The following is a 56,132-nucleotide window of genomic DNA, read 5'->3' on the forward strand; positions in this document are numbered from 1 at the left end:
TGGGTGCGCTGCAACCCGCCCGGCGGCTGGCGCTACTGTTGTTAGCGCTCGCCGCGCTGCTGGGGTTTTATCACGACGTCCTGACGTGGCCGGTGCTGCCACTGCTGGCCGGGATTGCGGCACTGGTCGCGCTGCGCCGCTTTGACCCAATCCGTTCCCGGCAGCATATTCTGAGTGAAGCGTTGCTGGTGCTGATGTCGCTGGGATTGTTCCTCCATCTTTTTCCGGGCTTTCACAATCCCCTTGTCGTCGATGAGGTAAAGGCAGGCGCACAGAGCCTGCCATTCAGTTTCTCCTTCAACTTCGATAAAGCGCTGATCCCCTTTGTACTGCTGGCCTGCCTGCCCACGCTGTTCCGCGCCCGCGCCTGCCCGCCACGTTATCCGTGGATCGCTGCGCTGGCATTAATCGCCGCCGTGCCGCTGCTGCTGGGTAGCGCCGTGCTGCTGGGCGGCCTGGCCGTGGAGCCTCATTTTCCGCCCTGGCTGCCCGTGTTTATGCTGGCGAACCTGTTCTTTGTCTCACTGACCGAAGAGGCGCTGTTCCGCGGCTATCTGCAACAGCGGCTGAGGGATGCGCTGGGCGGGATGCCCGCGCTGGTAATCAGCGCGCTGGTGTTCGGGCTGGCGCATGCAACCGGCGGCGTGCTGCTGGTGGTTTTCGCGACGCTGGCCGGGCTGCTTTATGGTCTGGCGTGGCACTGGAGCGGCCGCTTATGGCTGGCGACCGCCCTGCACTTCGCTCTGAATATTACCCATCTGCTGCTGTTTACCTATCCGGCTCTGCATCACTAAACCGTAAATACCGCCAGGTCCGAGGCCAGCTCGGTGCAGGGGAAAATGGTCTGGCACTCCGCCAGCAGGCGGCTCATGTCCTTTGCCAGATAGCGGGAGCTGAAATGGGTGGCGATCATCCGCTTTGCCCCGGCACGCTTTGCCACCTCCGCCGCCTGCAGGGTTGTGGAGTGCCCGCGCCCGTTGGCTTTCTCCATCATCGCCGCCTCCAGCGTGGTTTCATGCACCATCAGGTCAACATCTGCCGCCAGTTGCAGCGCGACCTCCGTGGGTGCCGTATCGCCAAAGATGGCCAGCTTTTTGCCGGGTGTCGCCGGGCCAAGGTAGTCAGCCCCGTTGACCACCCGCCCATCCTCCAGCGTCACACATTCTCCCTGCTTCAGCTGCTGGAACCACGGTCCGCGGGGCACCCCTTCGGCTTTCAGCCGCCCGGCATCCAGCAGGCCGGGTTTGTCGTGCTGTTCAATGCGATAGCCATAGCACTCCACCGGATGGCTCAGCGGCCAGGCACTGATACGAAACTCACCGTCATCCAGCGTCCAGCCCGCCTCAATTTCAACGATGTTCAGCAGATAGTCGGTATAGGAGCCGCTGATCGACAGCGCCGTCTCAACAAAGGTCTTTAATCCTCTGGGCCCATAAACCGTCATCGGTGAGGTCAGTCCGGCCATAGACCGGCTGGTGAGTAAGCCCGGCAGCCCAAAAATATGATCGCCATGCAGATGGGTAATAAAAATCTTTTCCAGCTTGCCCGGTTTCAGGCTGGAGCGCATAAACTGTAACTGTGTGCCCTCGCCGCAGTCGAACAGCCAGGTTTCACCACTCAGCGCACGGGTAAAAGCAATGGAGGTCACGTTGCGTTGCAGACTGGGAGCACCGCCGCCGGTGCCAAGAAAAGTAAGGTGCATGGTATGCTTCCCTGTAAGCGAGTGAAAAAACAGAACCCTATTACAATCATAGGCGCAAACTTTGCGTCATTTCGACCCGCAGCGTTACACTCAACCCCAATTTTTTATGCAACCGGATGGATACTTCAATGACCCGACATTTCGACTATCTCGCCATTGGCGGCGGCAGCGGCGGCATCGCCTCGATTAACCGTGCGGCTATGTATGGCCAGAAATGCGCCCTGATTGAAGCAAAAGAGCTGGGTGGCACCTGCGTGAACGTAGGTTGCGTGCCGAAAAAAATCATGTGGCACGCCGCGCAAATCGCCGAAGCTATCCATCTCTACGGGCCGGATTATGGCTTCGACACCACCGTCAATCGCTTCGACTGGGCCACGCTGGTCAAAAACCGCAGCGCCTATATCGATCGCATCCACAGCTCTTATGACAACGTGCTGGGTAAAAACAAAGTAGAAGTGATCAAAGGCTTTGCCCGCTTTGTCGATGCGCACAGCGTTGAGGTCAACGGCGAGATTATTACAGCTAACCACATTCTGATCGCCACTGGCGGTCGCCCGGTTCACCCTTCTATTCCGGGTGCGGAGTACGGCATCGATTCTGACGGCTTTTTCGAGCTGGACGCGCTGCCTAAACGCACCGCGGTTGTCGGCGCGGGCTACATCGCGGTCGAACTGGCGGGCGTGGTGAATGCGCTGGGATCGGAAACCCACCTGTTCGTGCGTAAACACGCGCCGCTGCGCAGCTTCGACCCGCTGCTCACCGAGACGCTGGTCGAAGTGATGAACACTGAAGGCCCGGCGCTGCACACCGAAGCCATTCCTAAGGCTGTGATCAAAAACAGCGATGGCAGCCTGACGCTGCAGCTGGAAAATGGCAGCGACTATACTGTGGATTGCCTTGTCTGGGCGATTGGCCGTGAGCCTGAAACGGACAACCTCAATATTCAGGCTGCGGGCGTGGCGCTGAACGATAAAGGCTATATCAGCGTCGATAAATTCCAGAACACCAATGTGTCAGGCGTCTACGCTGTGGGCGACAACACCGGTGCGGTTGAGCTGACGCCGGTTGCGGTGGCCGCGGGCCGTCGTCTCTCTGAGCGTCTGTTTAACAACAAGCCCGACGAGCATCTGGATTACAGCAACGTGCCGACCGTGGTGTTCAGCCATCCGCCGATTGGCACCGTAGGATTGACCGAGCCGCAGGCGCGCGAACAGTATGGTGATGACCAGGTGAAGGTCTATAAATCGTCGTTTACCGCGATGTACACCGCGGTCACCCAGCATCGTCAGCCGTGCCGCATGAAGCTGGTCTGTGTGGGTGCCGATGAGAAGATCGTCGGCATTCACGGCATCGGATTCGGTATGGATGAGATGCTGCAGGGCTTCGCCGTGGCGCTGAAAATGGGCGCGACCAAGAAAGACTTTGATAACACCGTGGCGATCCACCCGACCGCAGCGGAAGAGTTTGTGACGATGCGTTAACCCGCACCGGGCTTCGGAAACAAAACAGGCGACTTAAGGTCGCCTGTTTTTTTATACCGCATTCACATCCGCTTTCTGACTGTGCAGTGCAGAACCGCGTCAGTGCAGTTCAGCTTACGCGATCCAGCCAGCGTACATACGCCTGATCCCACAACGCCGCAGGCGTTCCCGCTTTACCAAGACCGAATCCATGTCCGCCTTTGCTGATCTGAATCAGCTCAACCGGCACGCGGTTACGGCGACAGGTGTCGCGCATCAGTTCGGTGTTAAACGGATTGGAGGTGTGATCGTCCTCGGCCTGCGCCAGAAACGTCGGCGGATATTGCCGGGTCACGAAGTTCTGCACTGACCAGTTCGCCTCATCCTGCGGCGTGGCATTTTTGCCGACCATCATCAGATGCGTGTTGGTGTGCTGATAAGGCGCTTCCAGGGTGATGACCGGATAGATCAGGCCGACGCTATCGACTTTCGGCACCACTTCATCCAGCGGATCGATGGCCGGATAAGATTCAAAGTCTGGCCGCGCCGCCGCCAGCCCCAGCAGATGTCCGCCTGCCGAGAAGCCCAGCACATGCACCTTACGCTCAAAAGAGCGCACCAGCCGGATGGCGCGCTGCGCATCCTGCAAGGGGGCCAGCCGTCCCGCCTGCCACTTCTCATGCGGTAATCGGTAGCTGAGCACATAAGCGGTATAGCCACTGGCGTTCAGCCAGCGCGCCACCGGCCAGGCTTCACGTCCCATGCCGATCCAGCGATAACCGCCGCCAGCGGCGATTAATACCGCTTCGCCATTGGGATTTTCCGGTTTAAAGCGCTGAATCGCCGGGCTGACGATATTTGACCAGGAACCGCTGCTGTTAATATGCAACTGGCCGGATGGGCCGCCGCCGCCGGGCGGATCGTCCGGCCAGAGGGGAATAATGTCATCACGGGCAAATAATTTGCCGGTGGTCATGGAGAGCCCGAGCGCTCCCGTGCCGAGAATAAAGCGTCGACGCGTAATCATAATGCCTGTTGTGTGATGCCAGAGTAATGAGCAAGCCATTGCGGCAGGCTACCGAAGAATGAACAGATGCAAGTCTGGTGCCATGGATGGCGATTATGTACGCAATGGCCCCTGAAAAGCCATAAAAAAACGCGCCCGTCAGGCGCGTTATTATCTTATCCGGCGGGCTTAATCTTCCTGCTGGAATTGTGCCATCACGGCCTGTTCACACTGCTGTTCGTTGACGCGCAGTTTGGCCCGCTCATCGTCGCCAAGTTGCAGCCAGGCACTGGCCACTTCACGCGCAGACTCTTCATCAAATTCCGGCTGATTCATCGCCGATGGTGACTGGCCGCCCGCCACGGTCGATTTCATTTTCTCGACATAGTGATCCGCCGTGGCGACTTTTTTCTCACCGCTGACAATGTGGCACAACTGGCTGGCATAGACATTCTGTTCAGTATCAGCGTCATCCGCTGCCAGCGCGCTGCCGGAGGCAAGGAGGCTTAGCAGCACTATCTGAGTCACTTTCATTTTTAACTCCTGTTCGTTCGGGTTAAACCTTGCGCTGAAGGGCTTCGAGGCGCTTCTGACGCCAGTTCAGCAGCGGCGTCACCGTGGTGCCGTGAACCACCACGCTGCAGACCACCAGCGTTAACGCTATATTCGTCATAATTTCCATCTGCGGGCCTTGCATACCGTGCGTCCAGGCATAGGCGATGTAGTTCAGGCTACCAATCCCCCGGATGCCCAGCCAGCCGATCAGCAGGCGCTGCCCCAGCGGCAGTCCGGCGCGCAGCGTCACCAGCCAGACGGCCAGCGGTCGTACTACGGCAAACAGCACCAGGCCAATCAGCACGCCGTAGATGTTCCAGTGCTGCGCCAGTGTGACGCCCAGCACCACCATCATGCCAGCCGCCAGTAAACGTTCAATAGTATCGCCAAAAGAGAGCGCGTCGCCTACTACAAACCCAATCGACTTCACCATATTGTTGTTGCCCTGATGCGCCAGGCGTATGTTGGGATTCACCAGCGCCTCAGAGGGCAACACGCGCTCATCGTCAGAGAGATCGTCCGGCTGATGGCGACGGAACACGCCCAGCTCGGCGCGGCGTAATCCCAGTCCTGCGGCAAAGGCGGCCAGGAAACCGGAGGCGCCCAGCCCTTCTACCAGTGAATAACTGAGGGCTATCAGCGCCAGCGCCAGAAAATCATTGGGTGCGACGTCGCCATTGGCATTGCGCAGTCGGGTCGCCAGCAGGCCGATCAACTGCCCTAGCACATAACCAATAGTCAAACCGCCGCCAATCGCCCAGAGCACCTCGACCGCCCCCCAGTGGGCCAGCATCGCACCATTCAGGCTCTCGCCATTGAACAGCAGCAGCGCCAGTATCAGCAGCGGCAGCGCGGAGCCATCGTTCATGCCCGCTTCGCTGGAGATCGCCACGCGCAGCGAATCATCATCCTGCGCATCGTTGACCGAGATTAAGCTCGCCAGCACCGGATCGGTCGGCGCCACTATCGCACCAAATGCCAGCGCAATCGGCCAGTCTAATTCCACCAGGAAATGCGCCAGCAGGGTCATCGCGGCGACGGTGAACAGCATGGCAGGAAACGCCAGTTTCAGCCCGGTTTGCCAGCAGTTATTCTGCAGTGGCAGACGCAGCTTAAGTCCGGTGATAAACAGCGAGGCCGCCATGGTGATTTCGGTGATATGGGCCACCGCTTCGGAATGGGTCACGATATCGACGTGGATGAGGTCAAATCCCCAGGGGCCGCAGAGAATGCCCGCAATCAGAAACAGACCAAATGAGGTAACTGGCCCCCGGTGAATCCAACCGGCAGCCAGCGACATCAGCAGCAAGAGGCCGCCCGTCGCTGCTGTCCAGGCTAAAAAGTTCATAACACTCCAGAATATTTCGGGTTTATGAATAAGCCTGGCACATTTTTTGACGGGCGCGATGTCAGTTTTTCAGGTGACGACTGGCGAAGCGAACCGCCAGCGCGGCGGCACCGGCCAGGGTGGCGAGCGCAACCACGCCATTCCAGCCCCAGTGCGCCAGCGCCAGACTCCCCACTGCCGCACCGGTAGCCATACCGATAAACACCACGGTAAACAGCAGCGCATTCAGGCGGCTGCGCGCTTCGGGTGCCAGGCCATAGACCAGTGTCTGATGCGCCACCAGCGTGGCCTGCACCCCTAAATCAAAGCCGATGGTGCAGAGGACAATCAGCGCCAGCTGCGCGGGCATGGGCAGCAGCGGCAGCAGAAACATCAGTGCAAAAGAGATCGTCACCAGCGCGGCACCGGCCTGCGTAACCCTTGCCGGACCAATGCGGTCAGCGAAACTGCCCGCCAGCGGGGCTGCCATGGCACCTGCTGCACCGGCTAAACCAAAGGCACCGGCCACCGCACTGTCCAGATGAAAGCGGTCGCTGAGCATTAACGCCAGCGTTGACCAGAAGGCGCTGAAGGCGACAGAAAGCAGACCCTGAGCCAGCGCAGCCCGGCGCAGCGTCTGATGGTGACGCCACAGATGCACCAGCGACAGCAACAGGCGCGGATAGCTCACCGAAGAGCCCGGCGCGAAGCGCGGCAACACCCGCCACAGCGTCAGCGTAATCAGCAGCACCGCCAGGGCGGCGATCATATACATGGTGCGCCAGCCGAAATACTCTGCCACCACCCCGCTGACCACCCGCGACAGTAGGATGCCCACCAGCAGCCCGGTCATCACCGTGCCGACTGTTTTACCCCGGCTGCGTTCCGGCGCCAGCGCCGCCGACGCGGGCACAATGTCCTGCGCCACGGTGGCGGTCAGCCCGGTGATAAAACTGGCAACCAGCAGCGCGCTGAGTCCGCCGGAAAAACCACACAGCAACAGCGCCGCGACCAGCAGTAAACCTTTGATAAAGATAATGGTGCGACGATCATGACGATCGCCCAGCGGGGCCAGCAGCAGAATACCCAGCGCATAGCCCGCCTGGGTCAGCATCGGCACCATGCCGACTGCGCCGATACCCGCATTAAACTGCTTACTGATGATATCCAGCATCGGCTGGCTATAGTAAATCGATGCGACGCTGAGCCCGGCTCCGGCGGCCAGGGTAAACACCAGCGGTGTGGAGAGCGATTCATTTTGCGTCTGAGTCTGTATGGCTGACATGCTGTAATCCTCATCATTTCGTCACATCATTAAAGCGCATCACGGTTATACGCGGTAGACTGACATCAGGCAAAACCGTTATGCGTGGTACGTATGAACAACCCTAACAGCAGCGATCGCATCGACCTGATGCAGACGTTTATCCGTATTGTCGAGAGCGGCAGCTTGTCCGCCGCCGCGGCCCAGCTCGGCACGACACAGCCTACCGTCAGCCGTCGCTTGCAGACCCTGGAGCAGCGGCTGGGCCTCAAGCTGATCCTGCGCACCACCCATGCGCTGAAGCTCACCGATGATGGCGAACGCTGCTACGCCCAGGCACGGCAGCTGCTGGCGACCTGGCATGCGCTGGAAGATGAGCTGACCGGTGCCAGCGATGACCCGGTCGGTACGCTGCGGGTTCGTGCGCCGCACGCCTTTGGTCAGGATCAGCTGATCGCGCCGCTGGTGGACTATCTGCACCGCTATCCCCGTCTCAATATCGAGTGGATGCTGAATGACCGCACGCCCGACTTTATGGCGGAGAACGTGGACTGCGCCATTCAGGTCGGTGCGCCCACCGATCCCTCGGTCGTGGCGATTCTGTTAGCCGAAGTGCCACGCATTGTGGTGGCGGCCCCGCACCTGCTGGCGCAGCATCCGTCGATTGAGCAGGTGGAACAGCTGCGCGGACTGCCTTGGCTGGCGCTGACCAGCTTTTACCGTAATGAAGTGGCGTTGCAGAAGATTGACGACGGCCAGCCGGTGAACCTGGCGATTACGCCCCGGCTGAGCAGCGACAGTTTATATGCGGTGCGCAAAGCGGCGCTGGCCGGGATGGGCGCGGCGATTGTCTCCTCGTGGGCGGTACAGGACGATTTAGCGGATGGCAGTCTGGTTCAGCTGATGCCCGCCTGGCAGGCCCCGCCGCTGCCGGTATGGCTGACCTATCCCTGGGCGAGTTACTACCCGGCCAGGCTGCAACACTTTTTTGCCATGATCAAAGAGGTGATGCCGCAGCTGGCGGGCACACGTCCGGCCTCACAGGCGGGTCGTTCAGGGGGAGCAGAGCGGAAAGGGTAAAGCAGGCGCCCGCCTCAGCGGGCCGCCAGAGAGGTTACTTCGGTTTTTTATCGCTGCGCGACATCTGATCCAGCCAGCCCATCACAAAGGCGGAGAGCACAAAGGTCAGGTGGATAATCACGTACCACATCAGCTTGTCGTTTTCGACGTTGCGCGCTTCCATAAACACCCGCAGCAGGTGGATCGAGGAGATGGCGACAATGGAGGCGGCGACTTTGTTTTTCAGCGAGCCGGAGTCCATCTTGCCCAGCCAGCTCAGCTTCTCTTTATCTTCGTCGATATCGAGCTTGGAGATGAAGTTCTCATAACCCGACAGCATCACCATCACCAGCAGGCCGCCAACCAGCGTCATATCCACCAGCGACAGCAGCAGCAGGATCAGATCGTTTTCCGCAATGCTGAAAATGTTGGGCAGCAGGTGGAAAATTTCCTGGAAAAATTTAATGGTCAGCGCCAGTAATCCCAGCGAAAGTCCAATGTAAACCGGGGCCAGCAACCAGCGCGATGCATACATCAGGTTTTCGGTAAAACGTTCCATACAATCCCACGAATAATCAAACAGGTCCGGGAGTATAACCGATCAACTGTGAAGTTATTTCAGCCCTTCGTCAGAAATTTCAGGGACCGGCGGCAGTGGCAGCGAGAGACGAAATGCCGCGCCCCCTTCGGGTCGGTTTTCGGCCCAGATCTGACCGCCGTGGCTCTCGATAATGGTTTTACAGATTGCCAGACCCAGCCCGACGCCCGGCACCGCCGACTCTTTGTCGCCCCGCCAGAATTTATCGAATATCCGGCTTAAGTCGTCTTCGGCAATGCCCGGTCCGCTATCCCAGACCGCAATCTCCAGTCGTGATGCGGCACGCCAGGCGCGAATGCCGCGTGGTGCGCTGTTACCGGCATACTTCAGGCTGTTCTCAATCAGGTTAGTGAAAACGCGTTCCAGCAGCGTACTATCGCCTTTGATCAGCACGATATCGTCCGGCAGATCGAGCTGAACCTCATGCCCTTTCAGCGACGGTGCCATGCTGCTCAGCGCCCCGCCGATCACCTCTTCCAGCGCCAGCCACTCCTCACGCAGGTTGAGGCCACCCGACTGAATGCGCGCCATATCCAGCATATTGCTCACCAGCCGGATAGTGCTCAGCGTCTGCTCGCGGATCTGGCTGGCCTGCGGCACATATTTTGAGTTGTCGCTGGCCAGATCGAGCATCAGCATTTCCGCCTGACCAAACAGCACGGTCAGCGGGGTGCGCAGGTCGTGCGACAGCGCCGACAGCAGCGCATTGCGCAGCTGTTCCCGCTCTGCCGAGAGACGGGAGGCTGCCTCGCTGTGCGACAGCGCCATCCGCTCCAGCGCATTGGCAATCAGTACCGTAAAGGTTTCCACCAGCCGCTGCTGTTCGGGGATCATCAACTGACGCAGATTCTGCGGCTCCACCACCAGCAAACCACGGCAGTGCGCGCCACTTTTCAGCGGCAGGATCTGATAGGGCACCGCCGGTAAGGTATCGGTGCCCGCACCCGCAGGCTGGCCTTTGCTGTAACTCCATTTCGCAATCGCACGATCCGGCTCACTGGCCGGTAACGCCTCGCCCACCGGTTGCAGCTCGCCCTGCTCATCCGGCAGCAGCAGCAGGCAGCGCGCCTGTAACGTGGCATCCAGCACACGCTGGCTGGTGGCGGCAATATCCTGCGGCGTCAGCGCGCTGCCCAGCGATTTCGCCATCTCATAGAGCTGGCGCGCCCGCTGTTCGCGGTAGCGCGCCACCCGCGCCTGATAGCGCACCCCGGCCGTGAGATTGCCGACAATGACGCCCACCGCCAGCATCACGCCAAAGGTCACCAGATATTGCAGATCGGAGACCGCCACCGTGCCGGTGGGGGCCACAAAGAAGAGGTCAAAGGCGATGATGTTCATCACCGTAGCGATCACCGACGGCCAGCGGCCATAGCGCAGCGCCACGATCACGACCGCCAGCAGGTAGATCATCACACAGTTGGCGGGATCGAAATTGATCAGCACAGACTGTCCGGCTGCGGTGACGACGATGCAGAGCACCAGCGCCATCATCACGCCACGCAGCTGAATGCGCCATTTTTCACTGGTGACGCGGCCATCCGGCAGCGGATGCGGCGCATCCTTCAGCGGCTCATCCAGTGCGACGACCAGCAGGTCGAGATCGGGGCCAAGCTGACCCAGACGTTCGGCAAAACTGTCACGCCGCCAGCGCCGCTGCGGGCGACGGCCAGTGACGATTTTACCCAGGTTGTGTTCGCGGGCGTAGCCCAGCACCGCTTCCGCTTCATCCGGTTCCGAGAGCGTGGCGGTTTCTGCGCCCAGCTCCTGCGCCAGCTGTAAGGTACGCAGAATCGCCCGTCGCCGCGCTTCCGGCAGCCGGTTAAGCCGCGGCGTTTCGACATAGACCGCGTGCCATTCACTGCCGAGCCGTGCTGCCAGCCGGGCGGCGGTGCGCACCAGCTTTTCACTGCCGCTGTCGTCACCAATACAGAGCAGAATGGCATCGCGGGTGTGCCAGACGCGCTCCCGTCCCTGCTGATCGCGCCAGGCGCGCATCTGGTCATCCACCCGATCGGCGGTGCGACGCAGGGCCAGCTCACGCAGGGCGAACAGGTTACCTTTGCGGAAAAAGTTTTCGATGGCGCGTTCTGCGCGGTCACCAATGTAGACTTTGCCCTCTTTCAGCCGCTGCCGCAGATCGTCGGGCGGCAGATCGACCAGCACCACTTCATTGGCGCTGTCGAAAAAGGGATCAGGCACGGTTTCGCGCACCTGAATGCCGGTGACGCCGCCGACCACATCATTGAGGCTCTCAAGATGCTGCACGTTGACGGTGGTGAGCACGTCGATGCCCGCTTCCAGCAGCTCCTCGATATCCTGCCAGCGCTTGGGATGGCGTGAGCCCTGCACGTTGGTGTGCGCCAGCTCATCCATCAGGATCACCGCCGGATGGCGGGCCAGCGCAGCATCAAGATCAAACTCCGCATGACGCGAGCGGCCGGTTGCGCGCCGCGGCAGCAGGGTTAAGCCTGTCAGCAGCTGCGCGGTTTCCGGCCGGTCGTGGGTCTCTACCACGCCGATCAGCACATCCAGACCCTGCGCACGCAGCCGCTGTGCCTCCTGCAGCATGGCGTAGGTTTTGCCCACGCCCGCACAGGCACCAAAGTAAATCTTCAGCTGTCCGCGATGACTCTCGCGGTTAGCCTGCAGCAGCGCGTCGGGATCGGGACGCTGGGGTTCGTGGTTCATCGCTTCCTTTACACCATTACAGTTCGTTGAGCGCTATATTCAGCTGCAACACATTGAGGGTCGGTGTGCCGAGGAAGGGCAGCAGCGGACGATGCGTCATCTTTTCAATCAGCGCCTCGACCTGTGCCACCGGCACCTTGCGGCTGGCAGCGACACGCGGAGCCTGCCACAGTGCAGCCTGAGGCGAAATATCCGGGTCCAGCCCGCTGGCGGAAGCAGTCACCAGCTCAACCGGCACGGCGGCCGCTGCCTGGGGATTGGCGGCCCGCAGTACAGCGATGCGGTCGGCCACCGCTTTGTCCAGCGCCGGGTTGCTGGCGGCCAGATTACTGCCGCCCGAGGCCAGCGGGTTATAGGCTTTATCACTGGTGGCTGAAGGACGCCCCCAGAAATAGCCGGGCTGGGTAAAGTTCTGCCCAATCAGCGCAGATCCGTGCGCCACGCCCTCCTCCTCCAGCAGCGAGCCATTGGCCTGGGCCGGAAAAAGCCACTGCGCCAGCCCGGTGGTGAGGAAAGGATAAACCACGCCGGTCACAAGCGTAAGCAACAACAACAGTAAAATTGCCGGACGTAACTGACTCATTTTTTTCTCCTCAGGCCATGCCTGAAAGCACTAACAGCAGATCGATCGCTTTGATGCCGACAAACGGCACCAGCAGGCCACCCAGACCGTAAATCAGCAGGTTGCGGCGCAGCAGCGCAGCAGCACTCAGCGGGCGGTAGCTGACGCCTTTCAGGGCCAGCGGGATCAGGAAGATAATCACCAGGGCGTTAAAGATCACCGCCGACAGAATCGCGCTGGCGGGCGAGTGCAGCTGCATCACGTTCAGCATGTTGAGCTGCGGATAGGTGGCCGCAAACGCCGCCGGAATGATGGCGAAATATTTCGCCACGTCGTTGGCGATACTGAAGGTGGTCAGGGAACCGCGCGTCATCAGCATCTGTTTACCGATGTGCACCACTTCCAGCAGCTTGGTCGGGTTCGAGTCGAGATCGACCATGTTGCCCGCCTCTTTCGCCGCCTGCGTACCGGAGTTCATCGCCACCGCCACATCCGCCTGCGCCAGGGCAGGCGCATCGTTGGTGCCGTCGCCGGTCATCGCCACTAACCGTCCTTCTGCCTGATACTGGCGGATCAGCGCCAGTTTGGCTTCCGGCGTCGCCTCTGACAGGAAGTCATCCACGCCCGCTTCCGCCGCAATGGCCGCGGCGGTCAGCGGGTTATCGCCGGTGATCATCACCGTTTTAATGCCCATTTTGCGCAGTTCGGCAAAGCGTTCTTTGATGCCGCCCTTCACGATATCTTTCAGCGCCACCACGCCCAGCACGTTCGCGCCCTCTGACACCACCAGTGGCGTGCCGCCACTGCGTGCCACCTCTTCCACCTGCGCATTGACCTCGGCAGGGAAACGGCCATGGTTCGCTTCAATATGACGACGTACCGCATCGACCGCACCCTTGCGGATCAACCGGTCCTGCACGTTTACGCCACTCATGCGGGTCTGGGCTGAGAACGGAATAAAGCTGGCGCCCATGCTGCTGAGATCGCGTTCACGCAGATTAAAGCGCTGCTTCGCAAGCACCACGATGCTGCGCCCTTCAGGTGTCTCATCGGCCAGCGAGGCGAGCTGCGCGGCGTCGGCCAGTTGCTCTTCGCTGACGCCCGGCGCGGGCAGGAACTGGGTCGCCTGACGGTTACCCAGCGTGATGGTGCCGGTTTTGTCCAGCATCAGCACATCCACATCGCCTGCGGCTTCCACCGCACGTCCGCTGGTCGCAATGACGTTCGCACCCAGCATACGGCTCATCCCCGCCACCCCAATCGCCGACAACAGCCCGCCGATAGTGGTGGGGATCAGACAGACCAGCAGCGCCACCAGTACGGTGATGCTGACCGGCTTGCCGCCCCAGGCCGAGAACGGCCAGAGCGTGACGGTCGCCAGCAGGAACACGATAGTCAGCGACACCAGCAGGATGGTCAGGGCAATCTCATTCGGGGTTTTGCGACGTTTCGCACCTTCCACCATGGCGATCATCCGGTCAAGGAAGGTTTCACCCGGGTTGGCGCTACAGGTAATGACCAGCCAGTCAGAGAGAATACGCGTACCGCCCGTGACGGAGGCGAAGTCACCGCCTGACTCACGGATCACCGGTGCAGATTCACCGGTAATGGCGCTCTCATCCACGGAGGCACCACCCTCTATCACTTCACCGTCGCAGGGAATAATGTCGCCCGCTTCGACCAGCACCGCGTCGCCTTTGCGCAGCGCATCGGCACTGACCTGCTGCCACTCCGCGCCATAACGCGCCGCTGACAGTTTTTTGGCAAAGCTGGTCTTTTTCACTCCTTTCAGGCTGCTCGCCTGGGCTTTACTGCGCCCTTCAGCCAGCGCCTCCGCCAGGTTGGCGAACAGCACGGTGAACCAGAGCCAGAGCGCAATCGCGCCGGTAAAACTGGCGCTGCCGCTGATGCGGCCAGACAGCATGGCCAGCGCCAGTAGCGTAGTCAGCACGCTGCCGAGCCAGACCACAAACATCACCGGGTTACGGAACTGTACCCGGGGATCGAGCTTTTTCACCGCATCCCAGGCCGAGGTACGCAGCAGCGCTGCGTCAAATAATGCCTGTTGTTGACGACTCATGAGGATTGTCCCTGAACAAGTTGCAGATGCTCAGCCACCGGGCCCAGCGCCAGAGCAGGAATAAAGGTCAGTGCACCCACCAGCAGCACCGTGCCAATCAGCAGTCCGATAAACAGCGGACCGTGGGTTGGCAGCGTGCCGTTACCCACCGGCTGCACTTTTTTCACCGCCATCGCACCGGCAATCGCCATCACCGGAATGATGATGCCGAAGCGGCCCAGCAGCATGCAGACCGCCAGTAACAGGTTCCAGAACGGCGTGTTAGCACTCAGCCCGGCGAAGGCGCTGCCGTTGTTGTTGGCCGCCGAGGAGACGGCGTAGAGCACTTCGCTGAAGCCATGAATGCCGGGGTTCGCCATTGCACTGCGGCCAGCGTCGGTCATCATCGCCAGCGCGGTGCCGATCAGCACCAGCGCCGGGGTGACCAGAATCGCCAGCGCGGTCATCTTCATCTCCCAGACGTCGATTTTTTTGCCCAGGAATTCCGGGGTACGACCGATCATCAGCCCGGCGATAAACACCGCCAGCAGCACAAACAGCAGCATGCCGTAGAGACCGGCACCGACGCCGCCAAACACCACTTCGCCCAGCTGCATCAGCCACATCGGCACCATGCCACCCAGCGCAGTAAAGGAGTCGTGCATGGCATTCACCGCACCGCAGGAGGCCGCGGTGGTAATGACCGCGAACAGGCTGCTGTTAAGAATGCCAAAGCGCGTCTCTTTGCCTTCCATGTTGACGGCGCTGTCGGCCCCCAGCTGGAGGAAATGCGGGTTACCCTGCAGTTCGGCCCACATGACGACCGATACCGCCGCGACAAACATCAGCGTCATCGCCCACAGCAGCATGTGGCCCTGACGACGATCGCGTACGCTTTCGCCAAACGCGAAGCAGAGCGCCGCCGGGATCAGAAAGATGCTCAGCATCTGCACCAGGTTGGTCAGCACCGTCGGGTTTTCAAATGGATGGGAGGAGTTGGCGTTAAAGAAGCCGCCACCGTTGGTGCCCAGCATTTTGATCGCTTCCTGCGACGCCACCGGTCCCATCGACAGCGTCTGCTGCACGCCTTCCAGCGTGGTGAAGCTGTGATAAGGTGCGAAGTTCTGGATGCTGCCCTGACTGACAAAGAACAGCGCCACCAGCAGGCTGATCGGCAGTAAGACATAGAGCGTGATGCGCGTCAGGTCGCGCCAGGCGTTACCCAGGGTCGCAGCGCTGCGATTAGCGAAGCCACGGATCAGCGCAAATGCCACGGCGATCCCGGTTGCGGCAGAGAGAAAATTCTGCACCGTCAGGCCCACCATCTGACTGAAATAGCTCAGGGTGCTTTCGCCGCTGTAGGACTGCCAGTTGGTGTTGGTGACGAAGCTCACGGCGGTGTTCAGCGCCAGATGCCAGCTCAGGCCAGGCAGCTGCTGCGGATTCAGCGGCAGCGCGCCCTGCATCAGCAATATTGCCAGCAGCACCACGAAACCCAGCGCATTAAACAGCAGAATCGCCAGCAGGTAGTGCGGCCAGCGCATCTCCGATTGCTGCGCGCCCAGCAGTCGCCACAGCGGCGCTTCCAGCCGGGCAAACACCGGCTTGTCGGCCACTAACGCGGCCAGGCCCCGGCCAAGCGGCTGCGCCAGCACCATCAGCAGCACCAGATAAAATGCGATGAGTAAAAAAGCATTGGCCGCCATCAGAAAGCCTCCGCATTTAACAGGGCATAGATCAGATAGCCCAGTAACAACACCACCAGCACAATGCCGGTTATTACGCCCACGCTCACAGGAACCTCCAGAGGATTGGATTTATGGCGTAGCTTGCGCGGAGGCGTATAAAGAAGGGGTTAAAATGCAGCGGGCGGGCGTAAAAATAGTGTAAAAATGGCGAAAAATCAGGCGACTTCCAGCGCCCAGATACGATTGAGATCGACGTTACCCCATAGTGCACTGTCCTCTGCGCCCACAATACTGTCGGTGCAGAAACTGTCGCCGAGGTCGAGCTCCTCCGGTTTCACTTCGCGCTGGGCGTGCAGCGACCAGAAGACATGCACACAGGGGCGCATCAGCGATTTTTCGCCTGCCTTTACCACCAGCGCCACCCGGCCGGAAGCCAGACGCACCAGCGAACCTACCGGATAGATGCCGATGGTTCGCACGAAGGTGTGCAGCAGGCCCGGATCGAAATGGCCGCGCCAGCTCAGCATCTGGTGCATCGCCTCTGCCGGTGTCCAGCCGTTGCGATAGGAGCGGGTTGAGGTGACAGCATCGTAGACATCACACACCGCTGCCATCCGGGCGTAGAACGAAATCGCTTCCCCTTTCAGACGGTGCGGGTAGCCACTGCCATCATATTTTTCATGATGATGCAGGGCGATATCGAGCAAATCGTCATCGGCGTCGGCTTCAATCAGCATCTGCGTGCCCACCACCGGATGCTCGCGCATCACCCTGAACTCCTCTTCCGTCAGCTTGCCCGCTTTGTTCAGGATCGCCAGCGGCACAGCGGCTTTGCCGACATCATGCAGTAAACCGCCCATGCCCACCCGACGCAGCTGCTGCTCATCCAGCCCGAGTTTTTTACCCAGTGCAATCATCAGCCCGCAGACCGCCATGGAGTGCAGATAGGTGTAGTCATCATGATTTTTCAGCCGCGCCACGCTGAGCATCGCTGAGGGTTCACGCGTGATCGAGCCGGCGATGTCATCCACCAGATCCATCATATAATCAAGCTTCAGGCCGTTACCCAGCCGCGCTTCGTTGAACATCGCCAGTACTTTCGGTTTGCCCTGCTGAAAGATCAGCTGTGCCTGGTCCAGTTCCTGAAAAAATGGGGTACGCCCAATGGTTCTTTTCGCGATCGAGGTGGCGATCGGCGCCTGCACAGATCGATCGAGGTCGATCCAGAGCTGGCGGATCCCTTCACTGCGTAACGTGGCGATTTGTCGTGGATCGGTGATCAGCATCTGATTATGAATGCGCTCGTCCTTTATCCACCAGACCTCCAGCTTGTGGATAAACATCCCAGGGCGCAGTTCATCAATGGTAATCAGCTTTATCACGCTATCACTCCTTACGATCAGCGGGTGGTAAGGTGATATCGGCAGCTGGACAAATATTCTTCAGGCTGTTTTGTGCGGAGGCGGCGCGCGGGCGAGTGGTCAGAGGAGAAGCGTCCTGTCTCACGCTCTGCCCATCATGGTTAAGTCATTGTTGTCGTTAGACTACGCGGGTCAGCACCGGCTCGCCACGGGCAAACGCCAGCATGTTCTCAAACACCAGGCCGGCCATCGCCGCCATGGTTTCGCGGGTGCTGCTGGCGATATGTGGCGTAATCACCACATTGTCGCGCTGGCGCAGGGCGTCAGGGACATGCGGCTCCTGTTCAAACACATCCAGTCCGGCACCGGCGATCTGCCCGGTTTCCAGCGCCGCCACCAGCGCCTGCTGATCCACCACGCTGCCGCGCGCGATGTTAATCAGATAACCCTGCGGGCCCAGCGCCTGCAGCACGTCTGCGTTAATGATATGGCGCGTTGCGGCACCGCCTGGCAGCGTGAGCACCAGAAAATCGGCCTGCTGCGCCAGCGCCACCAGGCTCTCATGCCGGGTATAGGGCACGTCAGGACGTGAACGCGGGTTGTAGTAGTGAATCTGCATACCAAACGCCTGCGCGCGCCTGGCTACCGCCTGGCCGATATTGCCCAGCCCGACGATACCGCACACCTTGCCGCCGATTTTGCTGCTCAGCGGAAAGCGGCCCTGCGTCCAGTGCCCGGCGCGTGTGAAGCGATCGGCCTCACTGATGCGGCGCGCCACATCCAGCAGCAGCGCCATGCCCAGATCCGCGACGCAATCATTGAGCACCTCCGGCGTGTTGGTCACCACAATGCCGCGCGATCGGGCGGCTTCCGTATCAATGCTGTCATACCCGACGCCGTTACTGCAGATCGCTTTGAGGTTGGGCAATGCCGCGATCAGCGCGGCCGGAGCACCCATTACCGCGTTGCCGCTGGTGACCAGTATGTCGATGGCAGCACCCTGTTCAGCCAGAAAAGCGCTCTCATCGTCCGCCTCCCACAGCCGGAACGCGGTGAACGTCTTTTCAATGTTCTCTATCAGCTGCGGCGGCAGGAATTTCCCTCTGATCAGCACCTTACATTGCTTTAATGCCATCTTCTTTCTCCTGATTGTTATAGGATGCCGGGCGTTCGGTCTCTTCGCCCACGCGTTCAATCGGTCCCATCACCAGCAGGAACAGCAGCGCCGCAACCACGCAGTGTGCCGCCACAAACGCCAGCCCGATGCTGTAGCTGCCGGTCAGCCCGACGATGATGCCGAACAGCAGCGGCGTGGTGAAACCGGCAATGTTGCCAATGCCGTTAAAAATGGCACCCGCCAGACCTACTGCCTCTTTCGGTGCGGTGTCGCTGATCACTGTCCAGGTGCCTGCGCCCGCCGCGATGCCTTTGCCGAAAAAGGCGAAGGACATAATGGCGATGATGCCGCCGTTACCGGGAATAATCGCCGCCAGCACCAGGCTCGACGCCATCAGCATGCCGACGATATAGGGGGTTTTACGCGCCCAGGAGACGCTCCAGCCCCGGGCGATTAATTTATCTGACAGGTAACCGCCGCTGATCCCGCCGAGAAAACCAAACAGCGCCGGAGCAACAGTGGCGAAGCCCGCCTCCATAATGTTCATGCCGCGCGCCTGCACCAGATAGATCGGGAACCAGGTAATGAAGAAGTAGCTGAGCGCGATGATGCAGTACTGGCCAAGATAGGCGCACCAGAGCATGCGATTAGTGAGCAGCTTTCTGAACATCGCTTTGCTGACCGGTGGTCGGGCCTTCAGGGTCTGCGCCGCGTCGATATCCACCATCGCGCCGCCATTAATGATGTGGCGCAGTTCACTTTCCGACACGCCGGGATGGTTGCGCGGCTCGCGCATCCAGGCTGCCCAGACAAACACCGCCAGCAGGCCGATGCCGCCCAGCACAAAGAACGGCCACTCCCAGCCGAAGCGCGACACCAGCCAGCCTGACAGCGGTGAGAAGATGGCGACGGCAAAATATTGCGCCGAACTGAACAGCGATGATGCCCGGCCCCGCTCAGCGCCAGGGAACCACATAATCACCACGCGCGCATTGGCGGGAAAGCTGGGTGCCTCAATGAGTCCCAGCATAAAGCGCAGACCAAACATCAGCATCAGCGCGCCGGTCATCCCGCTGGAGAACTCACCCACAAATCCCATCGCCAGCGTCGAGACCGACCAGAGCGCCAGCGTGACGCCATACACTTTTTTGGCTCCGAAGCGGTCAAGGAACAGTCCGCCGGGGATCTGACCGATGACATAGGCCCAGCTGAAGGCAGAGAGGATCAGTCCCAGCTGGATCGCTGACAGGCCGAACTCCTCTTTGATCGCCGATCCGGAGATCGAGAGGATCGAACGGTCGGCATAAGCCACGACCGACAGAAACAGGATCAGGCAGAGGATCCCGATGCGGACATGGGTGGTCCGTTGAGGCGTTACATCTTTAGGCATGAGCTGAATTCCTTAAAAAGCGGCAGGTTGTGCCACAAGGTTTTTTTCAGGAATAACGCTGAGATTTCCCGCTTCTGGAAATATAGATAGGAGGCTAACTAAGGGTCATTGTGCGGATGTTGAGATCGACGGGTCCGATTCAGCGATTTTCTGGCAACCGCCACAACCGCCCGTGCGGCGCTGCACAAAAGCGCAAAAAGCTGCGGCGCTTTGCCGCAGAGTGTGCACCCGATCGGGGTTTTAACCGGCGCTGACAGCTATGACGCGACGAATTTTCAGCAAAGTGTGGCGACGCCAGCAAGAGTGAAAAAGGCGGCTTGTCAAACCTGACGGCAATTTCTAAGCTGCAGATGATCCTCTTTATCCATTTTTATAATAAATGAAATATCCATTCCAAACAGCAACCTCTGGAGTCCGCAATGAAAACACGCGCATGGGCATTACTCTGTCTGCTCTCTCTTTCTACGTCGGCGCTGGCAGAGAAGATTGGCGTCTCGATGGCTTATTTCGACCAGAACTTCCTGACCATTATTCGCCAGTCGATTGAAAAAGAGGCGAAAGCGCGTCAGCTGGATGCGCAGTTCGAAGATGCGCGCGGCGACGTCGGTCGTCAGACCGATCAGGTGCAGAGCTTTATCAGCGCCGGGGTGGACGCGATTATCGTCGATCCTGTCGACTCCGCCAGCACCCCTGCCCTGACCAGGCTGGCGCAGCAGGCTCACATTCCGCTGGTCTACGTTAACCGCACACCGGGCGATAAAACCCTGCCGCCAGGCGTGGTATTTGTCGGCTCTGACGAACGCGAGTCGGGTACGTTGCAGATGGAAGCGCTGGCGAAGCAGGCGGGTTATCGTGGCAAGGTCGCCATTATCATCGGTAACCTCAGCGATGCGGGTGCGCTGCAGCGTACCAAAGATGTGGAGCAGGTGGTGGCAAAGTATCCCGACATGAAAGTGGTGCTGAAGCAGACCGCCAACTATTCGCGTAATGAGGGCATGGATTTAATGCTCAACTGGCTGTCGAACGGCGAAGAGATCGATATTGTCGCCGCCAACAATGACGAAATGGCGATTGGCGCGACAATGGCGATTGCGCAGGCGAAGCCGAAGAAGACCATTCTGGTGGGCGGCATTGATGCCACGCCGGATGGCCTGAAAGCCCTGGCAAGCGGCAAACTGGCCGTCACCGTGTTCCAGGATGCCGTGGGTCAGGGCAAAAAATCGGTCGAGGTGGCGCAGCAGATGATCAAAGGGGAAAAAGTCGATTCCCACCAGTGGATTCCGTTTGAACTGGTAACGCAGCAGAACATGCAGCACTACAGCAATAAAAATCCGTAATGAAAAGCGGAGCGGCAGCGCTGCCGCTCCGGTTATCACTTCTCGTGCAGCAGCTTCGCCATCATCACCACATCGCGCAGCTGACCGTCGCGCAGGGCGGCCTGGCGCATCACCCCTTCACGCTCAAAGCCCAGCCGCTCATAGAGCCGCAACGCCCGTTCATTGTCGTGAAACACCTCCAGCGCCATACGCGTAATCCCCAGCCAGTTGCGGGAATAGTCGAGCGCGGTGCGGATCAGGCGCTCACCGACGCCGCGACCGGCGTAATCGGGATGCACGCCCAGCCCAAAGCTGATGCAGTGGCGGGTGCGCGGCTTGTTATCCACAAACAGCGTCAGCTCACCGGCCAGCACGCCCTCGATCTCCGCGACAAAGGCGATAAACCCCTCGGCATCCATTCTGGCGATTTTTTTCTCCCAGGTGGCGACGCTGGGAAACGGTAGCTGCAGCGTCCAGGGATAGACATCGGGATGACTGTAGAGTCGCTGATAGGCGGCGGCATCCTGCGGTTCCCGTGCCCGAATAATGATTTCCATATTTTCTCCTTTTAGCCGAACGGGGTTCATGCACTAAGCTGTAGCTCTTTACCGGACGGAAAGAGTATCGCTATGTTGTATCGCCGTTTTGAGCGTTTTATCAATATATTTCATGACGCGCCCACCGACTCGCCCCCCTCAACGGTCTGGTCGTTTTACCTCTATTATCTGCGGCAGGTCTGGCCGAGTTTCGCGGCACTGCTGGTAGTGGGACTGGCGTCAGCCCTGATTGAAGTGTCGCTGTTCAGCTATCTGAGCCGCATTATCGACATGGTCAATCACTCCACGCCCGCAAGCCTGTTTCGGGATAACTGGCCGATACTGCTGTGGATGGTGGCGGTGGCGCTGATCCTGCGGCCGATTTTTATCGCCCTGCACGACATGCTGGTGCATCAGAGCATCAGCCCGAGCATGACCAGCATGATCCGCTGGCAGAATCACAACTACGTGCTGCGCCAGAGCCTCAATTTCTTCCAGAACGATTTCGCGGGTCGCATCGCCCAGCGCATTATGCTGACCGGCAGTTCTCTGCGCGATTCCGCGGTGCAGTTGGTGGATGCCATCTGGCACGTACTGATCTACGCGGTAACCTCGCTGGTGCTGTTTGCCGGTGCCGACTGGCGGCTGATGATCCCGCTGATTATCTGGATGGTGGCCTACAGCGCCTCGCTGCGTTTCTTTGTGCCGCGCGTCAAAGCACGTTCGGTGGTCTCCTCGGAAGCACGCTCAAAGCTGATGGGCACCATTGTTGACGGCTACACCAACATCGCCACCATCAAGCTGTTCGCCCACAGCGATCTGGAACGGCAGTATGCGCGTGAGGCGATTCAGGAGCAGACCGAAAAAACCCAGAACGCCGGCCGCATGGTCACCAGCATGGATCTGACCCTGTCGGCGCTGAATGGCCTGCTGATTGTCTCGACCTCCGGGCTGGCGCTGTGGTTATGGAGCCAGTCGCTGATTAGCGTCGGGGCGATTGCGCTGGCGACAGGTCTGGTCATCCGCCTGGTGAATATGTCCGGCTGGATCATGTGGGTGGTCAACGGCATCTTCGAAAATATTGGTACGGTACAGGATGGCCTGAAAACCATCGCGCAGCCGCTGAGCGTGCAGGATGCGCCGCAGGCGAAGCAGCTTAAGGTGACGCGCGGCAACATCCGTTTTGAGGATGTGCGCTTCGATTATGGCGGTGGCCGTCAGGTGATTAACGGCTTTAACCTCGACATCAAACCTGGCGAGAAGATTGGGCTGATTGGTCCCTCGGGCGCCGGTAAATCGACGCTGGTGAACCTGCTGCTGCGCCTCTATGACCTGAACGCGGGGCGGATTGTGATCGACGATCAGGATATCGCCGCCGTGACGCAGGAGAGCCTGCGCAGCCAGATTGGCATGATCACCCAGGACACCTCGCTGCTGCACCGCTCAATCCGTGAAAACCTGCTCTATGGTCGTCCCGACGCCAGCGAAGAGGAGCTGCAGCTTGCGATTCACCGCGCCCGCGCCGATGAGTTTATCCCGCTGCTCTCTGACTCACTGGGCCGCACCGGGCTGGACGCGCATGTGGGCGAGCGCGGCGTGAAACTGTCGGGCGGTCAGCGTCAGCGTGTGGCGATAGCCCGCGTGCTGCTGAAGGATGCGCCGATTCTGATCATGGATGAGGCCACCTCGGCGCTCGACTCTGAAGTGGAAGCGGCGATTCAGGAGAGCCTGGAGTCACTGATGCAGGGTAAAACCGTTATCGCCATCGCGCACCGCCTGTCGACCATCGCGAAGATGGATCGGCTGGTGGTGCTGGATAAAGGCGGCATTGCCGAGATGGGCAGCCATCACGAGCTGCTGGCGCAAAACGGTCTCTATGCCCGGCTCTGGCAGCATCAGACCGGGGGTTTTGTCGGCGTCGATTAATCGCCGCGTCGATAGGGTAAGGCGTCGCGTGCTTCTTCCGCCCAGCCGCGCACGCCTTCCCGCTCCTGCACCAGAAAATCTGCCACGGCATCGCGCAGGCCCGGATGCAGCAGATAGTGCCAGGAGTGGGTAATCTGCGGCTCAAAGCCGCGCACCAGTTTGTGCTCGCCCTGCGCGCCTGCATCAAACCGCGTCAGCCCTTCATCAATCGCTAAATCCATCCCCTGATAGAAACAGGTTTCGAAGTGCAGCCGGTCAAACTCCGCCAGACAACCCCAGTAGCGGCCATAGAGCGTGTTGCTGTCACGCAGATAAAAGGCCATCGCCGCCGGTTGCTGCTGTAAGCGGGCGATCACCACCACAATATTCTGCGGCATCCGCTCCGCCAGCAGGCTGAAGAAGTTGCGCGTCAGGTAGGGCCGCTGGCCGCGCACCGCGTAGGTGTTGGCGTAACAGGTATAGACAAAATCCCACTGATCTTCGCGCAGCTGGTAGCCCAGGTAGCGGTCAAACTCAAAGCCGCTTTGCGCCACCTGCTCACGCTCTTTACGCAGCTGCTTGCGCTTGCGCGACATCAGCGTATCCAGGAAATCCTGAAAATCGCGGTAGCCACGGTTATGCCAGTGATACTGACAGCCGAGCCGGGAGAGCCAGTCGGGCTGATCGGCCAGCAGCTGGTTAGCCTGCGCATCGGTAAAGTTGATGTGTGCACCGCTTAAGCCGTGCTGCAACAGGCTCTCCGGCAGAGCCGACAGCAGCTGCGTCGCAGCGGATGTGTCACCCAGCAGGCGCGCGCCGCTGACCGGGCTGAAGGGAATCGCCCCCAGCCATTTCGGGTAATAGCGGATCCCGGCGCGCTGGCTGGCATCCGCCCAGGCGTGATCAAAGACATACTCGCCCTGTGAATGATATTTCTGGTAGCCCGGCAGCGCGGCGCGGGTCACGCCCTTTTCCCGCCACAGCATGTGATCAGGCTGCCAGCCCGCCTCAAACCGCACGCTGCCACTCTCTTCTAAAGTGAGCAGAAAAGCGTGGCGCAAAAACGGCTGGTCATCAGGCAACAGCGCATCCCACTCGGCGGCCGGGATCGCCGCCAGTGACGTCAGGTGAATCAGCGACATGAATTACTCCAGAGAACGTCGGGCAGAGCGTCAGTCAAGCAGGTTTTCCCCGCCAGCGAAAGGGTTAAGGCACGCAATGTGAAGGCTGCAACGCCTGGCCGCAGCTTCTATACTGCGACTTTACCCTTTCAGGACTTCGCCATGGATCGACTCGATTGTGACCGGATGTTTGTCACGGTGCTGGAAACCGGCAGCTTTTCGGCAGCGGCGTTGCGCCTCGGTACCAGCAGCAGTCAGGCTTCTAAACTGGTTTCAAAGCTGGAGCATCAGCTCGGCGTCCAGCTGTTTAAGCGCAGTACGCGCGCCCTCTCGCCCACCGACGTTGGCCGCAGCTATTACGAGCGGGTTAAAAACCTGCTCGATGCATTTGAGACGCTGGATGCCAGCGTGCGGGAAAGCGCCACCACCCCTACCGGCCGGCTGAAAATCAGCGCGCCGGGCTCCTTTGGCACGGCGGTGCTCTCTCAGGTACTGGTGGCGTTTGCCCGGCGCTATCCGCTGATTGAACTGGATGTCAGTTTTTCAGACCGGGCCGTTAACATCGTCGATGAGGGATTTGATATGGCGATCCGCATCGGTAACCTCAGCGACAGCAGTCTGGTCGCGCGTAAGCTGGGCGAAGTGCATGTTCGCATTGCTGCGTCACCGATCTATCTTGAGCAGTTCGGTACGCCACAGCACTGGCGGGAAATGGCGCAGCACCAGTGCATTATCGACACCAATTTCCGCGATCCCTGGCACTGGCCGTTTGCCGGCGATGATGGTGAGATCGTCACCGTGCCGGTCCGTGGCCGTCTGCGCTTTGCCAACACCGAAGCCTGTCTGCAGGCGGCCGTCGCCGGATTAGGTATTGCGCGTCTGCCCGGTTTCATCGCCGCTCCCGCGCTGCAACAGGGCGATGTTGTCCGGCTGCTGGATAACTTCGACACGCCGCCGCTGGGCCTGTTTGCGGTTTATCCGCCCGCCCGTCATCTGGCGCATCGCGCGCGCCTGCTTATCGACTTCCTGGTCACTCACTTTACCCGCTTCCCGCCCGCCTGATTCCGTCCATAATGGAAGAAATGATTGTCTTTACAACCGGATTATCACCTGTTTAGTCATCAGTTAAGCTGCTTCTCAAAACAGAGAGGAGTCGCGCAATGTTAGTAGAAGGTAAATGGAGTAGTGACTGGCATCCGGTGCAGGCTACCGATAAACAGGGCGGGTTTGTCCGTCAGACGTCGGGTTTCCGGGGCTTTATCAGCAGCGATGGCTCCACGGCATTCGCCGCCGAACCCGATCGCTACCACCTCTATGTGGCGCTGATCTGTCCGTGGGCGTCGCGCGCGTTAATTGCCCGCAAGCTCAAAGGGCTGGAGTCGCTGATTAGCGTGACGGTGGTTGAACCGCAGCTCGGTGCTCAGGGCTGGCGCTTTGGCAATTTACCCGGCGCACAGCAGGACCCGCTGAATAACGCGCAGTATCTGCATGAAATCTATACCCGCGTCGCGCCCGACTACACGGGCCGGGCCACCGTGCCGGTGTTGTGGGACAAAAAAACCGCTACCATCGTCAGCAACGAGTCTGCGGACATTGTGCGTATGTTTAACAGCGGCTTCGGCGATCTGGCCGATAACCGCATCGACCTTTATCCCGCTGCGCTGCGTGCGGAGATTGATGCGCTGAATGAGAGCCTCTATCCGCGTCTGAATAACGGTGTTTATCGCGCGGGTTTCGCCACCACCTCCGTCAGCTATCAGCAGGCGTTTAATGACATTTTCAGCCAGCTCGATGAACTGGAGGCGCTGCTCAGCGATGGTCGTACTTTCCTGCTGGGTGAACGGCTGACGGAAACCGACATCCGGCTGTTTGTGACCCTGATTCGCTTTGACGTCGCCTACCATGGCCTGTTCAAATGCAACCTGCGCCGGATCCGCGACTATACGCTGCTGAATCGCTATCTTAAGAGCATGTTGTCGGTCTCTGGCATACGTGAAACGGTCAACATTGACCATATCAAACAGGGTTACTACTCGATCAAGGCGCTGAACCCGAATGGCATCGTTCCGGCCGGGCCTGATCTGAGTGAATACGGTTTATAAAAGGAGCAATGATGGCAAAAGCACTGGTGATTTTTCTGCATGGCGTGGGCAGTAACGGCGACGATCTGGCACCGATTGGCCGTCACTGGGCGACGCTGTTGCCGGATGTGGTTTTTGCCTCGCCCAATGCGCCTGAACGTTTTCCCGCCGGTTTTGGCTGGCAGTGGTTCAGCCTGGCAGACGTGACGCCAGAGAACCGGCCTGGTCGGGTTCGGGCGGCACGGGCCGCGTTTGATACGACCCTCAGCGACATCGTCGCGCAGCACGGCTTTGCCGACCGCTGGCAGGATGTGGTGCTGGTGGGCTTCTCTCAGGGGTCGATCATGGCGCTGGATGCGCTGGCTTCTGGCCGTTATCCGCTGGCGGGCGTGGTCGCCTTTTCTGGTCGTCTGGCGGTTGACGGTGAACTAACCCCGCAGGCTCATGTGCCCGCGTTGCTGATCCATGGTCAGGCTGATGAAGTCATCCCATGGCAGGAGAGCGAATCTGCGGCGGCCCGGCTGCGAGCCGCGGCAGTGCCGGTCGACGCGCGCTTTGAACCCGCCACCGGCCACACCATTTCCGCTCAGGGTGCCATGCACGCCGCCGCGTTTATTGGGCAGTGCTTACAGGATTAACCCCAGCAGCGCGTTAACGCCTGCCAGGCATGGCGGGCAGCCACGTCGGGCGGCAGGCGTTTCAGCGCATCATTAAAGACTTCGATTCCCACCGGCCCCTGATAGCCCGCGCTTTTGAGCTTATCGACAAAGCGTTCAACATCGATAATGCCATCGCCGGGCAGCAGACGCTGATGCTTTGCCATCGCCATCAGGCTCTGCTTATCCTGTGCGGGAACGGCGGCCATATCACACAGCTGTACTTCATAGATGCGATCGGCAGGAATGCCGTCCAGATGGGAGGCGTCACCGCCCAGCGCGCAGATGTGGAACAGATCGATCACCAGCCCGATATTGGGCTGATCGAGTCGCTGCAATCGCTGCCACGCCAGCGGCAGCGTGTTATCTACGCTGCACCAGGCCATCGGCTCATACATAATGCGCATGTTGTAGCGCGCAGCTTCCGAGGCCATCCAGCGCAGGTCATCATCAATCTGATCGGCACAGCAATCCTCACGGGTGCTGGCCGGTGCCTGGAGGGTGTCACAGCCCAGCGCCTGGGCAATCTGTATAAACTGACGCAGCTCTTCGCGCTTCTGAGATCGCAACGCACTGGGTGCGCCGGTGAAATCACGCAGCACCTGCAGATTGGTAAAGCCAGGTCCCTGTCGAGCGCTGATTTCAGCCAGTGCTGCCGCACCGCCTTCATATGCGTCGACATCCTCGCGCCAGATCTCCACCTGATCGAAACCGGCGTCACGCGCCGCCTGCAGCTTCTGGCCGGGTTCACCGTTTAACAACACCAGGTTAAGGAATGTGGGGTTGGTTCGCATTGCTCGGCTCCTTAATCGTCCGGAATAATCGGTGAGGTTCAGCGTCAGCGCCGCGCATTATCCAATCCACGGCGCACACGCCCGAAATCAGTATCCCTTAAGCGGTATGACGCGCACCGGGTCAGCCCAGCAGCGTGACCAGTGCGAAACCGGCAAACGCCATCAGCAGCGAGCCAATCACATGCACCAGCGCGCTGGCCATCGCCCAGAAATACTTCCCTGATTGTAGCAACCCCATTAACTCCGCGGTGAAAGAGGAGAAGGTCGTCAGCCCGCCGCAGAGTCCGGTGACGATCAGCAGTTTCCAGATCGGGTCAATGTCGGGATGGCGAACAAACCAGGCCATCGCCCCGCCGATTACCAGACCGCCGATCAGATTCACCAGCAGCGTGCCGGGCGGCAGGTTGGGAAAGAGTGCATTAAAACGCATCGCGAACAGCCAGCGCAGTACGCAGCCGGCAGAGCCGCCGATCATCACAGCCAGTAACGGTTTAAACATGTCTTGCTCCTGATTACAGAGTAATGCGGGGCTGGGGAGAGAGGCAGAGATAAACTGCGCCTGACACCTCAGCTCCCGCGAAAGGATTGAGTGTCAGGCGTCATCAGCCGGTGTTAAGCCCACCGGCGGTTGGGAAAGGTGGCACGCCATCACCTTGAGCCGGTGATAATACGACGCCCGTTTCAGGCTGGCAATAGTGCGCGCAGGGCGGCTGAATCACTTGACGATGTTGCTATTGCCGGGGTAATGCTGAAGGTTTACAGCCTGTTGCGGAGAGCCTATGCGTACCCTGATTTTTGATACTGATATCGGCGTGGATGACGCCTTTGCGCTGGCTTATGCGGCGCGGACGCAGCATTTACTGGGGATTACCACCGTATCTGGCAACGTGGCGGTGGGTCAGGCGGTGAAAAATGCCCGTCTATTCTGCGACAAAATGGCGATCAGCGCGGCGGTCTATCGCGGCTGTTCACGGCCGCTGGCGCTGGCCGCCTCTGCGCCCGCCAGGCTGCACGGTGAAGATGGGCTGGGCGATGCGTTTGATAATGCTTTTAGCGATCAGGCACCGGGCGCGGTGCAGTTTATTATCGACAGCGTGCGGGCGCAGCCGCATCAGATCACCCTGGTGGCGATTGGCCCACTGACCAATATCGCCACGGCCATTAATCAGGCACCGGATATTATTCCGCTGGTGAAAGAGCTGGTGATTATGGGCGGTGCGTTTGGCACCGACGGCCACAGCGGCAACGTGACGCCCTTCAGTGAATTCAATATCTGGAAAGATCCGCACGCCGCCGATCAGGTACTCGCCTCGGCGCTGAACGTGGTGGTGATCCCGCTGGATGTCACGCACAAAGTGCTGATCAGCGGCGATGAGGTGCAGCGTCTGAATCAGCCGGTGCTGAGCGCTATCTGTCGCCCTTACCTGGCTTACAGTCTGGAGAAAGAGGGATTCGAGGGTATGGCGCTGCACGACACCCTGGCGGTGGCGTGGCTGACGCTGCCACAGGCCTTTACGCTTACTGAAAGCCCGCTGCGGGTGATCACAGAGGGCATCGCCTGCGGTCAGACGGTGCGTAAACTGAGCGCGCTCGCATCACGAGCCGATCCGTTTGCCGGTCTGCCCGCCCAGCGTATTGCGCTCGGCGTGGATGCCGACGCGGTGCGGGCGCACTTCTTTGAGACCCTCACCGCGCCCTGAATCCGGTTACCGATCGAAGTGAATGACGCCTTTGATCAGTTCGCGGTTGTTGATGACCTGCGCCTCAAAGGTTTCATCCAGCGTGGAGAAAGCCAGATGGTGATTCAGCATCATGTCGGCGCGCAGCTGGCCGCTGGCCATTAACGCACGCACCCGATCAAAATCTTCGCGGGTGGCGTTGCGGCTGCCCATCAGCGTGGCCTCTTTTTTATGGAATTCACTGTCCGGGATGACCAGATCGCCTTTGTGCAGACCGACATAGACAATCGTGCCGCCGTGCCGCATCAGGTTGACCGCATTGTTCATCGCCGCCGGGCTGCCGGTGGCGTCGATCACTTTCAGCGCCAGACGGCTACCAAACTGCTCGCGCAACGCACTATCGAAGGCCTCATCAGCCGGATTCAGTGTCGCCAGCCCGAGCTGGTCCGCAACATGCTGGCGACGGAATTCGCTGGTATCCGCCACCACCACCTGCGCGCCGCTGGCGGCGGCAATGGCGGCGACACCCAGCCCAATCGGTCCGGCGCCCACCACCAGCACCTGCTCATCCGCCACAATACCGGCACGCCGCACCGCATGGGCACTGATGGCAAACGGCTCAATCAGCGCGGCCGCTTCCGGTGCCACCTCATCCACCGCCAGCAGGGTGCTGACCGGCACGCTCAGGTAGTCACAGAAACCGCCATCCTGATGCACACCAATGACTGAGATCTGCTCACAGCAGTTGGTCTTGCCGCTCTGGCAGGCGTCGCACTGCAGGCAGGAGATGTAGGGCATGAGCGCCACCCGCTGGCCGGGCTGAAAGCCTTCCGCGCCACTGCCCAGCGCCATTACTTCAGCACAGATTTCATGGCCCAGCACCCGTGGATAACTGAAGAACGGCTGATTGCCGGACCAGGCGTGAATGTCAGTGCCGCAGATCCCGGCAGTCAGTATTTTTATCAGCGCCTCGCCAGCGGCAGGCGTTGGGGTGTCGCGAGTGGCCCAAACCATCTTACGTGGTTCAGCGATGACCAGTGCTTTCATTGTTGTCATGGTGATTCTCCGGTTGTCCTGCTGGCAGTTATGGCGAATCCTGCTTGCGGCGCGGCGTTCGTTTGCGGGAAGTGTGAAGCACGGCGATTTTTTTGGGCTTTGAATGGTTTTTAATGCATAAAAAACCGGAGAGTGAGATGAGTCGCAGCCAGAATTTGCGTCAGAATGTGATCAACCAGATGCTGGAGAGCATTGCTCAGCGTCATATCTGTTCACCATTGCCGCCACAGGCCGCGCTGGCGGAGATGTTCAACATCAGCCGCACCACGGTGCGCCATACCCTGCACTATCTGCACCAGTGCGGCGTGCTGGATAAAGTCGATCAGACTTACGTTATCGTACGCGAACCTCGCGATGATGACGGCTTTAGCGCATTAACGCCGCCGATTGAGCAGCAGGCCAGCCACTTCGAGCAGATGTTTTTTAATATGATTAATCAGCGGCAGCTGGTGCCGGGCGACACCTTCAGCGAGCTGCAACTGGCGCAGCAGGTGAAGGTCAGTCCGGTAGTGGTACGCGAGTTTCTGCTGCGCTTTATGCGCTATGACCTGCTGGAGCCGGTGAAACGTGGTCAGTGGCGGATGAAGAAGTTCACGCAGGATTACGCCGAGAAGCTGTTTGAACTGCGCGAGATGCTGGAAACCCACGCCCTGAGCCGCTTCCTTAATCTGCCCGCCAGCGATGAACGCTGGGTGCAGGCGCGGGATCTGCTGGATCGTCACCGATCAATGCGCGACACCATTGCCAGCAACTATCGTCATTTTGCTGCGCTTGACCGCCAGATGCATTCGCTGATTTTATCCGCCGCTAACAACCCGTTTTTCAATCAGTCGCTGGAGATTATCTCGGTGATCTTTCACTCGCATTATCAGTGGGATGAGAGCGATCTCAAGCAGCGAAATATTGTGGCGCTGGAGGAGCATATGGCGATTCTCACCGCGCTGATTGGCCGTCAGGATATCGATGCGCTCTGTGCCTTGCATAACCATCTGGCGACCGCCAAAACCTCAATGGTGCGCTCAATCAGTCAGTACAATTAAAAACCGATTAAAAACCACAAAGCATTATCTCCCGCACGCTTCAGAAACATCTTTGCAACATCCTTAACCCTTTGCTCTTAGTCTCGACTGCAACGTCACGGCGGCCTTTTGCCGCTGCGCGCAGACCCCTTCTCACCATAACGATAAGTACCCAGTTTCGGGAGAGTGCAATGGAAAAGACTTCAGTAACCGGCCGCGACAGCGTGACCGGCGACACGCCACCAGGCCAGGACTTTGTGCCGATGCGCAGCGATGTGGTGCGTTCACCGCGCATCCGTAAGGTGCAGATCACGGCGATGCTGCTGCTGCTGTTCGCCGCCATCATCAACTATCTGGATCGCAGCTCGCTGTCGGTAGCGAATATGACCATACGCGAGGAGATGGGGCTGAGCGCCACCGAAATCGGCCTCCTGCTCTCTGCATTTTCACTGGCGTATGGTCTGGCGCAGCTGCCGTGCGGTGCGCTGCTGGATCGTAAAGGCCCGCGCATTATGCTCGGTATCGGCATGTTCATCTGGTCGCTGTTCCAGGCGGCTTCTGGTCTGGTGCATAACTTCACCCAGTTTGTACTGGTGCGCATCGGCCTCGGCATTGGCGAAGCGCCGATGAACCCGTGCGGCGTAAAAGTGATCAACGACTGGTTCAACATTAAAGATCGCGGCATGCCGATGGGGATGTTCAATGCGGCGTCGATGATTGGGCTGTCAGTGGCCCCGCCGATTCTGGCGGCGATGATGCTGGTGATGGGCTGGCGTGGCATGTTTGTCACCATCGGTATCCTCGGCATGTTCCTCGCGATCGGCTGGTATATGATTTATCGCGACCGCGATAACAACACCCTGAGCGCCGAAGAGATCCACTATCTGCAGGCGGGCAGCGTCGCCTCGCGTAAAGAGCCAATCAGCTTCAGAGAGTGGCGCGGCCTGTTTAAGCAGCGCACCATGTGGGGCATGATGATTGGCTTCAGCGGCATCAACTACACTGCGTGGCTCTACATCGCCTGGCTGCCGGGCTACCTGCAGTCGACCTATCATCTCGACCTGAAAAGTACCGGCCTGCTGGCGGCGATTCCGTTCCTGTTTGGTGCGGCGGGCATGCTGCTGAATGGCTACGTGGTTGATTCACTGGTGCGTCGCGGCTTTAACGCGGTAAAAACCCGCAAAGTCTGCATCGTCAGCGGGATGCTGCTGTCCGCCGGGTTTACCGCGGTGGTGACCCGCGCGACCGACACGACCAGCGCTGTGACGCTGATCGGGATGGCGCTGTTCTGCATCCACTTTGCCGGAACGTCGTGCTGGGGGCTTATCCACGCCAACGTCACCGCCCGCATGACCGCCTCGGTCGGCAGCATCCAGAACTTCGCCAGCTTTATCTTCGCCTCGTTCGCGCCCGTCATCACCGGCTGGGTGCTCGACACCACCAAATCGTTCAGCCTGGCGCTGATGATTTGCGCCTGTGTAACGCTGGTTGGCGCACTCGCCTACCTGCTGCTGGTGCGCCAGCCAATTACCGACGGCGAATAATCACAACTGACGGCGGCTACGTCAGCGCCGTCAGGGTGACGCCATATTTCGCACCGTAACGTTTAATGCCCGCCATCACCTTCTCTGTACTCAGAGGAGGTGGCGGTGGCAACAGCGGTGCCCGTTCACGCAGTGCCGAGTCGAAGCGGGCAAACGTCGCAAAGTCACGCGGGAAACGCTCTTCGTCCACCCCAATCAATGCCCCCTCGTCACGCGCATAAGAGAGCAGCGCCCGCCAGCGATCAATCTCCGCCAGCCCGATACTGTCGGTGCCGTGAGAAAAGAGCATCATGTCAATGTTGCGGAACGGCGGCTGTTTTTCCAGGAAGCGCTGCAGCGCTGCCGCGGACGGTTCGGTGCAGAATACCAGCCAGAACGGTATTGCCTGCTGCTGCTGGGTACACCAGGGATCCATTAACAGGAAGCTGTCCACCGTCAGCCGGGTCGGTAAAATGCCCGCTGCCAGATACCAGTCGCGATAAATCTCCGCCACCACATAACTCATCGCTTCCGGGTCTTCGTAACGAATCTCCATCAGTTTCCAGTTCTGCGCCGCCGCCAGTTTTTTCAGCGGGGAAATCAGATAACCATCCAGGCCCCACTCCGCTTCCGGTACGTGGTCGGTGATGTCAGGCGGCGTCCAGCGCTCACGATCAATGCCGTAACTCGCCAGATATTCCGCTACCCGCGGGCCACCCTGTAAATACTCTTTTTCGGTTGCGCCACCAAGTGCGCCAAACTGGAAAAACGAGCGATCGCTGGTGCGAGTCACCGGCCACTGGCGGGTGCAGTGGTTGATAAACAGCGTTGAACCCGCGGGCAGGCTCCCCATCAGAAACTCATTAAAAGCCAGCGGCAATTCGCGCAGTTTCAGCCGGAAATAGCGCATCTGGTCGAGCATCAGGCGATCCTGATTCGGGTCATGCATATGGTGCACCGCCAGCCTCGGCCAGGCGGCCAGCAGGGCTGCGGCTATCTCTTTGCCCTGCTCAAAGCTCGCCATCGCATCATCGGGATCGCTGTTAGTCGCCCGCACCGGACAGAGAAAGGTCTGCGGCAGCCAGGGCACGCCCATCGCCGACGCCAGATGCACCAGCGCGCCGTTCGATGAGCCAATAAACGCCGCCGGATAGTCCTGCTGCGGGTACTCGCTGACCATCCATTCTGCGATGCCTTCCACATCCAGCTCGCCCGCCTGACGCAGGCTGATACCTTCTGCCATGCCACCCAGCGCATAGCCCCACTCACGCAGCCCGGTCGGCAGACGGTTCAATGAGGGTAACAGCCGGTCAAGCGTCGGTGACTGGCTCGGACTGGCAAAGGGTCGATCGTTGAGCGCATTGGCCAGCGCCAGCAGCATGGCAGCGGCAGAGTCAAAACGGGCGATGCCTTTGGGCGGTTTACTCATGCTGATTCTCCTGCTGAATGCGCGCCAGGAACGGGCGAATGGCGTTGCAGAAACTCCACGGATAGACGTAGTGCAGCGTATGGGTGCCGTCGCGCAGCGTCAGGCGTTCGCTGTGTGGCATCAGGGCAGCAAGCTCATCCAGCCAGCGCGCCCGACAGATGGGATCGCGCGAGCCGCGCAGCAGCAGCGTCGGCGCAGTGATGTAAGTCAGACGATGTTCGATGCGATCGCGCATCATGGCGCGCATAGTGCCAAAGGCGCGCCATAGCCCCGCTTTAGCGTAATCGATACGGGCCAGCGGCCCCGGCGGACGACGCGACTCCAGTCGGCCATTACACCAGCTGCGCCACAACTGACGCGGCAGGCTGCGGGCATGACGATCGACCGTCGGCCCCTGCAACACCAGCCCCGCCACTGCCTGCGGGTATTTCACCGCCAGTGCCGCCAGAATCTGACACCCAAACGAGTTCCCGACCCAGATAGCACGCTGAAACCCGTTGTGCTGTAGCCAGAGCCAGAGCGCCTCAGCCTGCTCATCCACGGACATGATCGGCGCAGAAGCAGGCAGCGCACTGGCCCCAAAACCGGGCAGATCCGGCACCAGCACGTGATAGTCGCGGCCCAGCGCCAGCGCCAGCGGTTCCATCGCCCGGCCCGACATTACCAGACCGTGAACCAGTACCACCGGCAGCCCCCTATCTTCATTGGGCGTGACGCGGGTAAACATACGCCAGTCGCCTACCTGCTGAAAATAACCCGCCAGCCCGGCGTGATGACTGCGCGGCGACACTGGCGGTGTCTGCTTCAGCTGCTGCCAGCGTTTCATACCCCAAAGCGTAGCCGCCACACCTAATCCCACGCCTGCCACAATCGCTGCCTGTTTTCGTTGATGCTTCTGGATCATCCGCTGCTCCTGATTTGGGGAGAATAATTCAGTGTAGGACGGGATCGGGCAGCAGGCGGGTTATCCGCGTGATGGTGTGAAATAAGTATGGGGTTTCGCATAAGAAGAAGCTGGCATTGCGGGTGATGAACTCTGGCGGGAGATCTGTCTGGTGTAAGCGGGAAGGCAATGACTGAAACACCCGAGGAGTATCGCTTTACATTCGATGCCCGATATCCAGCGTTAGCAAAAGAAATGGATTACTTGCTGGCAATCAGTAATACACCTCAGTGGAACATCGCTTATTTCAAAAGGCGCGTGATGGCTTTTGCCCGATGGTTTAACCTGACATTTCATAACGGGCAGGGCTTATGAAGAGAGGATTAACATCGAGGTGGACGAATAAATACGTAGCAGGTCAGCAGACCAGAATTAATGCGAAAGATAATACGAATTTCAGGCAATAAAAAACCCGCACTGAGCGGGTTTATTTTATTATCAGCAGAGCTTATCTGCTCAGACTTATGTCTTCATCGCTATTGTAAGCTTCGCTGATAATGAGCGCGGCTTACTGCGCTGTGACGTTGCCGGCTGCAGGGCCTTTGGCGCCATTTTCAATGGTGAAGGAGACTTTCTGACCTTCATCAAGCGTTTTGTAGTTATCACCCTGGATAGCAGAGAAATGCACGAATACATCTTTGCTGCCATCATCGGGAGTGATAAAGCCAAAACCTTTATCTGAATTAAACCATTTTACTAAACCAGTCATTTTGTCAGACATAGATATTTCCTTAATCGATTAGCCACTAAGAGCGGCGAAGATGGCCTGTAGTTAGAGATTTACTTATTGGGCACTTAGGAGGAGGCTCTCGAAGAAGGATATCTGTGGATAACACTTGAACTGAGGACTACTTTACTAAAACTGCTTTCATAAGGTCTGTGTTCCAAACCGATGACGCATTAAGACATAGCGATAATAATTTAGCAATGTATAAGTTTATTTATTTTAACCATTTAAACGCTCAGATGGCTGAATGGCCGTTATATTTTGACTACTCAGGAAGTGCTTCAGGCCCCGCTGTGTGCGAAGAGGAGCAGGCAAATCCTGTCATAATGACGGTGCCGATTTAACGTTGATGCTTAACAATAAAACAGAGCCAGTAATGTTACATCGCCTAAAAATTTCCGCACGGCCAGCGAAAGGGTTTTCTCGCCCTGCTTATCTGTGAGCGTTACCTGCTGCATGTCGTACGCCCGGCTCTTCGGTATCTTTCATCCTGATACCGGTCAGTATCCGGACGGCCCGCCCGCCCTCACCCTGCATCTGAAATGCTGGAGGTTTGTCACCCGCCTCCATTCTGGTGCAGAAGCAGCCTGCCGCGATGAGCGAGAAGCGGGCTAAACCCTATCTGTCCGCCCATTTTGAGCATGCTGACTGTCTCAGTGACCGTGAACGGTCAATCCTACGAGCCGGATAACAACAGGACGGACAACCAGTATGCAAAAGAAAGCGGCTGGCATGGCGACCTGGTAAGCATTCATCACATTTGTCATGTAATGAGGTCCCATTCCGAATTCGGCTAACGTGATAACCAGACTCATCAGGAACGCCATGATGATCGCCATGTAAAACGCAAATATGTAAGGTGCCGTGCGCACCGGCAAACGGGTTCGTAAGGTTTTTTTTGTTGCAGCATCAGTCATCTGAATATCCTGTTTAACAAAAGTAGAGAAGACTGCGGCTAACTTAACAAGCTTATGCGGGGGGGTGTAGAGCGGTTATGCTTTAATCGTTATTAAGTAAAATTGACGAATTAACCGTTGAGGATATGATGGACATTTTAGGGCTGATTAGCACTTTTATCCGCGTGGTGGAAAACGGCAGTATTGCAGCGGCGGCACGCGTTAAAGGTATGAGTCCGGCAGCAGTCAGCCAGAGTCTTTCCCGTCTTGAAGCGCATCTGGGCGTGCGACTGCTATCGCGTACCACCCGCAGCATGACCTTAACGGAAAACGGTAAACGCTATTTCGAGAAAGTCCGTCACATCCCACATGATATCGAACTCGCCTCTCAGGCTGCAGCGAATGAAACCAAACCGCAGGGGCCACTTTGTATCGCTACGACAGCCGCGTTTGGTCGGTACGTTCTGGCTCCCCTTATGCCCGCTTTCAAAGCGTCTTTCCCCGATATAGATATTGAACTGATCAGTACCGATCGCAACGTCGATCATCGCCTGGAAGGCGTCGATGTCAGTATCCGCATCGAAGCACAGTTGAATGATCAACTCATCGCCAGAAAAATCGCATCGCTACCCTTTATATTCTGTGCGGCTCCCGCTTACCTTGATCGCGCTGGCACGCCTCAGACGCCTGGAGAACTTAGCCAGCACGCCTGCCTGGTTTTCCGCTATCCCACCGACAGACGGTTTCTGCCATGGACGTTTATGGTCAACGGACAGCCTGTCAATGCAAAACCTAACCCCAGTTTTATCAGCGATGATATTGATATTATTGCTAAAATAGCCATAAACGGCGGCGGCATTGCCCGTCTGGCAAGCTTTGTTGCTCAGCCGCTGATAGACAGCGGTCTGCTAAGGCCTTTGTCCTGGTCAGGTCACAGTGGCGAGAGCACCATTGAGTCCCTGCCCATGAATATCTATGCCTGTGTCACCGAACGTTCGGCACTCAATTCGAAAGTACGGACATTTATTGAATTTGTGGCCGATGCGATTTAAGACAGGCGCGTTTTTGCCGGGCGAAAATTGACGCATTTTTCTGCTTATCCACCCGCAAAAGTCACTCACCGCTGCCGGATAGCGCACTGGGTTTGTGGTTAGCAGACCGTTTCAGGCGGGCATTCAGCTTCATTCCGGGGGCTTCTGATTCCATTGAACGTGAAGGCTTTCCCATTGCGCGCAGATTGATGGGGATTTCAGCAGGTACGTCACCGCCAGTTACAGAAGCAGTTTCGTCGCCATAAAGCGGCATATAACGGGGGAATCAGAAGGAGAGTGTTAGCAGCCAGTCAGATGCACCCGAAGTGCAAAAACGCGGGTTTAAATCAGCAGAAGCAAAGGCAGAAAAAGCAGAAAAGGTGATAATCACAGGTCGATCCCTGACCGCGATTATCGAGGGTTTCTTACAGGGTACTTAGTACATGGCACCCGGCGGTACGTGTTTGAACGTCTCAACGTAAGCGCGGAATACGTGTTTAATGATGCGTTTCATGAAATACCTGTTCAAATTTAGTTGAAGATATACTGAAAAAGTATAGCGTCTGTGCGTTTTAACAGCAAATAAATTTGAACCAGATCACAAAAATGCCGCTTTTATGTGCAAAAGCACTAGGCGGTGTAGCCGAGATGCTGCAACAGAATGGTGGAGCCTACGGCGATTAAGACCACGCCACCCAGCACTTCCGCCCATTTTCCCAGCACCGGACCGATAAAGCGACCGACTAATACGCCTGTGGTCGCCATCACCGTGGTGGCGGCACCAATGGTCAGCGCGGTGGTAATGATATTCACCTGCAGGAAAGCCAGTCCGACACCGACAGCCAGCGCATCGAGGCTGGTCGCGACGGCGGTAGTTGCCAGTACCATAAAGCCGTGGCTTTGCGGGGCTTCGCAGGGTTCGGTGACGGCCGTCTTACGGAAACCTTCCATCATCATACGGCCACCGAGAAACGCCAGCAGGCTGAAGGCAACCCAGTGATCCCATGCCATGATATAACGGCTGGCGGCCAGGCCAAGCGCCCAGCCAATCAGTGGAGTCAGCGCTTCAATGGAGCCAAAGATCAGACCGGTACGCAGCGCTTCTTTAAAACCAGGACGATGCAGTGTGGCACCTTTGCCCAGCGCAGCGGCAAACGCGTCCATCGACATACCCAGCGCAAGAATTAAAGTGGCAATAAAGGTCATGATTTATTCACCTGGGGCGAAAAAGCGGCAATTCACGCTGAATTCACCACACAAAGTGTTCAGTTATGAAAAAGTGGGCGCAGTCTACCATGCAAACCTGAAGATAAAAAGACAGTAAAATCAGGGATTTAAGTATAGCAAAGGCTATAACTCTTATCATTCGCTATGAATGCCGCTAAGTCGATGGTGGCAAAGCATTTTCTTCGGTCTGACCTGGCCGGTTCGGGCTGCGGGATGGCGCTTTGGCGCACGCCACCATTGAACCCTGTCGCCGATTACCTGAAAATGCCGGGCTGATAAATATGGGAAACCGGTTATGAATAACCCTTTTGAGACGTTGATCGTGCCAGGTGGCATTTTGCTGCTGGGCTTTCTCTCGGCGCTGCTGCTGCCCGCACCCGCCTTTAGCGTGACGGTGGCGCAGCACCTGTTGCAGATGTTTCATCTGCAGGATCTGAATCAGCTCTACACGGTGGTGTTTTGCGTCTGGTTTTTGCTGCTGGGCGCACTGGAGTTTTTTGTGATCCGCTTTGTCTGGCGTCGCTGGTTCAGGAGCTGACCGCCTGCGCATCGACCAGCGCTTTTAGCCGTTCGGCACTGCGCGCATAACCTTCACGTGGCAGATGTGCCGCCCCCAGCAGCAGGCCCGCCCCGCGCTGATCCGCCTGCTGATACCAGATCGACAGCGGCGACGGCGCCATGCCCCACTCTGCTGCCTGCTGGGCAATCACCTCATCCGGCGTACCGGCGGGTAAGCGGACAATCACCGCCAGCCCGGCACGTTGCAGATCGGGAAAGTGAGGATGGAGCGCCGCGATCATCTGCTCCAGCCGCTCCTGATAGACGCGCTTCATGCGCCGCAGATGCCGCATAAAGTGACCTTCCCGCAGAAACTCCGCTACCGCATTGTGCAGCAATCCCGAAGAGGCTGGCGCAAGTAATGCGCACACCTCGCCGAAGCGGGCCGTCAGCGCCGTCGGAACCACGATAAAACCGAGCCGCAGTTGCGGCGTCAGCGTCTTACTGAAGGTACCGATGTGCAATACGCGTCCCTCGCTGTCGAGCGCGGCCAGTGCCGGAGCCGCGCGATTACCAGGCTGAAGCTCGCCGAGATAGTCATCTTCGATAATCCAGCGCTGCTCGCGACTGGCCCAGCTCAGCAATGCATGGCGGCGTGCCAGACTCATGGTCATGCCAAGCGGTGCCTGCTGTCCTGGTGTCACCAGCGCAAAAGCGGCATCCGGCGCGCGGGCCATCCCGGCCTCCACCTGCAACCCTTCGGCATCAACCGGCACGGCAACCGGCGTAACGCGCAGCGCGTCAACCGCGCGACGCGCCACCCAGAATCCGGGATCTTCCAGCCAGGCCGTTTTGCCCTGAAAATCCATCGCAAGGCCAATCAGGCCCATCGCGCCCGCATAGCCGCTGGTAATAATAATCTGGTCCGTCTGACAGCGCAGGCCGCGTGCCACCGCAAGGTAGGCCACCAGCGCCTGCCGCAACGCTAAGCTGCCGCGTGGATCGGGATAGCTGGCCGGTCTGCTGACCTGCATGCGCGTCTGACGCTGCAGAATGCGCAGCCAGACTTTGGCCGGGAATGCATCGCTGGCAGGAATGCCCATCTGGAAGATCAGCGGTGGCGCTTCATACCCCTCTGCACCCTCCAGCAGCTGGCGTTCAGCATCGACGCTGACCGGTTTCAACGGCGGTAATGGGCTGACGAAGGTACCCGCCGCACCTCTGGCCTGTAGAAACTGACCATCGACCAGCATGTCATAGCTGGCACGTACCGTGCCGCGCGCCACGCCGAGCTGCACCGCCAGATCGCGACAGGAGGGCAGACGCGCACCGGGCTGTAAGCGCCCTTCTCCAATCGCCTGTTCAATCAGCTGGCGTAGCTGTTCGCTGAGGCCACGTGACGTACCGCGCTGGAGTGTCAGCGTGCAAAGCAGCGATGGACCAGTCAGACTCTCATTTTTTGGCACTTTATCTGCTCCATTGAAAGGCCGAAAATCGCCTCATCAATCCCAGGAGGCAACAAGATGAGCGAACGTATCGATTTCCACAGTGCAGCACCGGCAGGCATGAAAGCGCTGGGCGGCGTATACAGTTATCTGGCGCAAACCGATCTGCCGCTCACTTTACTGGAACTGCTGTTCCTGCGCATATCGCAGATTAACGGCTGCGCCTACTGCATTGATTTACATACCAAAGCGCTGAATAAATCAGGCATGAGTTGGGATAAGATTGTATTGACCTCGGTCTGGCAGGAATCCGGCACGCTGTTCAGTGATAAAGAGAAGGCGGCCCTGCACTGGGCTGAATGCCTGACGCTGATTGCTCAGCAGGGCGCGCCGGATGCCTGCTATGCCACATTAAAAGAGCAATTTAGCGAGAAAAGTATTGTCGATCTGAACATCGCAATTGGCCTGATGAACACCTATAACCGCATGGCGATAAGTCTGAAAAAGCTGCCTGCCAGCGCGAATCAGTCATAAGTGAATCCGATGCGTGCGCCGGTGCGCGCGTATTTTCAGACTCACAAAAATGTAACATTATTTTTACACGAGCAGCTTTTCAGGCTCTCATCACCCGATTCCCGTTATTCCTTACTGCATAATAAATCGCTAAATTTCAGCGAATTAAATAATTCCGCACGGTTCGTATCCATTCCGGCCCTGCACCAGCATGGGGCTTTCTCGCAACATACACTTTCAGTTAACTCACTGACTTATCTCTAAAAAACCGCTAATACGCCACCGCCCCTGATGATTAATTCTTATGCTGAATCATTTCTGCATTTAAAAAATAAACAAATGTTTAATTCAGATGCGAGAATGTTATATTCGGATGACTAAGCATAACGTTCAGTTAACGCGTTATCACCGCTTAACCCTATACCTGAGACTTAACCTTAGAGAAATAGCGCAACGCGCTCGAAAGAAGCGTGACTATTTCGCCTGCGAAACTGTTGGGCTTCAGGTCAACAGAAGAGGAGATGTCGCCTCATGAGCAATTCAGCTGTAAACCTTGCGCTCGCGATGAGTGCCATGGCAAAGGACACCACTACTACCGCGCAGGAGCGCAAAGACGTTGACGTGCTGCTGATTGGCGCAGGTGTGATGAGCGCCACCCTCGGCGCGTGGCTGCAGGATTTAGAGCCGGACTGGTCCATCGAAATGGTGGAGCGGCTGGATAGCGTGGCCGAAGAGTCGTCCAACGGCTGGAATAACGCGGGCACCGGTCATGCGGCGCTGGCAGAGCTGAACTATACGCCTCAGCAGGCGGATGGCAGCATCGACATCTCCAAAGCGGTGACGATCAACGAATCGTTTCAGATTTCCCGCCAGTTCTGGGCTTATCAGGTCCAGAAAGGCAACCTGCGCAACCCTGAAAGCTTTATTCACAGCACGCCGCACATGAGCTTTGTCTGGGGTGACGACAATGTCGACTTCCTGCGCAAGCGCTTTAAGGCGCTGCAGAAGAGCACCCTGTTCCGTGGCATGGCCTACTCCGAAGATCCGCAGCAGATTGCCCGCTGGATCCCGCTGGTGATGAATGGCCGTGACCGCAGTCAGAAAGTGGCCGCGACCTGGACGGAGATGGGCACCGACGTGAACTTCGGTGAAATCACCCGTCAGCTGATTGCCTCGTTAGAGAAGAAAGCGAATTTCCAGCTGCGTCTGCGTCAGGAAGTGCGTGAGCTGAAGCAGCTCGCCGACGGTCGCTGGCAGGTGACGCTGCAGTGTCTGAACAGCGGCACGCGTCGCACACTGACGGCAGGTAAAATCTTTATCGGTGCGGGCGGCGCGGCGTTACCGCTTCTCCAGAAGGCGGGTATCCCGGAAGCCAACGGCTATGCCGGTTTCCCGGTGGGCGGTTCGTTCCTGGTCACAGAAAATCCGCAGGTCGTCGCGCAGCACATGGCCAAGGTCTACGGTAAAGCCAGCGTCGGTGCGCCGCCGATGTCTGTGCCGCATGTCGACACCCGCGTGCTGGATGGCAAGCAGGTGCTGCTGTTTGGCCCATTCGCCACCTTCTCGACTAAGTTCCTGAAGCAGGGTTCGCTGATGGATATGTTCACTTCGCTGAACAGCAGCAATATGCTGCCAATGGTGAAAGTGGGGCTGAAAAGTTTTGATCTGGTGAAATACCTGATGGATCAGGTGCTGCAAAGCGATCGCGACCGGATGGACGCGCTGCGCGCCTATGTGCCGCAGGCGAAGCAGGAGGACTGGCAGTTAGTCACTGCCGGTCAGCGTGTGCAGATCATCAAGAAAGATGAAAAAGAGGGCGCCGTGTTGCGTCTGGGCACCGAAGTGGTCGCTTCACAGGATGGCACGATTTCAGCGCTGCTGGGTGCCTCGCCAGGTGCGTCTACGGCGGCACCGATCATGCTGGAGCTGCTGCACAAGGTCTGTCCTGAGCAGATGGCTTCGCCGGAATGGCAGAACAAAATCCGCGCGGTGATCCCTTCCTGGGGTCGCAAACTGAACGGCGACGTGGCGCTGACAGAGAAAGTGTTAGCTGAAACCAGCCGCATTCTGCATCTCGATTACTCGCCGGTCACCCCGATGGCGGCCAACGATGAAGGACGGGAAACCGCCTTCGTCGTCGGCAAGTAATGTGCCACTGAAGAACAGAAGGCTTTGCATCTGAATTGCCCCAGCAAACCGGGCAGTTTATATTAAGCCGCTTTCAGGGCCTGAGCCCGGTACTTAACCGGACTCAGGCCTTTCCGTTTCAGGCTTATCCGCTCGTTTTTTCATCATAACCCTATTCGCAGATCGCCCGCTTCACCTTATCAATTCAGTTAAACTGATCGCAATATAAACACGCCGAGTCCAGCGTGCAGATGCTGTGTCCCTGCATAATAATTTCCGTGCAGTCTCAGATCCGCGATATACTTTGCATCACTCCATGTGCTTTAAATTTGGCTATCTGTTAATCGTAAAATTACGATAAAAATATGAGCTCTGTGTCACATTAAGGAATATGTCATTTTGTTATTTTTTCCGGACTCATTATTTAAAAAGGATTTTCATAAAAGGATTAAATATTTTAGAAGTAAAATATGTCTCTGGTGTCGGAGCCGAATCTTACAGATTCGATGTTAATCTGGAGATTGCTCAGGTTATGACTGCGAAGTTTAACCAATGTAATGTAAAAGATTTAACTACAGATATGTTTCAATTTGCAATAGCCTCCGGCGTGCCGGGCTCAATGAGCGGTGCCGTAATCGTTCCTGGAATCGGACTGGTGCCAGGATGGATTGTCGGAGCAGCTACGGATGCGACAGGCGCGGCTTTCACTTACGGACTAACCTGCTGGTGGTAATGAAACCGGTACAGAGAGTTTTTTTAGATACGCTGCTCATCATTTTAGCATTATTTTTAATGGTCTATTTTATTGATGGTTTACCAACGATAAAAGACTCAATCAAAATAGTGATAACCGGAGTATTAACAGGACTGATAAATTACAAGCTATATGGTAAATAAAATCGCTGTTTGCAGAATTAAAATATCACCTTTTAAAAATCTTACTTAATCGATTAACGCTTTAAAGCTGGACAGTTTATATTAAGGCGCTTTGAGGGCCTGGGTTCGGTATTCAACCGGACTCAGGTCTTTCATTTTCAGGCTTGTCGGTTCGCTATTTTAAGAGATAGGTTCAAAGATGACTCTGCTGGGTGAGCAGCTTTAAGGGTCAATCCGGTTGCGGGGCCTTTTTTATTGGCCGGTTACCTGGTCGATTCGGGCATTCTCTATTAGGGTTAAGGCATCTTTTAGCTGCACGATCAGGAGGAACCCGCATGTCTTACTCCCCTGTGTCACCCGAATTTACCCTGCTCGACCGCTACTGGCGGGCAGCGAACTACCTCTCCGTCGGACAGATTTACCTGATGGATAACCCACTGTTACGCGAACCGCTCAAACCGGAGCACATCAAACCGCGTCTGCTGGGCCACTGGGGCACCACGCCAGGGCTGAATTTTATCTACGCTCATCTCAACCGTGTTATCCGCAAACAGAACCTGAATATGATCTACATCTGCGGGCCAGGACACGGCGGCCCTGGCATGGTGGCAAATACCTGGCTGGAGGGCAGCTACAGCGAGATTTATCCGCACATCTCTCAGGATGCGGCGGGCATGCAGCGCCTGTTTAAGCAGTTTTCTTTTCCGGGCGGCATTCCCAGCCACGCCGCGCCAGAAACGCCCGGCTCGATTAATGAAGGCGGTGAGCTGGGCTATTCGCTCTCCCATGCCTTTGGTGCCGCTTTCGATAATCCCGATCTGGTGGTGCCATGCGTGATTGGCGACGGTGAAGCCGAGACCGGGCCGCTGGCCTCAAGCTGGCACGGCATCAAATTCCTCAACCCTGAACGTGACGGTGCGGTGCTGCCGATTCTGCATCTGAATGGCTATAAGATTGCCAACCCGACGCTGCTGGGTCGCAGCAGCGACGAAGACCTGCACCAGCTGTTCAGTGGCTACGGCTATGAGCCGATATTTGTCTGCGGGCATGAACCGGAAAAAATGCATCCGCTGATGGCGGAGGCACTGGATAACGCCTTCAGTAAGATTGCTCAGTATCAGCGAGAGGCGCGCAGCGGCAACGCCAGCACTGACGTGCCGCGCTGGCCGATGATTATTCTGCGCAGCCCCAAAGGCTGGACCGGCCCAAAAACGGTCGACGGCAAGAAAGTGGAGGATTTCTGGCGGGCGCATCAGGTGCCGGTCGCGGCCTGTCGTGAAGATGACGGTCATCGCCAGATCCTTGAGACGTGGATGCGCAGCTATCAGCCTGACGACCTGTTTGATGAGCAGGGTCGCCTGAAGCCGGAACTGCAGGCGCTGGCACCAGAGGGCGATAAGCGCATGGGCGCTTCACCGTATGCCAATGGCGGCCTGCTGCGTCGTGAGCTGGATACGCCCGGGATCGCAGAGTTTGCCTGCGATGTCAGCGAGCCAGGTGCGGAGATGGCGCAGGCCACCGAGCATCTGGGCCGCTATCTCAGCGTGCTGTTCCAGCGTAACCGCGATAATTTCCGCCTGTTTGGCCCGGATGAAACCGCCTCTAACCGCCTGACACCCGTCTTCGACGTGACCAGCCGCACCTGGCTGGAACGAACCGAGCCTTATGATGAGCAGCTGGCGCGGGATGGCCGGGTGATGGAAATTCTCAGTGAGCATCAGTGTCAGGGCTGGCTGGAAGGCTATCTGCTGACCGGCCGCCACGGACTGTTCAACTGCTATGAGGCTTTTATTCACATCGTCGATTCGATGTTTAACCAGCACGCCAAGTGGCTGAAAGTCTCGCGCAAACTGGGCTGGCGTAAACCGATCTCGTCGCTGAACTATCTGCTCTCGTCCCATGTCTGGCGGCAGGACCACAATGGCTACAGCCATCAGGATCCGGGCTTTATCGACCATGTCGCTAACAAGAAAGCGGACATCGTGCGCATCTACCTGCCGCCCGATGCCAATACGCTGCTGTGGGTTGGCGATCACTGCCTGCGCACCTGGGACCGGATCAATGTGATTGTGGCGGGTAAACAGCCTGCGCCGCAGTGGCTGGATATGGCCAGCGCCGTGACACATTGTGAAGCGGGTATGGGTGAGTGGCGCTGGGCGGGCACTACGCCGGAGAATGAACAGCCGGATGTGGTGATGGCCTGTGCCGGTGATGTCCCAACTATGGAAACGATGGCGGCGGTCGATCTGCTGCGCGAGATGCTGCCCGGACTGCGCATCCGCGTGGTGAATGTAGTCGACCTGCTGGCGCTACAGCCGGAAGAGCAGCATCCGCATGGCAAATCTGATGCGGAGTTCGATGCGCTGTTTACCCAGGACAAACCGGTGATCTTTGCCTTCCACGGCTATCCGACGCTGATCCATCGCCTGACCTATTCCCGTACCAATCACCGCAACTTCCATGTGCGCGGCTTCAATGAAGAGGGAACTACCACCACGCCATTTGATATGACGGTGCTGAACGAGCTTGACCGCTATCATCTCGCGCAGGAGGCGATTCTGCGCGTGCCGGGACTGGCCGATACACATCCGGAACTGCTGGAGGATTTACAGCAGCGTCTGGCGGAGCATCATCGCTATGTCCGTGAACATGGCGAAGATTTGCCGGAGGTGCAGAACTGGAAATGGCCGTCGGCCACCGCACCCGGTGCACCTGATTAAGCGGCCAGCAGCGCGTCGGTCAGCATCCAGACGGTCGTCGCCACCAGTGACAGCGCCATCAGGCTGTTAAACAGCTGACGCTTCCAGGCAATCTGCAGATGGCTGCGCAGGCGATCGCCCAGCGCAGCCCAGATCAGGATGCAGGGCAGATTGAGCAGCATAAAGGCGATCATCACCGTCAGCACACCGCTACTGCCGCTGTAAAGCAGCGCGACGTTGGTGGCCATCAGCCAGGCTTTGGGGTTGATGGCCTGGAAGCAGGCACCGCCCACCAGCGTCATCGGCTGTGCCCGGGTTCGCGCTTCCGGTGCACCGGCGCGAAAAATTTTCCAGGATAACCACATCAGATAGGTACAGCCTGCCAGCGTCAGCGGCAGGCGAATCGCCGCCATCCAGTGCAGCAACACCTCCAATGCCATCCCGGCAATCACTGTCTGTACCGCGCAGCCCACCAGAATGCCAAACACCATCGGCAGGGTCCGCCGCATGCCAAAATTGACCCCGGATGTCGCCAGCAACAGATTGTTCGGGCCTGGCGTAATCGACATCACGGTAACGTAACTGAAGAAAGAGGGATCGAGCATCGTGGCTCTCCTGAAAGTGGACAGCGTTCTATGCTACGGCGGAGAAAGAGATGGTAACAGTGACACAAAATCACTATTGTAATGGTTACAGTTCCCGTTAACAGCAATTGTACCCATCCACGCCGGAGGCTTCTGTGTCCCTTACTCCTGCTTCCAATCAGCCGCTCTATCAGCAGCTCGCAGACAGCTTCGCTGAGGCCATCCATCAGGGCACGCTGAAACCCGGTAAACGCCTGCCGGCGATCCGCCGTGTCGCGCAGTCACACCAGGTCAGCGTCAATACGGTGCTGAATGCCTGGCAGATGCTGGAAGATCGCGGGCTGATTGAGGCGCGGCCGCAGTCGGGCTACTACGTGCGCGGCGTGTTGCCGGCTGTAACCCGTCACGGTCAGCATAAAGCCCGGGTACGCGACCCCAGCAGCGGTAAGCTCGACCTGATCGATAAGGTGTTTGCAGCGCAGAATCATCCCGACTACACCAATATTTCCCTGGCCTGCCCGCAGGACAGCGAGCTGTTTCCGGCGGCGCGCATCGCCCGGATTACCGCCTCACTGCTGCGCCGTCATCCCAACATCATCGGGCGCTATGCACTTCCACCCGGTAGTGAGCGCTTACGGGAGGAGATTGCGCGACGGGCGCTGCACGCCGGGCAAACGCTCACCGCCGATGAGATCACCCTGACCCATGGTTGCATGGAGGCTTTACAACTGGCGCTGCGGGCGGTGACGCAGCCCGGCGACTGCGTTGGGCTGGAGTCGCCGACCTACTTTTTCCTCTTCCCCCTGCTGGCGTCGCTGGGCCTGAAGGCGCTGGAAATCCCTACCGATCCGCAGCATGGCCTGTCGCTGGATGCGCTGGAGATGCTGCTTCAGGAGCAGCGTATTAAGGCACTGATTGCGATGCCCAGCGTGCAGAACCCGCTGGGCTGCGGCATGTCGCTGGAGAATAAGAAGCGGCTGGCTAAGTTAGTGAATACTTACCACGTTCCGCTGATTGAAGATGGGCTTTATGACGAGTTGCAGTTCGACTGGCCGCTCTCACCCGCCGTGAAAGCCTTTGATCGCGATGGCTGGGTGATCTACTGCACCAGCTTCACCAAAACCGTGGCACCCGATTTCCGACTTGGCTGGACCGCCGCAGGTCGTTTTCATGATGCGATTGCCCGACTGAAAGCAGTGTCGTCGATGGCCGAATCCGCCCTGCTCTCGGAAACGCTGGCGGAGTTTCTTGCGTCCGGCGGTTATGACCATCATCTGCGCACGCTACGCCGTCGCTACGCGGCCAATCTGGATGAGGCGCGCGGTCTGATCGCCCGTTACTTCCCGGTGGGAACCCGCGCGACGCTGCCACGCGGTGGATTTGTTTTCTGGGTTGAGTTACCGGGCGGCGTGAATACCACAGAGATGTTTGATCGACTGCTGCAGGAGCAGATTTGCGTCACGCCTGGCGCGCTCTATTCGCTGAGTGAGCGCTACAACCATGCGCTGCGTCTCTCCTGCTGCTATCCGTTTGATGCGCGCTATACCCGGGCGATTCAGCGCGCAGGTGAACTCGCCTGTGAACTGGCAGGCGTGTCGTGCGGCCAGGCTCAGGGTGTACCGTTGCGGCCCCAGACGGTATAGCCGCGACGTTCAGTCAGGCGCTCGTAATAGGTGCGCACCGCCGGATAGTCGGGATGATCGAGCGGGGTTTCAAACCAGCGGTTTACCGCCAGGCCAATCGGAATGTCTGCCAGGGTAAAATTGCGTCCGGCGACGTAGCGCCCGGTTTTTTCCAGCTGCTGATTGAGAATGCTCATAGTGTGCGCCCAGCCTTTGCTGGCCGCAGCCAACAGTCGCGGGTCCTGGTGGGCCGGTGAGTTTCGCACCAGCGACATAAAGGCGTAACGCCATGAGGTGTTGAGTTCGGTGGATTGCCAGTCCATCCACTGATCGACAGGTGCACGCGTCTGCGGATGCAGAGGATAAAGCCATTCACCGCCATAGGCGTTCGACAGATAGCGCAGAATGGCGTTGGATTCCCACATCACAAAGTCACCATCTTTCAGCACCGGCACCATCGCATTCGGGTTGAGTGCCATGAATTCGGGCAGGTGCGTTGAACGGAAGCCATCGCCCCACTCTTCGCGCTGGTAATCGAGTTCCAGCTCGTCACACAGCCATAATACTTTGCGCACGTTGATTGAGGAGGCGCGTCCCAGGATCGTCAGCATTCACAGTCTCCGATAAAATCTTTAACTTATTGATAACGCTGTTAGCTGTTATAAGCAATCATCCGGCAGAGAAAAGGCCACACTAAAGCCACAGTAAGGAGTCACAATGAAGGTCGCGTTTAAGCAAGTCGATGTGTTTACCTCATCAGCCTTTAACGGCAATCCGCTGGCGGTGATCATGGATGCTCAGGGGTTAAGCGACAGCCAGCTGGCGGCGATTGCCCGCTGGACAAACCTGTCGGAAACCACCTTTGTCCTGCCGCCACAGCACGAAGAGGCGGACTATCGGGTGCGTATTTTTACCGTTGAAGGGGAACTGCCGTTTGCCGGTCATCCGACGCTGGGCACCGCCCATGCGCTGCTGGAGGCGGGCTGGCCAACCCGCACACCGGGTGAAATCGTGCAGGAGTGCGGCGTCGGTAACGTGACGGTGAAGATAGGTGACGCGGACCTGGCCTTTGCCGCGCCGGCTGCCACGCTGATGCCCTGGCAGGATGCGCGGATGAGTAACGCCTTAAACTGCGATGCGTTCGATCTGACGCAAAGTCCGACGATAGTGGACATGGGGATTCGCTGGCTGCTCATTCCGATGATTAGCGCTGAAGCGGTACTGGCGCTGCAGCCCGATGTCAGTGAATTGCAGCGACTGATTCAGCATGCGGGTGTCTCGGGCATCATGCCCTTTGGTCGTCTGCCTGCGGACGAGCCTGAGCAGTATGAAGTGCGCGGCCTGCTGGTAGAGAATGGCAGTCTGACCGAAGATCCGGTCACCGGCAGTGCCAACGCCTGTCTGGCGCGCTACTTTGCCGCGGCGGGGCAAACCACCCCCTATCGCGTTCGCCAGGGCACGGCCCTGCAGCGTGCTGGTCGGGTGAATGTGACCTTTGCCGGTGAGACCATCTGGATTAGCGGCAATACCGTGACCGTCATCGACGGCACCATTACGCTGTAAAATGCGGCGGCGTCGTGTTTTTCGCGACGCCGCCCGGGGTTAAATCCCCTGCCCGCCTGACGCTTCAATGCGCTGCGCGGTGATCCAGGCCGTTTCATCGCTAAGGATCGCGCTGATAGCGTCGCCGATATCATCCGGCAGTCCGACCCGACCCAGCGCCGTCAGCCCGGCAATCTGGTCGTTAATCTCGCGGGTATCGCGTACCCGTCCTCCGCCAAAGTCAGTCTCTATTGCGCCTGGTGCCAGAATATTGACGCGAATGCGGCGTTCACCCAGCTCTTTCGCCTGATAGCGCGTCAGGACTTCCATCGCCCCTTTCATCGACGCATAGGTTGCGGAGCCCGGATAAACCAGACGGGTCAGACCGCTGGAGATATTCAGGATGCGCCCCCCGTCGTTAATCAGCGGCAATAGCTTCTGGGTCAGGAAGTAAGGCCCTTTGAAATGCACATTCACCAGCGCATCAAATTCCGCTTCGGTGGTGTCGGTAAACGGCTTGTAATGTCCGTGCCCGGCGTTGTTCACTAAATAGTCAAAGCGCTCTCGTTGCCACTGCAGCTGCAATACCTCTTTCACTTCGCCAACAAAGCGATCAAACTGCCCGGTGTCGCCGACATCCAGCGCCAGCGCCACGGCGCGTCGTCCCAGTGCTTCAATTTCCTTTACAACCGCCTGCGCCTCATCGGCATGGCTGCGGTACGTCAGAATGATATCTGTGCCTCTCGCAGCCAGTTTTAAGGCTCCATTCCGGCCTAAACCACGGTTTCCACCGGTAATTAACGCTACTTTCTGATTCATCGCTCACACCTGTTGAAAAATTGAACACGGTTTAAGGATATTCGCGAATTATTGATCTATAAACAGGGTTAAATGCGCATCACTGTTTCAATAAAAACAACAATCGGTGAACAACATGGACAAAATTCACGCAATGCAGGTGTTTGTGCGGGTGGCCGAAATGGGCAGTTTTACCCGCGCGGCAGAGAGTTTAGGCGTACCCAAAGGCAGCGTATCGCGGCAGATTCAGGCGCTGGAGAATCAAATGGCAACACGTTTGCTGCATCGCACCACGCGCCGGGTGCAACTAACCCAGGATGGCCTGGTCTATTACGACCGCTGTCTGGATCTGTTGTCGATGATTGACGATATGGACAGCCTGTTTCAGCACGAGCCCGCCTCGCTCAGCGGTAAACTCCGGGTCGACATGTCAGTGGCGATGGCCACCGGTTTTATCCTGCCAAGGCTGCCGGAATTTCTGCAACACTACCCGGGCGTGGAAATTGAGCTGAGCAGCAGCGACCGTCAGGTGGATGTGATCCGTGAAGGATTTGACTGCGTCATCCGGGTCGGTGAGCTGAAGGATTCAGGTCTGATTGCGCGAAAAATTGGTACTCATACCTTGATCAACTGCGCCAGCCCTGGCTACCTTTCGCGTTTCGGCATGCCAATCCGGCTGGAAGAGCTGTCGCAGCATGCGATGGTGCATTACAGCCAGCAGCTCGGCCAGGCCTCACCCGGCTTTGAATATTTCGATGGCAGGCAGTGCCATTACGTTCATACCGGTGGCGTGGTGACGGTGAACAGTACGGAAACTTATCGCGCCGCCTGCCTGGCAGGGCTGGGGATTATTCAGGTGCCCGCCGCCGGGATTCAGACATTACTGGAAAGGGGCGAGCTGGTGGAAGTGCTGCATCGCTTTCCCGCCAGACCGATGCCGATCCATCTGCTCTATCCGCACCGGCGCAATGTGGCACGCCGCGTAAGGGTATTTATGGAGTGGCTGAGTCAGGTGTTACAGGAGTACGTCACCTGAGCGGCTATACTTTGATTTTAATGATAAACAGGACAGTGAAGGTCTATGACAGACAAGCAGGAAAACCCGCAGGATATGCAGCCAGAAAAGCCGCTTATCGATATTAAAACCGGCAATCACACCGTGGATGAGTCGATTGTTCGCGTGTCACGCTTCGCCACCTGGTTCCAGTCTATTCCGGCGGTGGCGCATTTTATTCGCGCTCTGGACCGCTTTAATGACCGGCTCGGCAGCCAGTTTGGCGCGGCTATTACTTATTTCTCGTTTTTATCACTGATCCCCATTCTGATGGTCTCGTTCGCCGCCGTGGGTTTTGTGCTGGCATCGAATCAGGATCTGCTGACCGATATCATCAACAAAATCGTCAGCAGCATCAGTGACCCGACGCTGGCTACCACGCTGAAGAATACGGTGAACACCGCCATTCAGCAGCGTGCCACCGTGGGTATCACTGGTTTACTGCTGGCGCTCTACTCCGGCCTTAACTGGATGGGTAATCTGCGTGAAGCGATCCGCGCCCAGTCGCGCGACGTCTGGGAACGCAAACCGGATGACAAAGAGAAGATCTGGAAACGTTATATTCGCGACTTCCTGTCATTGACGGGTCTGATGCTGGCGCTGGTGATTACGCTGTCGCTGACCTCGGTAGCCGGTTCTGCTCAGGCGACCATCGTGAGTGCGCTGGGGCTGGATGGCATTGAGTGGTTACGCCCTGCCCTGACCATTATCGCCACGTCCATTTCCGTTCTGGCAAACTACCTGTTGTTCCTCTGGATTTTCTGGATTTTGCCGCGTCATAAGCCGCGCAAGAAAGCGCTGTTCCGCGGCACCCTGCTGGCGGCAATCGGCTTTGAGGTGATTAAGTTTGTGATGACGCTGACGCTGCCGAAGCTGGCAACCTCACCTTCTGGTGCAGCCTTTGGTTCTGTGCTTGGCCTGATGGCGTTCTTCTATTTCTTCGCCCGCCTGACGCTGTTCTGTGCAGCGTGGATCGCCACAGCCAAATATAAAGATGACCCGCAGATGCCGGAAGCGGGCAGCGCATCCCGCCGCAAAGCATCGTAATTCGTTAACAACAGCGGAAAATGTCACCCCCCGGCTATTTTTTCACCCGATAACAGGATGAATAGCTGAGGGGTCACTTTTATTTAGCCCTTTCTTAGAGTATCCCGCCAGATATCGTCCGGTTTACCCCGGTATCACCCGGCATTCGTCACACCACAGAAATTATCCTCTTTTTGCCCTCTGAAGCCAGACGCGGCGCGGGTTTTCATCATTGAATGCGCTCTGGCAGATGCGTAAGATTCTTTGTCTGTATTTACAAATAAGAAACAGTTATGCAAGCCTCCCTCACAGACACACTCGACAAACAGCAGGATCCCACACCGGTTAACTCACGCAGTAAAGTGGTGATTGCCTCGCTGGTCGGTACCGCCATCGAGTTCTTCGACTTTTATATTTATGCCACTGCGGCAGTGATTGTTTTTCCGCACATTTTCTTCCCGCAGGGTGATGCCACGGTCGCCACGCTACAGTCGCTGGCCACTTTTGCTATCGCCTTTATCGCACGTCCGATTGGCTCCGCCGTATTTGGTCACTTTGGCGATCGCGTCGGGCGTAAAGCCACGCTGGTTGCCTCGCTGCTGACTATGGGGATCTCTACGGTGGTCATTGGGCTGCTGCCAGGCTATGAGACGATTGGCGTGATGGCACCGCTGCTGCTGGCGCTGGCGCGTTTTGGTCAGGGGCTGGGACTGGGCGGTGAATGGGGCGGCGCGGCGCTGCTGGCAACGGAAAATGCCCCGGCGAAGAAGCGTGCGCTCTATGGTTCATTCCCTCAGCTGGGTGCACCGATTGGCTTTTTCTTCGCTAACGGGACTTTTCTGCTGCTCTCCTGGCTGCTGACCGACGAGCAGTTTATGCAGTGGGGCTGGCGCGTGCCGTTTATTCTCTCCGCCGTGCTGGTGCTGATTGGCCTGTATGTGCGCGTGTCGCTGCATGAGAGTCCGGTGTTTGCCAAAGTGCAGAAAGAGAAGAAGCAGGTTCGGGTGCCGATTGCGGCGCTGCTGAGCAAGCATCTGACCGCCACGATTCTCGGCACTTTTATCATGCTGGCGACCTATACGCTGTTCTATATCATGACCGTCTATTCGATGAGCTATGGCACCACACCATCACCAGCAGGTCTGGGCATTCCGCGTAACAGTATGTTGTGGATGCTGATGCTGGCGGTGATTGGTTTTGGTGTGATGGTGCCGATTGCCGGTTTGCTGGCCGACCGTTTTGGTCGTCGCAAGACGATGATTACCATTACGCTGATGATTATCGCGTTTTCGTTCCTGTTCCCAACGATGCTGGGTTCCGGTTCACAGGCGCTGGTGATGGCGTTTCTGCTGCTGGGTCTGAGCATTATGGGGCTGACGTTTGGCCCGATGGGCGCGCTGCTGCCGGAGCTGTTCCCGACCGAAGTGCGTTATACCGGCGCCTCGTTCTCCTATAATCTCTCCTCGATTCTGGGAGCCTCTGTTGCGCCTTACATCGCGACCTGGCTGAATGCCAATTATGGTCTGCAGGCGGTGGGGCTGTATCTGGCATCGATGGCGGTGCTGACGCT

At 58.1% G+C, this 56,132-nt stretch carries 52 protein-coding genes, 1 pseudogene and 1 riboswitch (2 of these 54 only partly in view); of the genes and pseudogenes, 23 read left to right on the forward strand and 30 right to left on the reverse strand.

Annotated features, from left to right (window positions below):
• Positions 1 to 794, forward strand: partial view of a CPBP family intramembrane glutamic endopeptidase gene (locus tag ACTJKZ_RS18075; RefSeq protein ID WP_161734108.1) — the 3' portion only. The gene continues 25 nt to the left of window position 1, outside the view; the window shows 794 of its 819 coding nt (coding positions 26-819); the start codon falls outside the window, past its left edge; it ends in the stop codon at positions 792 to 794.
• On the opposite strand, the gene rnz is transcribed toward ACTJKZ_RS18075, so the two are convergent.
• Positions 791 to 1,702: a ribonuclease Z gene (rnz, locus tag ACTJKZ_RS18080; protein ID WP_161734106.1), complete on the reverse strand. Its 912-nt coding sequence runs from the start codon at positions 1,700 to 1,702 to the stop codon at positions 791 to 793. The genes ACTJKZ_RS18075 and rnz overlap by 4 nt on opposite strands.
• A gap of 128 nt (positions 1,703 to 1,830) precedes the next feature.
• Between rnz and gorA the strand changes: the two genes are divergently transcribed.
• Positions 1,831 to 3,183 carry a glutathione-disulfide reductase gene (gene gorA / locus ACTJKZ_RS18085; protein WP_161734104.1) on the forward strand — a complete coding sequence of 451 codons (1,353 nt, stop codon included), beginning with the start codon at positions 1,831 to 1,833 and terminating at the stop codon, positions 3,181 to 3,183.
• 109 nt (positions 3,184 to 3,292) lie between these two features.
• On the opposite strand, the gene ACTJKZ_RS18090 is transcribed toward gorA, so the two are convergent.
• The 4 genes from ACTJKZ_RS18090 to ACTJKZ_RS18105 all read right to left on the reverse strand — a co-directional run bounded on the left by ACTJKZ_RS18090 (position 3,293) and on the right by ACTJKZ_RS18105 (position 7,335).
• Positions 3,293 to 4,189, reverse strand: coding sequence for an alpha/beta hydrolase (locus ACTJKZ_RS18090; RefSeq protein ID WP_161734102.1), 897 nt, complete (start codon positions 4,187 to 4,189; stop codon positions 3,293 to 3,295).
• A gap of 168 nt (positions 4,190 to 4,357) precedes the next feature.
• Complete coding sequence (locus ACTJKZ_RS18095) at positions 4,358 to 4,702, reverse strand: hypothetical protein (protein ID WP_253420367.1); 345 nt, start codon at positions 4,700 to 4,702, stop codon at positions 4,358 to 4,360.
• A 22-nt stretch (positions 4,703 to 4,724) separates the two neighbouring features.
• Positions 4,725 to 6,071, reverse strand: a complete 1,347-nt coding sequence (locus tag ACTJKZ_RS18100; protein WP_440829903.1) for a cation:proton antiporter — start codon at positions 6,069 to 6,071, stop codon at positions 4,725 to 4,727.
• A gap of 61 nt (positions 6,072 to 6,132) precedes the next feature.
• Entirely contained in the window at positions 6,133 to 7,335 is a 1,203-nt protein-coding gene (locus ACTJKZ_RS18105) for an MFS transporter (RefSeq protein WP_222924870.1), read from the reverse strand.
• 93 nt (positions 7,336 to 7,428) lie between these two features.
• Here ACTJKZ_RS18105 and ACTJKZ_RS18110 point away from each other — a divergent pair, with 93 nt between their 5' ends.
• Positions 7,429 to 8,394 carry a LysR family transcriptional regulator gene (locus ACTJKZ_RS18110; RefSeq protein ID WP_440829904.1) on the forward strand — a complete coding sequence of 322 codons (966 nt, stop codon included), beginning with the start codon at positions 7,429 to 7,431 and terminating at the stop codon, positions 8,392 to 8,394.
• 34 nt (positions 8,395 to 8,428) lie between these two features.
• Here the strand turns inward: ACTJKZ_RS18110 and ACTJKZ_RS18115 are convergent, their stop codons facing one another.
• The 9 genes from ACTJKZ_RS18115 to ACTJKZ_RS18155 all read right to left on the reverse strand — a co-directional run bounded on the left by ACTJKZ_RS18115 (position 8,429) and on the right by ACTJKZ_RS18155 (position 19,839).
• The gene (locus tag ACTJKZ_RS18115; RefSeq protein WP_010253431.1) at positions 8,429 to 8,932 is read right to left on the reverse strand and encodes a TIGR00645 family protein; all 504 of its coding nucleotides are present in this window, start codon (positions 8,930 to 8,932) and stop codon (positions 8,429 to 8,431) included.
• A 54-nt stretch (positions 8,933 to 8,986) separates the two neighbouring features.
• Positions 8,987 to 11,662, reverse strand: coding sequence for a two-component system sensor histidine kinase KdpD (kdpD, locus tag ACTJKZ_RS18120; RefSeq protein ID WP_253420373.1), 2,676 nt, complete (start codon positions 11,660 to 11,662; stop codon positions 8,987 to 8,989).
• 16 nt (positions 11,663 to 11,678) lie between these two features.
• On the reverse strand, positions 11,679 to 12,245 hold the full coding sequence (gene kdpC, locus ACTJKZ_RS18125; protein ID WP_253420376.1) for a potassium-transporting ATPase subunit KdpC: 567 nt from the start codon (positions 12,243 to 12,245) through the stop codon (positions 11,679 to 11,681).
• Positions 12,246 to 12,255: 10 nt separating this feature from the next.
• Positions 12,256 to 14,304: a potassium-transporting ATPase subunit KdpB gene (gene kdpB, locus ACTJKZ_RS18130; RefSeq protein ID WP_161734090.1), complete on the reverse strand. Its 2,049-nt coding sequence runs from the start codon at positions 14,302 to 14,304 to the stop codon at positions 12,256 to 12,258.
• Complete coding sequence (kdpA, locus tag ACTJKZ_RS18135) at positions 14,301 to 15,989, reverse strand: potassium-transporting ATPase subunit KdpA (RefSeq protein ID WP_161734088.1); 1,689 nt, start codon at positions 15,987 to 15,989, stop codon at positions 14,301 to 14,303. Before kdpA ends, kdpB begins: the two co-directional genes overlap by 4 nt.
• Complete coding sequence (kdpF, locus tag ACTJKZ_RS18140) at positions 15,989 to 16,078, reverse strand: K(+)-transporting ATPase subunit F (RefSeq protein ID WP_010253443.1); 90 nt, start codon at positions 16,076 to 16,078, stop codon at positions 15,989 to 15,991. Before kdpF ends, kdpA begins: the two co-directional genes overlap by 1 nt.
• A 108-nt stretch (positions 16,079 to 16,186) precedes the next feature.
• Positions 16,187 to 17,353: an HD-GYP domain-containing protein gene (locus tag ACTJKZ_RS18145; protein ID WP_161734086.1), complete on the reverse strand. Its 1,167-nt coding sequence runs from the start codon at positions 17,351 to 17,353 to the stop codon at positions 16,187 to 16,189.
• A gap of 157 nt (positions 17,354 to 17,510) precedes the next feature.
• On the reverse strand, positions 17,511 to 18,467 hold the full coding sequence (locus ACTJKZ_RS18150; protein WP_440829905.1) for a 2-hydroxyacid dehydrogenase: 957 nt from the start codon (positions 18,465 to 18,467) through the stop codon (positions 17,511 to 17,513).
• Positions 18,448 to 19,839, reverse strand: coding sequence for an MFS transporter (locus ACTJKZ_RS18155; RefSeq protein ID WP_260059441.1), 1,392 nt, complete (start codon positions 19,837 to 19,839; stop codon positions 18,448 to 18,450). The genes ACTJKZ_RS18150 and ACTJKZ_RS18155 overlap by 20 nt, the downstream gene beginning before the upstream one ends.
• Positions 19,840 to 20,258: 419 nt before the next feature.
• On the opposite strand from ACTJKZ_RS18155, the gene ACTJKZ_RS18160 reads away from it, so the two are divergent.
• Positions 20,259 to 21,176 (forward strand): sugar ABC transporter substrate-binding protein, encoded by a 918-nt coding sequence (locus tag ACTJKZ_RS18160; protein ID WP_440829906.1) that lies wholly within the window; start codon positions 20,259 to 20,261, stop codon positions 21,174 to 21,176.
• 35 nt (positions 21,177 to 21,211) lie between these two features.
• On the opposite strand, the gene ACTJKZ_RS18165 is transcribed toward ACTJKZ_RS18160, so the two are convergent.
• Complete coding sequence (locus ACTJKZ_RS18165; protein WP_161734078.1) at positions 21,212 to 21,712, reverse strand: GNAT family N-acetyltransferase; 501 nt, start codon at positions 21,710 to 21,712, stop codon at positions 21,212 to 21,214.
• A gap of 72 nt (positions 21,713 to 21,784) precedes the next feature.
• On the opposite strand from ACTJKZ_RS18165, the gene ACTJKZ_RS18170 reads away from it, so the two are divergent.
• On the forward strand, positions 21,785 to 23,617 hold the full coding sequence (locus tag ACTJKZ_RS18170; RefSeq protein ID WP_161734076.1) for an ABC transporter ATP-binding protein: 1,833 nt from the start codon (positions 21,785 to 21,787) through the stop codon (positions 23,615 to 23,617).
• Here the strand turns inward: ACTJKZ_RS18170 and ACTJKZ_RS18175 are convergent.
• Positions 23,614 to 24,738 carry a GNAT family N-acetyltransferase gene (locus ACTJKZ_RS18175; protein WP_440829907.1) on the reverse strand — a complete coding sequence of 375 codons (1,125 nt, stop codon included), beginning with the start codon at positions 24,736 to 24,738 and terminating at the stop codon, positions 23,614 to 23,616. The genes ACTJKZ_RS18170 and ACTJKZ_RS18175 overlap by 4 nt on opposite strands.
• A 141-nt stretch (positions 24,739 to 24,879) precedes the next feature.
• Between ACTJKZ_RS18175 and ACTJKZ_RS18180 the strand changes: the two genes are divergently transcribed.
• The 3 genes from ACTJKZ_RS18180 (at position 24,880) to ACTJKZ_RS18190 (ending at position 27,436) form a co-directional block, all read left to right on the forward strand.
• Entirely contained in the window at positions 24,880 to 25,779 is a 900-nt protein-coding gene (locus ACTJKZ_RS18180) for a LysR family transcriptional regulator (protein WP_161734072.1), read from the forward strand.
• A 98-nt stretch (positions 25,780 to 25,877) separates the two neighbouring features.
• Positions 25,878 to 26,819, forward strand: coding sequence for a glutathione S-transferase family protein (locus tag ACTJKZ_RS18185; protein ID WP_161734070.1), 942 nt, complete (start codon positions 25,878 to 25,880; stop codon positions 26,817 to 26,819).
• 11 nt (positions 26,820 to 26,830) lie between these two features.
• Entirely contained in the window at positions 26,831 to 27,436 is a 606-nt protein-coding gene (locus ACTJKZ_RS18190; RefSeq protein WP_161734149.1) for an alpha/beta hydrolase, read from the forward strand.
• On the opposite strand, the gene ACTJKZ_RS18195 is transcribed toward ACTJKZ_RS18190, so the two are convergent.
• Both ACTJKZ_RS18195 and crcB read right to left on the reverse strand, forming a co-directional pair.
• Complete coding sequence (locus tag ACTJKZ_RS18195; RefSeq protein WP_161734068.1) at positions 27,433 to 28,248, reverse strand: sugar phosphate isomerase/epimerase family protein; 816 nt, start codon at positions 28,246 to 28,248, stop codon at positions 27,433 to 27,435. The genes ACTJKZ_RS18190 and ACTJKZ_RS18195 overlap by 4 nt on opposite strands.
• 121 nt (positions 28,249 to 28,369) lie before the next feature.
• Positions 28,370 to 28,747 carry a fluoride efflux transporter CrcB gene (gene crcB, locus ACTJKZ_RS18200; RefSeq protein WP_150011351.1) on the reverse strand — a complete coding sequence of 126 codons (378 nt, stop codon included), beginning with the start codon at positions 28,745 to 28,747 and terminating at the stop codon, positions 28,370 to 28,372.
• 87 nt (positions 28,748 to 28,834) lie between these two features.
• Positions 28,835 to 28,910: riboswitch (Fluoride riboswitch) on the reverse strand.
• 117 nt (positions 28,911 to 29,027) lie between these two features.
• Between crcB and ACTJKZ_RS18205 the strand changes: the two genes are divergently transcribed.
• A complete protein-coding gene (locus tag ACTJKZ_RS18205; RefSeq protein ID WP_222924863.1) occupies positions 29,028 to 29,948 on the forward strand; it encodes a nucleoside hydrolase in 921 nt (306 codons plus the stop codon).
• Between the two features lie 6 nt (positions 29,949 to 29,954).
• Here ACTJKZ_RS18205 and ACTJKZ_RS18210 read toward each other — a convergent pair whose 3' ends face one another.
• Positions 29,955 to 30,983 carry a zinc-binding alcohol dehydrogenase family protein gene (locus ACTJKZ_RS18210; RefSeq protein ID WP_161734064.1) on the reverse strand — a complete coding sequence of 343 codons (1,029 nt, stop codon included), beginning with the start codon at positions 30,981 to 30,983 and terminating at the stop codon, positions 29,955 to 29,957.
• A 137-nt stretch (positions 30,984 to 31,120) separates the two neighbouring features.
• Here ACTJKZ_RS18210 and ACTJKZ_RS18215 point away from each other — a divergent pair, with 137 nt between their 5' ends.
• Positions 31,121 to 32,023 carry an FCD domain-containing protein gene (locus ACTJKZ_RS18215; protein WP_440829908.1) on the forward strand — a complete coding sequence of 301 codons (903 nt, stop codon included), beginning with the start codon at positions 31,121 to 31,123 and terminating at the stop codon, positions 32,021 to 32,023.
• Between the two features lie 170 nt (positions 32,024 to 32,193).
• Complete coding sequence (locus tag ACTJKZ_RS18220; protein WP_222924860.1) at positions 32,194 to 33,546, forward strand: MFS transporter; 1,353 nt, start codon at positions 32,194 to 32,196, stop codon at positions 33,544 to 33,546.
• 16 nt (positions 33,547 to 33,562) lie between these two features.
• On the opposite strand, the gene ACTJKZ_RS18225 is transcribed toward ACTJKZ_RS18220, so the two are convergent.
• Positions 33,563 to 34,954, reverse strand: a complete 1,392-nt coding sequence (locus ACTJKZ_RS18225; RefSeq protein ID WP_285087108.1) for a hypothetical protein — start codon at positions 34,952 to 34,954, stop codon at positions 33,563 to 33,565.
• A complete protein-coding gene (locus ACTJKZ_RS18230) occupies positions 34,947 to 35,858 on the reverse strand; it encodes an alpha/beta fold hydrolase (protein ID WP_161734056.1) in 912 nt (303 codons plus the stop codon). Before ACTJKZ_RS18230 ends, ACTJKZ_RS18225 begins: the two co-directional genes overlap by 8 nt.
• Positions 35,859 to 36,026: 168 nt before the next feature.
• Here ACTJKZ_RS18230 and ACTJKZ_RS18235 point away from each other — a divergent pair, with 168 nt between their 5' ends.
• Complete coding sequence (locus ACTJKZ_RS18235; protein WP_253420406.1) at positions 36,027 to 36,212, forward strand: hypothetical protein; 186 nt, start codon at positions 36,027 to 36,029, stop codon at positions 36,210 to 36,212.
• A 193-nt stretch (positions 36,213 to 36,405) separates the two neighbouring features.
• Here the strand turns inward: ACTJKZ_RS18235 and cspE are convergent, their stop codons facing one another.
• Positions 36,406 to 36,618 carry a transcription antiterminator/RNA stability regulator CspE gene (gene cspE, locus ACTJKZ_RS18240; protein ID WP_161734054.1) on the reverse strand — a complete coding sequence of 71 codons (213 nt, stop codon included), beginning with the start codon at positions 36,616 to 36,618 and terminating at the stop codon, positions 36,406 to 36,408.
• Between the two features lie 659 nt (positions 36,619 to 37,277).
• Positions 37,278 to 37,541 carry a DUF2798 domain-containing protein gene (locus tag ACTJKZ_RS18245; RefSeq protein ID WP_161736900.1) on the reverse strand — a complete coding sequence of 88 codons (264 nt, stop codon included), beginning with the start codon at positions 37,539 to 37,541 and terminating at the stop codon, positions 37,278 to 37,280.
• Between the two features lie 128 nt (positions 37,542 to 37,669).
• On the opposite strand from ACTJKZ_RS18245, the gene ACTJKZ_RS18250 reads away from it, so the two are divergent.
• A complete protein-coding gene (locus ACTJKZ_RS18250; RefSeq protein WP_161736901.1) occupies positions 37,670 to 38,572 on the forward strand; it encodes a LysR family transcriptional regulator in 903 nt (300 codons plus the stop codon).
• Between the two features lie 415 nt (positions 38,573 to 38,987).
• Here the strand turns inward: ACTJKZ_RS18250 and azuC are convergent, their stop codons facing one another.
• Both azuC and mntP read right to left on the reverse strand, forming a co-directional pair.
• Positions 38,988 to 39,065 (reverse strand): stress response protein AzuC, encoded by a 78-nt coding sequence (gene azuC / locus ACTJKZ_RS18255; RefSeq protein WP_123809971.1) that lies wholly within the window; start codon positions 39,063 to 39,065, stop codon positions 38,988 to 38,990.
• A gap of 116 nt (positions 39,066 to 39,181) precedes the next feature.
• A complete protein-coding gene (gene mntP, locus ACTJKZ_RS18260) occupies positions 39,182 to 39,757 on the reverse strand; it encodes a manganese efflux pump MntP (protein ID WP_161736898.1) in 576 nt (191 codons plus the stop codon).
• Between the two features lie 316 nt (positions 39,758 to 40,073).
• Here mntP and ACTJKZ_RS18265 point away from each other — a divergent pair, with 316 nt between their 5' ends.
• Complete coding sequence (locus ACTJKZ_RS18265; protein ID WP_161736897.1) at positions 40,074 to 40,316, forward strand: DUF1158 domain-containing protein; 243 nt, start codon at positions 40,074 to 40,076, stop codon at positions 40,314 to 40,316.
• On the opposite strand, the gene pdxR is transcribed toward ACTJKZ_RS18265, so the two are convergent.
• The gene (gene pdxR / locus ACTJKZ_RS18270; RefSeq protein ID WP_440829909.1) at positions 40,306 to 41,742 is read right to left on the reverse strand and encodes a MocR-like pyridoxine biosynthesis transcription factor PdxR; all 1,437 of its coding nucleotides are present in this window, start codon (positions 41,740 to 41,742) and stop codon (positions 40,306 to 40,308) included. The two genes, ACTJKZ_RS18265 and pdxR, sit on opposite strands and share 11 nt — an antisense overlap.
• A 57-nt stretch (positions 41,743 to 41,799) precedes the next feature.
• On the opposite strand from pdxR, the gene ACTJKZ_RS18275 reads away from it, so the two are divergent.
• Positions 41,800 to 42,255 (forward strand): carboxymuconolactone decarboxylase family protein, encoded by a 456-nt coding sequence (locus tag ACTJKZ_RS18275; protein ID WP_161736895.1) that lies wholly within the window; start codon positions 41,800 to 41,802, stop codon positions 42,253 to 42,255.
• Positions 42,256 to 42,765: 510 nt separating this feature from the next.
• Positions 42,766 to 44,382, forward strand: a complete 1,617-nt coding sequence (gene mqo / locus ACTJKZ_RS18280; RefSeq protein ID WP_161736894.1) for a malate dehydrogenase (quinone) — start codon at positions 42,766 to 42,768, stop codon at positions 44,380 to 44,382.
• Between the two features lie 62 nt (positions 44,383 to 44,444).
• Here the strand turns inward: mqo and ACTJKZ_RS18285 are convergent.
• Positions 44,445 to 44,519 (reverse strand): annotated as a pseudogene (locus ACTJKZ_RS18285) (IS3 family transposase); the annotation flags it as partial.
• A 233-nt stretch (positions 44,520 to 44,752) separates the two neighbouring features.
• Here ACTJKZ_RS18285 and ACTJKZ_RS18290 point away from each other — a divergent pair.
• Both ACTJKZ_RS18290 and ACTJKZ_RS18295 read left to right on the forward strand, forming a co-directional pair.
• Positions 44,753 to 45,094 carry a hypothetical protein gene (locus ACTJKZ_RS18290; protein WP_440829910.1) on the forward strand — a complete coding sequence of 114 codons (342 nt, stop codon included), beginning with the start codon at positions 44,753 to 44,755 and terminating at the stop codon, positions 45,092 to 45,094.
• Between the two features lie 478 nt (positions 45,095 to 45,572).
• A complete protein-coding gene (locus ACTJKZ_RS18295; protein ID WP_440829911.1) occupies positions 45,573 to 47,957 on the forward strand; it encodes a phosphoketolase family protein in 2,385 nt (794 codons plus the stop codon).
• Here ACTJKZ_RS18295 and ACTJKZ_RS18300 read toward each other — a convergent pair.
• Positions 47,954 to 48,541, reverse strand: coding sequence for a LysE family translocator (locus ACTJKZ_RS18300; RefSeq protein WP_161736397.1), 588 nt, complete (start codon positions 48,539 to 48,541; stop codon positions 47,954 to 47,956). The genes ACTJKZ_RS18295 and ACTJKZ_RS18300 overlap by 4 nt on opposite strands.
• A gap of 134 nt (positions 48,542 to 48,675) precedes the next feature.
• Between ACTJKZ_RS18300 and ACTJKZ_RS18305 the strand changes: the two genes are divergently transcribed.
• The gene (locus tag ACTJKZ_RS18305) at positions 48,676 to 50,163 is read left to right on the forward strand and encodes an aminotransferase-like domain-containing protein (protein WP_161736398.1); all 1,488 of its coding nucleotides are present in this window, start codon (positions 48,676 to 48,678) and stop codon (positions 50,161 to 50,163) included.
• On the opposite strand, the gene ACTJKZ_RS18310 is transcribed toward ACTJKZ_RS18305, so the two are convergent.
• Entirely contained in the window at positions 50,130 to 50,753 is a 624-nt protein-coding gene (locus ACTJKZ_RS18310; RefSeq protein WP_161736399.1) for a glutathione S-transferase family protein, read from the reverse strand. The genes ACTJKZ_RS18305 and ACTJKZ_RS18310 overlap by 34 nt on opposite strands.
• Before the next feature lie 106 nt (positions 50,754 to 50,859).
• On the opposite strand from ACTJKZ_RS18310, the gene ACTJKZ_RS18315 reads away from it, so the two are divergent.
• Entirely contained in the window at positions 50,860 to 51,705 is an 846-nt protein-coding gene (locus tag ACTJKZ_RS18315; RefSeq protein WP_161736400.1) for a PhzF family phenazine biosynthesis protein, read from the forward strand.
• A 39-nt stretch (positions 51,706 to 51,744) separates the two neighbouring features.
• On the opposite strand, the gene ACTJKZ_RS18320 is transcribed toward ACTJKZ_RS18315, so the two are convergent.
• The gene (locus tag ACTJKZ_RS18320) at positions 51,745 to 52,503 is read right to left on the reverse strand and encodes an SDR family NAD(P)-dependent oxidoreductase (protein WP_440829912.1); all 759 of its coding nucleotides are present in this window, start codon (positions 52,501 to 52,503) and stop codon (positions 51,745 to 51,747) included.
• Between the two features lie 115 nt (positions 52,504 to 52,618).
• On the opposite strand from ACTJKZ_RS18320, the gene ACTJKZ_RS18325 reads away from it, so the two are divergent.
• The 3 genes from ACTJKZ_RS18325 to ACTJKZ_RS18335 form a co-directional block, all read left to right on the forward strand.
• Entirely contained in the window at positions 52,619 to 53,518 is a 900-nt protein-coding gene (locus ACTJKZ_RS18325) for a LysR family transcriptional regulator (RefSeq protein ID WP_279771831.1), read from the forward strand.
• A 45-nt stretch (positions 53,519 to 53,563) separates the two neighbouring features.
• The gene (yhjD, locus tag ACTJKZ_RS18330; RefSeq protein ID WP_033784266.1) at positions 53,564 to 54,583 is read left to right on the forward strand and encodes an inner membrane protein YhjD; all 1,020 of its coding nucleotides are present in this window, start codon (positions 53,564 to 53,566) and stop codon (positions 54,581 to 54,583) included.
• 272 nt (positions 54,584 to 54,855) lie between these two features.
• Positions 54,856 to 56,132, forward strand: the 5' portion of a protein-coding gene (locus ACTJKZ_RS18335; protein ID WP_161736404.1) for an MFS transporter. It continues 55 nt past the right edge of the window; 1,277 of the gene's 1,332 nt are visible here — the first part of the coding sequence; the start codon lies at positions 54,856 to 54,858; its stop codon lies beyond the right edge, outside the window.

This window comes from Pantoea sp. 22096 (assembly GCF_052045955.1).
Lineage (GTDB): Bacteria > Pseudomonadota > Gammaproteobacteria > Enterobacterales > Enterobacteriaceae > Pantoea > Pantoea alfalfae.

Excerpts from the sequence above, each read along its gene's own strand:
- rnz (WP_161734106.1), bottom strand. The coding sequence starts at position 1,702 with ATGCACCTTACTTTTCTTGGCACCGGCGGCGGTGCTCCCAGTCTGCAA.
- gorA (WP_161734104.1), top strand. The coding sequence starts at position 1,831 with ATGACCCGACATTTCGACTATCTCGCCATTGGCGGCGGCAGCGGCGGC.
- ACTJKZ_RS18090 (WP_161734102.1), bottom strand. The coding sequence starts at position 4,189 with ATGATTACGCGTCGACGCTTTATTCTCGGCACGGGAGCGCTCGGGCTC.
- ACTJKZ_RS18095 (WP_253420367.1), bottom strand. The coding sequence starts at position 4,702 with ATGAAAGTGACTCAGATAGTGCTGCTAAGCCTCCTTGCCTCCGGCAGC.
- ACTJKZ_RS18100 (WP_440829903.1), bottom strand. The coding sequence starts at position 6,071 with ATGAACTTTTTAGCCTGGACAGCAGCGACGGGCGGCCTCTTGCTGCTG.
- ACTJKZ_RS18105 (WP_222924870.1), bottom strand. The coding sequence starts at position 7,335 with ATGTCAGCCATACAGACTCAGACGCAAAATGAATCGCTCTCCACACCG.
- ACTJKZ_RS18110 (WP_440829904.1), top strand. The coding sequence starts at position 7,429 with ATGAACAACCCTAACAGCAGCGATCGCATCGACCTGATGCAGACGTTT.
- ACTJKZ_RS18115 (WP_010253431.1), bottom strand. The coding sequence starts at position 8,932 with ATGGAACGTTTTACCGAAAACCTGATGTATGCATCGCGCTGGTTGCTG.
- kdpD (WP_253420373.1), bottom strand. The coding sequence starts at position 11,662 with ATGAACCACGAACCCCAGCGTCCCGATCCCGACGCGCTGCTGCAGGCT.
- kdpC (WP_253420376.1), bottom strand. The coding sequence starts at position 12,245 with ATGAGTCAGTTACGTCCGGCAATTTTACTGTTGTTGTTGCTTACGCTT.
- kdpB (WP_161734090.1), bottom strand. The coding sequence starts at position 14,304 with ATGAGTCGTCAACAACAGGCATTATTTGACGCAGCGCTGCTGCGTACC.
- kdpA (WP_161734088.1), bottom strand. The coding sequence starts at position 15,989 with ATGGCGGCCAATGCTTTTTTACTCATCGCATTTTATCTGGTGCTGCTG.
- ACTJKZ_RS18150 (WP_440829905.1), bottom strand. The coding sequence starts at position 18,467 with ATGGCATTAAAGCAATGTAAGGTGCTGATCAGAGGGAAATTCCTGCCG.
- ACTJKZ_RS18155 (WP_260059441.1), bottom strand. The coding sequence starts at position 19,839 with ATGCCTAAAGATGTAACGCCTCAACGGACCACCCATGTCCGCATCGGG.
- ACTJKZ_RS18160 (WP_440829906.1), top strand. The coding sequence starts at position 20,259 with ATGAAAACACGCGCATGGGCATTACTCTGTCTGCTCTCTCTTTCTACG.
- ACTJKZ_RS18165 (WP_161734078.1), bottom strand. The coding sequence starts at position 21,712 with ATGGAAATCATTATTCGGGCACGGGAACCGCAGGATGCCGCCGCCTAT.
- ACTJKZ_RS18170 (WP_161734076.1), top strand. The coding sequence starts at position 21,785 with ATGTTGTATCGCCGTTTTGAGCGTTTTATCAATATATTTCATGACGCG.
- ACTJKZ_RS18175 (WP_440829907.1), bottom strand. The coding sequence starts at position 24,738 with ATGTCGCTGATTCACCTGACGTCACTGGCGGCGATCCCGGCCGCCGAG.
- ACTJKZ_RS18180 (WP_161734072.1), top strand. The coding sequence starts at position 24,880 with ATGGATCGACTCGATTGTGACCGGATGTTTGTCACGGTGCTGGAAACC.
- ACTJKZ_RS18185 (WP_161734070.1), top strand. The coding sequence starts at position 25,878 with ATGTTAGTAGAAGGTAAATGGAGTAGTGACTGGCATCCGGTGCAGGCT.
- ACTJKZ_RS18190 (WP_161734149.1), top strand. The coding sequence starts at position 26,831 with ATGGCAAAAGCACTGGTGATTTTTCTGCATGGCGTGGGCAGTAACGGC.
- ACTJKZ_RS18195 (WP_161734068.1), bottom strand. The coding sequence starts at position 28,248 with ATGCGAACCAACCCCACATTCCTTAACCTGGTGTTGTTAAACGGTGAA.
- crcB (WP_150011351.1), bottom strand. The coding sequence starts at position 28,747 with ATGTTTAAACCGTTACTGGCTGTGATGATCGGCGGCTCTGCCGGCTGC.
- ACTJKZ_RS18205 (WP_222924863.1), top strand. The coding sequence starts at position 29,028 with ATGCGTACCCTGATTTTTGATACTGATATCGGCGTGGATGACGCCTTT.
- ACTJKZ_RS18210 (WP_161734064.1), bottom strand. The coding sequence starts at position 30,983 with ATGACAACAATGAAAGCACTGGTCATCGCTGAACCACGTAAGATGGTT.
- ACTJKZ_RS18215 (WP_440829908.1), top strand. The coding sequence starts at position 31,121 with ATGAGTCGCAGCCAGAATTTGCGTCAGAATGTGATCAACCAGATGCTG.
- ACTJKZ_RS18220 (WP_222924860.1), top strand. The coding sequence starts at position 32,194 with ATGGAAAAGACTTCAGTAACCGGCCGCGACAGCGTGACCGGCGACACG.
- ACTJKZ_RS18225 (WP_285087108.1), bottom strand. The coding sequence starts at position 34,954 with ATGAGTAAACCGCCCAAAGGCATCGCCCGTTTTGACTCTGCCGCTGCC.
- ACTJKZ_RS18230 (WP_161734056.1), bottom strand. The coding sequence starts at position 35,858 with ATGATCCAGAAGCATCAACGAAAACAGGCAGCGATTGTGGCAGGCGTG.
- ACTJKZ_RS18235 (WP_253420406.1), top strand. The coding sequence starts at position 36,027 with ATGACTGAAACACCCGAGGAGTATCGCTTTACATTCGATGCCCGATAT.
- cspE (WP_161734054.1), bottom strand. The coding sequence starts at position 36,618 with ATGTCTGACAAAATGACTGGTTTAGTAAAATGGTTTAATTCAGATAAA.
- ACTJKZ_RS18245 (WP_161736900.1), bottom strand. The coding sequence starts at position 37,541 with ATGACTGATGCTGCAACAAAAAAAACCTTACGAACCCGTTTGCCGGTG.
- ACTJKZ_RS18250 (WP_161736901.1), top strand. The coding sequence starts at position 37,670 with ATGGACATTTTAGGGCTGATTAGCACTTTTATCCGCGTGGTGGAAAAC.
- azuC (WP_123809971.1), bottom strand. The coding sequence starts at position 39,065 with ATGAAACGCATCATTAAACACGTATTCCGCGCTTACGTTGAGACGTTC.
- mntP (WP_161736898.1), bottom strand. The coding sequence starts at position 39,757 with ATGACCTTTATTGCCACTTTAATTCTTGCGCTGGGTATGTCGATGGAC.
- ACTJKZ_RS18265 (WP_161736897.1), top strand. The coding sequence starts at position 40,074 with ATGAATAACCCTTTTGAGACGTTGATCGTGCCAGGTGGCATTTTGCTG.
- ACTJKZ_RS18275 (WP_161736895.1), top strand. The coding sequence starts at position 41,800 with ATGAGCGAACGTATCGATTTCCACAGTGCAGCACCGGCAGGCATGAAA.
- mqo (WP_161736894.1), top strand. The coding sequence starts at position 42,766 with ATGAGCAATTCAGCTGTAAACCTTGCGCTCGCGATGAGTGCCATGGCA.
- ACTJKZ_RS18290 (WP_440829910.1), top strand. The coding sequence starts at position 44,753 with ATGTCATTTTGTTATTTTTTCCGGACTCATTATTTAAAAAGGATTTTC.
- ACTJKZ_RS18295 (WP_440829911.1), top strand. The coding sequence starts at position 45,573 with ATGTCTTACTCCCCTGTGTCACCCGAATTTACCCTGCTCGACCGCTAC.
- ACTJKZ_RS18300 (WP_161736397.1), bottom strand. The coding sequence starts at position 48,541 with ATGCTCGATCCCTCTTTCTTCAGTTACGTTACCGTGATGTCGATTACG.
- ACTJKZ_RS18310 (WP_161736399.1), bottom strand. The coding sequence starts at position 50,753 with ATGCTGACGATCCTGGGACGCGCCTCCTCAATCAACGTGCGCAAAGTA.
- ACTJKZ_RS18315 (WP_161736400.1), top strand. The coding sequence starts at position 50,860 with ATGAAGGTCGCGTTTAAGCAAGTCGATGTGTTTACCTCATCAGCCTTT.
- ACTJKZ_RS18320 (WP_440829912.1), bottom strand. The coding sequence starts at position 52,503 with ATGAATCAGAAAGTAGCGTTAATTACCGGTGGAAACCGTGGTTTAGGC.
- ACTJKZ_RS18325 (WP_279771831.1), top strand. The coding sequence starts at position 52,619 with ATGGACAAAATTCACGCAATGCAGGTGTTTGTGCGGGTGGCCGAAATG.
- yhjD (WP_033784266.1), top strand. The coding sequence starts at position 53,564 with ATGACAGACAAGCAGGAAAACCCGCAGGATATGCAGCCAGAAAAGCCG.